Source organism: uncultured Tateyamaria sp. (genome assembly GCF_947494755.1).
GTDB lineage: Bacteria > Pseudomonadota > Alphaproteobacteria > Rhodobacterales > Rhodobacteraceae > Tateyamaria.
Window position 1 is genome coordinate 281,241 of the sequence record NZ_CANLVZ010000002.1, and the last position, 55,215, is coordinate 336,455.

59 protein-coding genes, 1 pseudogene and 1 riboswitch (2 of these 61 running past the window's edge) are annotated in these 55,215 nt (G+C 61.9%); of the genes and pseudogenes, 18 read left to right on the forward strand and 42 right to left on the reverse strand.

The genetic code is table 11. The features are described 5' to 3' along the window. On the forward strand, positions 1 to 633 hold the 3' portion of the coding sequence (locus Q0908_RS04035) for a serine hydrolase (protein ID WP_299281156.1). The gene continues 537 nt to the left of window position 1, outside the view; only the last 633 of its 1,170 coding nucleotides appear in the window; the start codon falls outside the window, past its left edge; it ends in the stop codon at positions 631 to 633. A 5-nt stretch (positions 634 to 638) separates the two neighbouring features. Continuing rightward, positions 639 to 1,007, forward strand: a complete 369-nt coding sequence (locus Q0908_RS04040; RefSeq protein ID WP_299281158.1) for a DUF2237 domain-containing protein — start codon at positions 639 to 641, stop codon at positions 1,005 to 1,007. Positions 1,008 to 1,010: 3 nt separating this feature from the next. On the opposite strand, the gene trpB is transcribed toward Q0908_RS04040, so the two are convergent. The 16 genes from trpB to miaB form a co-directional block, all read right to left on the reverse strand. Then, positions 1,011 to 2,258: a tryptophan synthase subunit beta gene (gene trpB, locus Q0908_RS04045; protein ID WP_299281160.1), complete on the reverse strand. Its 1,248-nt coding sequence runs from the start codon at positions 2,256 to 2,258 to the stop codon at positions 1,011 to 1,013. A 14-nt stretch (positions 2,259 to 2,272) separates the two neighbouring features. Beyond that, on the reverse strand, positions 2,273 to 2,722 hold the full coding sequence (locus tag Q0908_RS04050) for a GNAT family N-acetyltransferase (protein WP_299281162.1): 450 nt from the start codon (positions 2,720 to 2,722) through the stop codon (positions 2,273 to 2,275). Continuing rightward, complete coding sequence (locus Q0908_RS04055) at positions 2,719 to 3,354, reverse strand: phosphoribosylanthranilate isomerase (RefSeq protein WP_299281164.1); 636 nt, start codon at positions 3,352 to 3,354, stop codon at positions 2,719 to 2,721. Before Q0908_RS04055 ends, Q0908_RS04050 begins: the two co-directional genes overlap by 4 nt. A 5-nt stretch (positions 3,355 to 3,359) precedes the next feature. Beyond that, a complete protein-coding gene (locus Q0908_RS04060; RefSeq protein ID WP_299281166.1) occupies positions 3,360 to 3,710 on the reverse strand; it encodes a LapA family protein in 351 nt (116 codons plus the stop codon). After that, positions 3,710 to 3,994 carry an integration host factor subunit beta gene (ihfB, locus tag Q0908_RS04065; protein ID WP_299151020.1) on the reverse strand — a complete coding sequence of 95 codons (285 nt, stop codon included), beginning with the start codon at positions 3,992 to 3,994 and terminating at the stop codon, positions 3,710 to 3,712. The genes Q0908_RS04060 and ihfB overlap by 1 nt, the downstream gene beginning before the upstream one ends. 313 nt (positions 3,995 to 4,307) lie before the next feature. After that, complete coding sequence (rpsA, locus tag Q0908_RS04070; RefSeq protein WP_299281169.1) at positions 4,308 to 5,984, reverse strand: 30S ribosomal protein S1; 1,677 nt, start codon at positions 5,982 to 5,984, stop codon at positions 4,308 to 4,310. Between the two features lie 311 nt (positions 5,985 to 6,295). Beyond that, positions 6,296 to 7,678, reverse strand: a complete 1,383-nt coding sequence (locus Q0908_RS04075; RefSeq protein WP_299281171.1) for a P-loop NTPase fold protein — start codon at positions 7,676 to 7,678, stop codon at positions 6,296 to 6,298. Between the two features lie 56 nt (positions 7,679 to 7,734). Further along, positions 7,735 to 8,310, reverse strand: coding sequence for a hypothetical protein (locus Q0908_RS04080; RefSeq protein WP_299281173.1), 576 nt, complete (start codon positions 8,308 to 8,310; stop codon positions 7,735 to 7,737). A 103-nt stretch (positions 8,311 to 8,413) separates the two neighbouring features. Then, positions 8,414 to 9,595, reverse strand: coding sequence for a methionine adenosyltransferase (gene metK, locus Q0908_RS04085; protein WP_299281174.1), 1,182 nt, complete (start codon positions 9,593 to 9,595; stop codon positions 8,414 to 8,416). Between the two features lie 3 nt (positions 9,596 to 9,598). After that, positions 9,599 to 9,647, reverse strand: a riboswitch (SAM-SAH riboswitch). A 9-nt stretch (positions 9,648 to 9,656) separates the two neighbouring features. Continuing rightward, the gene (lnt, locus tag Q0908_RS04090; protein ID WP_299281176.1) at positions 9,657 to 11,174 is read right to left on the reverse strand and encodes an apolipoprotein N-acyltransferase; all 1,518 of its coding nucleotides are present in this window, start codon (positions 11,172 to 11,174) and stop codon (positions 9,657 to 9,659) included. After that, positions 11,171 to 12,058 (reverse strand): hemolysin family protein, encoded by an 888-nt coding sequence (locus Q0908_RS04095; protein WP_299281301.1) that lies wholly within the window; start codon positions 12,056 to 12,058, stop codon positions 11,171 to 11,173. The genes lnt and Q0908_RS04095 overlap by 4 nt, the downstream gene beginning before the upstream one ends. A 54-nt stretch (positions 12,059 to 12,112) precedes the next feature. Next, positions 12,113 to 12,607: an rRNA maturation RNase YbeY gene (gene ybeY, locus Q0908_RS04100; protein WP_299281179.1), complete on the reverse strand. Its 495-nt coding sequence runs from the start codon at positions 12,605 to 12,607 to the stop codon at positions 12,113 to 12,115. Between the two features lie 63 nt (positions 12,608 to 12,670). Further along, positions 12,671 to 13,663: a PhoH family protein gene (locus tag Q0908_RS04105; RefSeq protein WP_366868685.1), complete on the reverse strand. Its 993-nt coding sequence runs from the start codon at positions 13,661 to 13,663 to the stop codon at positions 12,671 to 12,673. Positions 13,664 to 13,822: 159 nt separating this feature from the next. Then, the gene (locus Q0908_RS04110) at positions 13,823 to 14,125 is read right to left on the reverse strand and encodes a hypothetical protein (RefSeq protein WP_299281181.1); all 303 of its coding nucleotides are present in this window, start codon (positions 14,123 to 14,125) and stop codon (positions 13,823 to 13,825) included. Between the two features lie 12 nt (positions 14,126 to 14,137). Next, a complete protein-coding gene (locus Q0908_RS04115; RefSeq protein WP_299281182.1) occupies positions 14,138 to 14,695 on the reverse strand; it encodes an OmpA family protein in 558 nt (185 codons plus the stop codon). Between the two features lie 241 nt (positions 14,696 to 14,936). Further along, positions 14,937 to 16,259: a tRNA (N6-isopentenyl adenosine(37)-C2)-methylthiotransferase MiaB gene (gene miaB / locus Q0908_RS04120; protein WP_299281185.1), complete on the reverse strand. Its 1,323-nt coding sequence runs from the start codon at positions 16,257 to 16,259 to the stop codon at positions 14,937 to 14,939. Positions 16,260 to 16,378: 119 nt separating this feature from the next. Between miaB and Q0908_RS04125 the strand changes: the two genes are divergently transcribed. Together Q0908_RS04125 and Q0908_RS04130 are read left to right on the forward strand one after the other, a co-directional pair. After that, complete coding sequence (locus Q0908_RS04125; protein WP_299281187.1) at positions 16,379 to 17,245, forward strand: glycosyltransferase family 2 protein; 867 nt, start codon at positions 16,379 to 16,381, stop codon at positions 17,243 to 17,245. A gap of 83 nt (positions 17,246 to 17,328) precedes the next feature. Further along, positions 17,329 to 17,700, forward strand: a complete 372-nt coding sequence (locus Q0908_RS04130; RefSeq protein WP_299281189.1) for a DUF1428 domain-containing protein — start codon at positions 17,329 to 17,331, stop codon at positions 17,698 to 17,700. On the opposite strand, the gene Q0908_RS04135 is transcribed toward Q0908_RS04130, so the two are convergent. The 3 genes from Q0908_RS04135 to Q0908_RS04145 all read right to left on the reverse strand — a co-directional run bounded on the left by Q0908_RS04135 (position 17,697) and on the right by Q0908_RS04145 (position 19,758). Then, positions 17,697 to 18,476 carry a phytanoyl-CoA dioxygenase family protein gene (locus tag Q0908_RS04135; protein WP_299281191.1) on the reverse strand — a complete coding sequence of 260 codons (780 nt, stop codon included), beginning with the start codon at positions 18,474 to 18,476 and terminating at the stop codon, positions 17,697 to 17,699. The two genes, Q0908_RS04130 and Q0908_RS04135, sit on opposite strands and share 4 nt — an antisense overlap. After that, positions 18,477 to 18,896 carry an iron response transcriptional regulator IrrA gene (gene irrA / locus Q0908_RS04140; protein ID WP_299281194.1) on the reverse strand — a complete coding sequence of 140 codons (420 nt, stop codon included), beginning with the start codon at positions 18,894 to 18,896 and terminating at the stop codon, positions 18,477 to 18,479. It lies immediately after the preceding gene. A gap of 76 nt (positions 18,897 to 18,972) precedes the next feature. Beyond that, positions 18,973 to 19,758, reverse strand: a complete 786-nt coding sequence (locus Q0908_RS04145; RefSeq protein WP_299281195.1) for a 2OG-Fe(II) oxygenase — start codon at positions 19,756 to 19,758, stop codon at positions 18,973 to 18,975. Positions 19,759 to 19,894: 136 nt separating this feature from the next. On the opposite strand from Q0908_RS04145, the gene fabA reads away from it, so the two are divergent. The 4 genes from fabA to Q0908_RS04165 are packed head-to-tail and all read left to right on the forward strand — an operon-like array spanning position 19,895 to position 22,909. Then, the gene (fabA, locus tag Q0908_RS04150; RefSeq protein WP_299281197.1) at positions 19,895 to 20,404 is read left to right on the forward strand and encodes a bifunctional 3-hydroxydecanoyl-ACP dehydratase/trans-2-decenoyl-ACP isomerase; all 510 of its coding nucleotides are present in this window, start codon (positions 19,895 to 19,897) and stop codon (positions 20,402 to 20,404) included. Positions 20,405 to 20,444: 40 nt separating this feature from the next. Next, entirely contained in the window at positions 20,445 to 21,674 is a 1,230-nt protein-coding gene (fabB, locus tag Q0908_RS04155) for a beta-ketoacyl-ACP synthase I (protein WP_299281199.1), read from the forward strand. Positions 21,675 to 21,683: 9 nt separating this feature from the next. After that, the gene (locus tag Q0908_RS04160) at positions 21,684 to 22,475 is read left to right on the forward strand and encodes an enoyl-ACP reductase (protein ID WP_299281201.1); all 792 of its coding nucleotides are present in this window, start codon (positions 21,684 to 21,686) and stop codon (positions 22,473 to 22,475) included. A gap of 53 nt (positions 22,476 to 22,528) precedes the next feature. After that, positions 22,529 to 22,909: a hypothetical protein gene (locus tag Q0908_RS04165; RefSeq protein ID WP_299281203.1), complete on the forward strand. Its 381-nt coding sequence runs from the start codon at positions 22,529 to 22,531 to the stop codon at positions 22,907 to 22,909. A gap of 72 nt (positions 22,910 to 22,981) precedes the next feature. Here the strand turns inward: Q0908_RS04165 and Q0908_RS04170 are convergent, their stop codons facing one another. After that, a complete protein-coding gene (locus Q0908_RS04170) occupies positions 22,982 to 23,416 on the reverse strand; it encodes a peptidylprolyl isomerase (protein ID WP_299281205.1) in 435 nt (144 codons plus the stop codon). 138 nt (positions 23,417 to 23,554) lie between these two features. Between Q0908_RS04170 and Q0908_RS04175 the strand changes: the two genes are divergently transcribed. From Q0908_RS04175 to Q0908_RS04215, 9 genes are all read left to right on the forward strand, one after another. Beyond that, positions 23,555 to 24,241: a haloacid dehalogenase type II gene (locus tag Q0908_RS04175; protein WP_299281207.1), complete on the forward strand. Its 687-nt coding sequence runs from the start codon at positions 23,555 to 23,557 to the stop codon at positions 24,239 to 24,241. After that, the gene (locus tag Q0908_RS04180; RefSeq protein WP_299281209.1) at positions 24,241 to 25,059 is read left to right on the forward strand and encodes an alpha/beta hydrolase; all 819 of its coding nucleotides are present in this window, start codon (positions 24,241 to 24,243) and stop codon (positions 25,057 to 25,059) included. Before Q0908_RS04175 ends, Q0908_RS04180 begins: the two co-directional genes overlap by 1 nt. Next, positions 25,056 to 26,027 carry a threonine/serine dehydratase gene (locus tag Q0908_RS04185; protein WP_299281303.1) on the forward strand — a complete coding sequence of 324 codons (972 nt, stop codon included), beginning with the start codon at positions 25,056 to 25,058 and terminating at the stop codon, positions 26,025 to 26,027. Before Q0908_RS04180 ends, Q0908_RS04185 begins: the two co-directional genes overlap by 4 nt. Continuing rightward, positions 26,024 to 27,217 carry an endonuclease/exonuclease/phosphatase family protein gene (locus Q0908_RS04190; RefSeq protein ID WP_299281212.1) on the forward strand — a complete coding sequence of 398 codons (1,194 nt, stop codon included), beginning with the start codon at positions 26,024 to 26,026 and terminating at the stop codon, positions 27,215 to 27,217. Before Q0908_RS04185 ends, Q0908_RS04190 begins: the two co-directional genes overlap by 4 nt. A gap of 6 nt (positions 27,218 to 27,223) precedes the next feature. Next, positions 27,224 to 28,012, forward strand: a complete 789-nt coding sequence (pcaD, locus tag Q0908_RS04195; protein WP_299281214.1) for a 3-oxoadipate enol-lactonase — start codon at positions 27,224 to 27,226, stop codon at positions 28,010 to 28,012. Between the two features lie 3 nt (positions 28,013 to 28,015). After that, positions 28,016 to 29,338, forward strand: a complete 1,323-nt coding sequence (locus Q0908_RS04200) for a lyase family protein (protein ID WP_299281216.1) — start codon at positions 28,016 to 28,018, stop codon at positions 29,336 to 29,338. Then, a complete protein-coding gene (locus tag Q0908_RS04205; RefSeq protein ID WP_299281218.1) occupies positions 29,335 to 30,567 on the forward strand; it encodes a TCR/Tet family MFS transporter in 1,233 nt (410 codons plus the stop codon). Before Q0908_RS04200 ends, Q0908_RS04205 begins: the two co-directional genes overlap by 4 nt. An 83-nt stretch (positions 30,568 to 30,650) precedes the next feature. Next, positions 30,651 to 31,742: a zinc-binding dehydrogenase gene (locus Q0908_RS04210; protein ID WP_299281219.1), complete on the forward strand. Its 1,092-nt coding sequence runs from the start codon at positions 30,651 to 30,653 to the stop codon at positions 31,740 to 31,742. A gap of 50 nt (positions 31,743 to 31,792) precedes the next feature. Then, the gene (locus Q0908_RS04215; protein ID WP_299281221.1) at positions 31,793 to 33,025 is read left to right on the forward strand and encodes a mandelate racemase/muconate lactonizing enzyme family protein; all 1,233 of its coding nucleotides are present in this window, start codon (positions 31,793 to 31,795) and stop codon (positions 33,023 to 33,025) included. On the opposite strand, the gene Q0908_RS04220 is transcribed toward Q0908_RS04215, so the two are convergent. The 20 genes from Q0908_RS04220 to Q0908_RS04315 form a co-directional block, all read right to left on the reverse strand. Continuing rightward, positions 33,022 to 33,912, reverse strand: a complete 891-nt coding sequence (locus Q0908_RS04220; protein WP_299281223.1) for an adenylate/guanylate cyclase domain-containing protein — start codon at positions 33,910 to 33,912, stop codon at positions 33,022 to 33,024. The genes Q0908_RS04215 and Q0908_RS04220 overlap by 4 nt on opposite strands. A 148-nt stretch (positions 33,913 to 34,060) precedes the next feature. Next, complete coding sequence (locus Q0908_RS04225) at positions 34,061 to 34,519, reverse strand: CIA30 family protein (RefSeq protein ID WP_299281225.1); 459 nt, start codon at positions 34,517 to 34,519, stop codon at positions 34,061 to 34,063. A 62-nt stretch (positions 34,520 to 34,581) separates the two neighbouring features. Further along, complete coding sequence (locus Q0908_RS04230) at positions 34,582 to 35,274, reverse strand: RraA family protein (protein WP_299281226.1); 693 nt, start codon at positions 35,272 to 35,274, stop codon at positions 34,582 to 34,584. A gap of 4 nt (positions 35,275 to 35,278) precedes the next feature. Beyond that, positions 35,279 to 36,403 carry a cobalamin-independent methionine synthase II family protein gene (locus tag Q0908_RS04235; protein ID WP_299281228.1) on the reverse strand — a complete coding sequence of 375 codons (1,125 nt, stop codon included), beginning with the start codon at positions 36,401 to 36,403 and terminating at the stop codon, positions 35,279 to 35,281. A gap of 10 nt (positions 36,404 to 36,413) precedes the next feature. Further along, the gene (locus tag Q0908_RS04240) at positions 36,414 to 37,025 is read right to left on the reverse strand and encodes a class I SAM-dependent methyltransferase (protein WP_299281230.1); all 612 of its coding nucleotides are present in this window, start codon (positions 37,023 to 37,025) and stop codon (positions 36,414 to 36,416) included. Then, on the reverse strand, positions 37,013 to 37,978 hold the full coding sequence (locus tag Q0908_RS04245; protein ID WP_299281232.1) for a cupin domain-containing protein: 966 nt from the start codon (positions 37,976 to 37,978) through the stop codon (positions 37,013 to 37,015). Before Q0908_RS04245 ends, Q0908_RS04240 begins: the two co-directional genes overlap by 13 nt. Next, positions 37,975 to 38,511: a DUF6653 family protein gene (locus Q0908_RS04250; protein ID WP_299281234.1), complete on the reverse strand. Its 537-nt coding sequence runs from the start codon at positions 38,509 to 38,511 to the stop codon at positions 37,975 to 37,977. The genes Q0908_RS04245 and Q0908_RS04250 overlap by 4 nt, the downstream gene beginning before the upstream one ends. Beyond that, positions 38,508 to 39,119, reverse strand: coding sequence for a pyridoxamine 5'-phosphate oxidase family protein (locus tag Q0908_RS04255; protein WP_299281236.1), 612 nt, complete (start codon positions 39,117 to 39,119; stop codon positions 38,508 to 38,510). Before Q0908_RS04255 ends, Q0908_RS04250 begins: the two co-directional genes overlap by 4 nt. Before the next feature lie 43 nt (positions 39,120 to 39,162). Continuing rightward, the gene (locus Q0908_RS04260) at positions 39,163 to 40,131 is read right to left on the reverse strand and encodes an ester cyclase (protein ID WP_299281237.1); all 969 of its coding nucleotides are present in this window, start codon (positions 40,129 to 40,131) and stop codon (positions 39,163 to 39,165) included. After that, a complete protein-coding gene (locus Q0908_RS04265; RefSeq protein ID WP_299281239.1) occupies positions 40,128 to 41,147 on the reverse strand; it encodes a LacI family DNA-binding transcriptional regulator in 1,020 nt (339 codons plus the stop codon). The genes Q0908_RS04260 and Q0908_RS04265 overlap by 4 nt, the downstream gene beginning before the upstream one ends. After that, positions 41,147 to 41,908, reverse strand: coding sequence for an SDR family oxidoreductase (locus tag Q0908_RS04270; protein WP_299281241.1), 762 nt, complete (start codon positions 41,906 to 41,908; stop codon positions 41,147 to 41,149). The genes Q0908_RS04265 and Q0908_RS04270 overlap by 1 nt, the downstream gene beginning before the upstream one ends. Continuing rightward, positions 41,905 to 42,954 (reverse strand): ester cyclase, encoded by a 1,050-nt coding sequence (locus Q0908_RS04275; protein WP_299281243.1) that lies wholly within the window; start codon positions 42,952 to 42,954, stop codon positions 41,905 to 41,907. The genes Q0908_RS04270 and Q0908_RS04275 overlap by 4 nt, the downstream gene beginning before the upstream one ends. Continuing rightward, positions 42,951 to 43,961 (reverse strand): nuclear transport factor 2 family protein, encoded by a 1,011-nt coding sequence (locus Q0908_RS04280; protein WP_299281244.1) that lies wholly within the window; start codon positions 43,959 to 43,961, stop codon positions 42,951 to 42,953. Before Q0908_RS04280 ends, Q0908_RS04275 begins: the two co-directional genes overlap by 4 nt. Positions 43,962 to 44,048: 87 nt before the next feature. Continuing rightward, entirely contained in the window at positions 44,049 to 45,377 is a 1,329-nt protein-coding gene (gene hisD / locus Q0908_RS04285) for a histidinol dehydrogenase (RefSeq protein ID WP_299281246.1), read from the reverse strand. Between the two features lie 4 nt (positions 45,378 to 45,381). After that, positions 45,382 to 45,918: an ester cyclase gene (locus tag Q0908_RS04290; protein WP_299281248.1), complete on the reverse strand. Its 537-nt coding sequence runs from the start codon at positions 45,916 to 45,918 to the stop codon at positions 45,382 to 45,384. Between the two features lie 49 nt (positions 45,919 to 45,967). Continuing rightward, on the reverse strand, positions 45,968 to 47,119 hold the full coding sequence (locus tag Q0908_RS04295) for a carbohydrate ABC transporter permease (RefSeq protein WP_299281250.1): 1,152 nt from the start codon (positions 47,117 to 47,119) through the stop codon (positions 45,968 to 45,970). Then, complete coding sequence (locus tag Q0908_RS04300) at positions 47,119 to 48,147, reverse strand: sugar ABC transporter permease (protein WP_299281252.1); 1,029 nt, start codon at positions 48,145 to 48,147, stop codon at positions 47,119 to 47,121. The genes Q0908_RS04295 and Q0908_RS04300 overlap by 1 nt, the downstream gene beginning before the upstream one ends. Then, a complete protein-coding gene (locus Q0908_RS04305; RefSeq protein ID WP_299281254.1) occupies positions 48,144 to 49,658 on the reverse strand; it encodes a GMC family oxidoreductase N-terminal domain-containing protein in 1,515 nt (504 codons plus the stop codon). The genes Q0908_RS04300 and Q0908_RS04305 overlap by 4 nt, the downstream gene beginning before the upstream one ends. A gap of 60 nt (positions 49,659 to 49,718) precedes the next feature. Then, entirely contained in the window at positions 49,719 to 50,939 is a 1,221-nt protein-coding gene (locus tag Q0908_RS04310) for an extracellular solute-binding protein (RefSeq protein WP_299281256.1), read from the reverse strand. Between the two features lie 97 nt (positions 50,940 to 51,036). Next, the gene (locus Q0908_RS04315) at positions 51,037 to 52,083 is read right to left on the reverse strand and encodes an ABC transporter ATP-binding protein (protein WP_299281257.1); all 1,047 of its coding nucleotides are present in this window, start codon (positions 52,081 to 52,083) and stop codon (positions 51,037 to 51,039) included. 99 nt (positions 52,084 to 52,182) lie between these two features. On the opposite strand from Q0908_RS04315, the gene Q0908_RS04320 reads away from it, so the two are divergent. Continuing rightward, complete coding sequence (locus Q0908_RS04320; RefSeq protein ID WP_299281259.1) at positions 52,183 to 53,169, forward strand: ester cyclase; 987 nt, start codon at positions 52,183 to 52,185, stop codon at positions 53,167 to 53,169. A gap of 164 nt (positions 53,170 to 53,333) precedes the next feature. On the opposite strand, the pseudogene Q0908_RS04325 reads toward Q0908_RS04320, so the two are convergent. Continuing rightward, positions 53,334 to 53,986, reverse strand: a pseudogene (locus Q0908_RS04325) (MFS transporter); the annotation flags it as partial. 138 nt (positions 53,987 to 54,124) lie between these two features. After that, positions 54,125 to 55,215 carry the 3' portion of an acyl-CoA dehydrogenase gene (locus tag Q0908_RS04330; RefSeq protein WP_299281261.1) on the reverse strand. It continues 133 nt past the right edge of the window, so the window shows 1,091 of its 1,224 coding nt (coding positions 134-1,224); its start codon lies off the right edge, out of view; its stop codon occupies positions 54,125 to 54,127.

Here is a 55,215-nt window from a genome sequence, read left to right on the forward strand (position 1 = left end):
GATTACCTTGATAAAAACAGCGATATCAACCGGATGGGCCGGGTTCTTGCGCTCGGCGGCAAGATGGACGACTTCGCCGCCGGGCTCACCGAGACGTACATCTCACCCGGTGAGGAATGGAAATACACCTCGATCGACACGCATGTGCTTGGCATGGTGATCCGGGGCGCAACGGGGCGCAGCGTGCCCGATCTGATGGGCGAGAAGTTGATCGAACCGCTCGGGCTCGAACACTCGCCGCTCTACCTGACGGACGGGGTCGGCGTGGCCTTCGTGCTTGGGGGCCTCAACATCACGACGCGCGACTACGCCCGGTTCGGCCAGATGATCCTGCAAGACGGCGCGTGGCAGGGCGAGCGGATCGTGCCCGCAGACTGGATCGCGACCTCGACCCGCCCAAGCGCACCGACGGCCCCGGGCGAGATCGGCTATGGCTATCAGTGGTGGATCCCCCTGGGCTCCGCGCCGGGTCAGTTCATGGGCCGTGGCATCTATGGGCAGTATATCTATATTGATCAGCAGGCGGGCGTTGTCATCGTTACCACCGGCGCGGATCGCAAGTTCCGCGAGCCCGGCGTGAGCGAGGCCAATATCGAGATGTTCCGCGAGATCGTCGCAGCCGCAAAGGGGTAAAGCGCATGGAGCCTGAGGACAGCGTCAACGTGCTTGGCACCGAATTGACCGTCTGCGGCATGGACCCGGTCACGGGCTTCTTTCGCGACGGGCACTGCAACACCTGCGCCGCCGATCAAGGCAGCCACACGGTCTGCGCGATCATGACGGCGGAGTTTCTGGCGTTCTCGAAATATGTGGGCAATGACCTCAGCACACCGCGCCCCGAGTTCCGGTTTCAGGGCCTGAACCCCGGCGATCACTGGTGTCTGTGCGCGGCGCGATTCCTGCAGGCCCATGACGAAGGATGTGCGCCCAAAGTGTCGCTCGAGGCGACGCACAAACGCGCGCTTGATATCGTCAGCCTTGAGGTGTTGCGCCAATACGCTGGCTAGGCGTTACTCGACATTGCGCCCTTCGGGGCCGGACATATCGAACCCAAGCGCGCGTGCGACAGTAAAGATATCCTTGTCACCCCGCCCGCACATGTTCATGCAGATGATGTGATCCGACGGCAGATCAGGCGCGATCTTCATCACGTGGGCCAGCGCGTGGGAGGGTTCGAGCGCGGGAATGATCCCTTCGAGCGTACAGCAGAGCTGAAACGCCTCAAGCGCCTCTTTATCGGTGATCGAGACGTACTCGGCGCGCCCAATATCGTGCAGCCACGCGTGTTCGGGGCCGATGCCGGGATAATCGAGGCCCGCCGAAATCGAGAACCCTTCGAGGATTTGCCCATCCTCGTCCTGCAACAAGTAGGTGCGATTGCCGTGCAGCACACCGGGGCGTCCGCCGGTCAGCGAGGCGCAGTGCTCCATCTTCGCATTCACGCCCTTGCCGCCAGCTTCGACCCCGATGATCCCGACATCCTTGTCGTCTAGGAAAGGAAAAAACAGCCCCATCGCGTTCGACCCACCGCCAATGGCGGCGATCAGCGTGTCGGGCAGCCGCCCTTCGGCCTCTTCCATCTGGCCACGGACTTCCTTGCCGATGATGCTTTGGAAATCGCGCACCATGGCCGGATAGGGGTGCGGCCCTGCGACAGTCCCAATGCAATAGAACGTGTCGCGCACATTTGTGACCCAATCGCGCAGCGCGTCATTCATCGCGTCCTTGAGCGTGCCGCGCCCGGAGGTGACGGGCACAACCTCGGCCCCGAGCAGTTTCATGCGGAACACGTTGGGCGCTTGGCGCTCGACATCATGCGCGCCCATATAGACGACGCATTTCAAACCAAATTTCGCACAAACCGTGGCCGTCGCCACCCCGTGCTGGCCCGCGCCGGTCTCGGCAATGATCCGGGTTTTGCCCATACGTCGCGCAAGGATGATCTGCCCCAGCACGTTGTTGATCTTGTGCGCGCCGGTGTGGTTCAACTCGTCGCGCTTCATGTAGATCTTGGCACCGCCCAGATGTTCGGTCAGCCGTTCGGCGTGATAAAGGGGGCTGGGGCGCCCCACATAGTGCTTCCATAGGAAATCCATCTCGGCCCAGAAGCTGTCATCGGTCTTGGCCTTCTCATACTCTTCCTCAAGCGAAAGGATCAGCGGCATCAGCGTCTCGGACACGAACCGGCCACCAAAATCGCCAAAGCGGCCGTTTTCATCCGGGCCTGTCATGAAAGAGTTGAAAAGGTCGTTTGCCATCTTGGCCTCCGCGGTCAGGTCAGATCGCGTTTATACCCGATGTGAGAGGGGGTAAAGCCGAGCCGCTGATAGAAACGCGCCGTGTCCGTGCGGCTCGCGTTCATGGTCAGTTGCAACAGAGTGCATCCCGCAGCGCGGGCGCGGTCTTCGGCATCTGCGATCATGGCCGCCCCCAGCCCCTGCCCGCGCAAATCCGAGCGCACGCGCACCCCTTCGATCTGGGCCCGCGTGGTGGCCCGCAGCGTCAGGCCGGGAATTAGCGTGAGTTGATAGGTCGCAATCACCGCGCCCTCGCGTTCGCCCACAATCAGCGTGTTGTCGGGGTCGACTTGGATCGCGTCAAAGGCGGCAAGGTAACGCTCCATCTTTGCCCCCTCGCGCGCGGCACCAAGCGTGTCATCCTGATAAAGCGCAAGGATCTTGGGCACGTCGACCCTTGTTGCAACGCGAAAGCGAATGCTCATGTGGCGGCGATAAAGGCGCGGATCAGGTCACTGTCCTTGACGCCGGGCGCGCTTTCAACACCAGAGGAGATGTCGAGTTGGTTGGCACCTGTGAGCCGCACCGCTTCGGCAGCGTTTTCGGCTGTCAGTCCACCGGCCAACATCCATGGCACAGGCCAGCGGCGGCCCGCGATCAGGGTCCAGTCAAAGGCCAACCCGTTCCCGCCGGGCAGGTCAGCGCCTTTTGGCGGTTTGGCATCCACAAGGATCTGATCCGCTACGCGGGCATAGGCGTCGAGCTTGGGCAGGTCAGAGGCGTCCGCCACGCCCACCGCTTTCATCACCGGCAAGCCATAGCGCGCCTTGACATCGGCCACACGCTCGAGCGTTTCGGAGCCGTGAAGCTGCAGCATGTCGAGGGGGACCGTTTCGGTCAGCGCGTCCAGAAACGCATCATCGGCATTGACCACAAGCGCGACCTTGGCCACGCCCACGGGCACGTCAAGCGCAAGAGCCCGGGCATCCTCAAGCGACACATTGCGCGGGGATTTTTCGAAAAAGACAAAGCCGACATATTTCGCACCTGCCTGCGCAGCCGCAGTCACGTGTTCAGGACGGCTGAGGCCGCAAATCTTGACCGATACGGAGGGCACTTGGATCAGCTGGCTTCGTCGAGCAGAGCAAGAACGTCGTCCTGCCCTTCGTGCTTTTCAGCCTTGAGGCGTTTAACCTCACGCTCAAGACGGCGCACTTCGCGGGCATTGCGGGCGTTTTCGGCGCGTAACGTGTATTCGCGCATCCATTCCCAAATGAACCCGACCAGCAGGCCCGTCAGGATACCGCCAAAGATCACCACGAACAGGGGCAGTTCCATGGTGGGTGTAACGGCAAAGAGGCCTGCGATCTCGTTGGGTAGCAGCTTGAGCGTCACCGGGCCGCGATTGGCCAAGGCAACAGCAATAAGGGCCACCGCAAATACAGCGATGCAGACGTAGCGAATGTAGCGCATCAGGCTTTCCCGTTCAGACGATCCCGCAACAGTTTGCCGGTCTTGAAGAATGGCACATGCTTTTCTTCTACGGAAACTGTTTCACCCGTCCTTGGGTTCCGTCCAACCCGCGCATCACGCTTTTTCACCGAGAACGCGCCAAAGCCGCGCAGCTCGACGCGGTCACCGCGTGCCATGGCATCGGTCACTTCGTCAAAGATGGTGTTCACAATCCGCTCCACATCCCGTTGATACAAATGTGGATTTTCGTCAGCGATCTTTTGGATCAGCTCGGAACGGATCATGGCAATACCCCCATAGGACGCCCCGCGTGGGCAGGTCTAAATTCTCGTATCTGTAGAGCGGACTATAGGAAGAATAATGCGCCTCGTGAATAGGAAGCCGTTGGTCTAAGCGGGTTTTTACCCCCTCAATGCCGTGCAGATTGCGATGAAAGCCACCTTTTCAGCGTCAAAGGCCCGTCAGGCGGCAACGGCCAAGACCGCGCCCGGCGCATCACGGTGGCGTGATTCGGGGCGCTGGATGGCCTGCACACAGATGCAAAAAGGGGCCCGCATCGGGGCCCCTTTCCTAAATCAGTTATGTGATGACTGACCCTTAGTCTTCGGTTTTCAGAGCCGCACCAAGGATGTCGCCAAGCGATGCACCGGAGTCCGAGGAGCCATACTGTTCCACGGCTTCTTTTTCTTCGGCGATCTCGCGCGCTTTGATTGACACACCCAGACGACGGGTCTTGCCGTCGATATTGGTGATGCGCACGTCAACCTTGTCACCAACCGAGAAACGCTCGGGGCGCTGTTCGGCGCGGTCACGGCTGAGGTCCGAGCGGCGGATGAAGGATTTCATGCCCTCATATTCCACTTCGATCCCACCATCCTCGATGGCTGTCACTTCGACCGTCACGATCGAGCCGCGCTTCACGCCGCCCACCGCTTCGGCGAACTTGTCACCACCGATGGCTTTGATCGAGAGCGAGATACGCTCTTTCTCGACGTCCACTTCGGACACAACCGCCTGCACCATGTCGCCCTTGCGGTAGTCCTGAATGGCCTCTTCGCCGCGCTGGTCCCAGCTGAGGTCGGAGAGGTGAACCATGCCGTCGATGTCGCCCTCAAGCCCAACAAACAGACCGAATTCGGTGATGTTCTTGACTTCGCCTTCGACTTCGGTGCCCTCGGGGTGCGTTTCTGCAAACACTTCCCATGGGTTGCGCATGGTCTGTTTCAGGCCCAAGGACACGCGGCGCTTGGCACCATCGATTTCCAAAACCATGACTTCGACTTCCTGGCTGGTCGATACGATCTTGCCGGGATGCACGTTCTTCTTGGTCCAAGACATTTCGGAGACGTGGACGAGGCCCTCGACACCGGGCTCAAGCTCAACAAAGGCACCGTAATCGGTGATGTTGGTCACGCGGCCTGTGTGGCTGGATTCCAGCGGGTACTTGGCGGCCACCAGATCCCATGGATCTTCCTGCAGCTGCTTCATGCCCAAGGAGATCCGGTGCGTTTCTTTGTTGATCTTGATGACCTGCACCTTGATCGTCTCGCCAATCGTCAGGATTTCCGACGGGTGGTTCACACGGCGCCATGCCATGTCGGTGACGTGCAGCAGACCGTCCACACCGCCGAGGTCCACAAAGGCCCCGTATTCGGTGATGTTCTTGACCACACCATCGACCGTCTGGCCTTCGGTCAGGTTGCCGATGACTTCGGCGCGCTGTTCGGCGCGGGATTCTTCGAGGATCGCACGACGCGACACCACGATGTTGCCCCGGCGGCGGTCCATCTTGAGGATCTGGAAGGGCTGTTTCAGACCCATCAGCGGGCCTGCGTCACGCACGGGGCGCACATCAACCTGCGAGCCGGGCAGGAACGCCACGGCACCGCCCAGATCGACGGTAAAGCCGCCTTTGACACGGCCAAAGATCGCGCCTTCGACGCGGGCTTCGCCGGCATAGGCGGTTTCGAGACGATCCCAGGCTTCTTCTCGGCGTGCCATCTCGCGCGAGATAACCGCCTCGCCCTTGGCGTTTTCAGCCGAGCGCAGGAAGACTTCCACTTCATCGCCGACGGCGATTTCAGGGGCTTCACCGGGATTTGCGAATTCTTTAAGTTCGACACGGCCTTCCATCTTGTAGCCGACGTCGATGATGGCCTGACCCGCTTCGATCGCGAGCACTTTGCCTTTGACAACAGACCCCTCTTCGGGCGTGTCCATTTCGAAGCTTTCTTGCAGGAGGGCTTCGAATTCCTCCATCATTTTATCAGCCATGTGGCGTCGTTTTCCTAACTATATCTGTTTTTATCGGGCCGTGCGGTTGTCTCCGCCGGTCTTAGTTGATGCCCATTGGGGCGAGGGTGTCGGTCGGGTCCAAACAAAACAAAGAGGGCCGGATGAAGTCCGACCCTGCCTGTATCATTGTCAGTTCTGGTGTTTACACCTTGGCGACGTGCGGGCGTATAGCGGGTTGCGCGTGGCAGGGCAAGGGTTTGGGTGGTTCTATGCGTAAGTCGGCAGATTAAGGGGCTCCGCCCCCGGCCTTGCGGCCTCCCCCGCGGTTTATTTGCCGAAATGAAGAAGGATCAGACGTCTTTTTCGGTTCCCGCTTGCATCTTATAGACAGCGTCGAGTTTGGCTTCGTGGTCGGGGATGTAGTGGGGGGCGAGATATTTAGGGACCCGGTGGGATCTGCTTTCATACCGGTTTTCCTGCGGCGCTATCATACTTGCGTGCAAATGGCACATCTCAGTTAGCTCATTCTGTAAGAGTTGTTGAATTTCATTCATATCAAAGACTTGCTGCCACTCAGATGGTCGGGGAACGGCTCTTTCCAGAAGCTTGCTACATCTGGTTGGCGTCAAAGACACTCGCGGCAATTTGGAAGCGAATGCCTTCAGGGTCACCTTATTTTCGGTTGGCGATGCGCTTACAAATGCCATAGCCACCAGAAGCGGCAGGTCCAACGGCTCATTGCCGTAGCACCGACACGCCAATTCAGCTTTTAGCAGCACCGCCTTTATCTGGCGCATTGAAAGTCCACTTGTCGGAGCGATTTCACCAGCCAGATTTGCCGCTCTCTCGACCGAGAATTCCTGATGATCACCAAACGGAATCGCCAGCGGCAACTCAAGCGCCAACTGCTCAACCGCCGCACTCAACTGCTCATCACTCACCGGCAACCCCAGTCGAATATCCACAAACTTATCGAGGTATTTCTCCCCTTCCCTGAACCCGCCAAATCGGTGTGCGGCGAGGTTTTCCAGATAGTCCGCATTCACAAACAGCACGAAAATGAAGCCGGGATGATCGAACACCAGCTTCATCGCCTCAAGCAGCGCGATGGCGTAGTCAGGATGGCAGCGGTCCAACTCATCGATGAAGATGATCACGCGGTCACTGTCGCACCCGTCGGTCAAAGCCGCGTGCAGCGCATTGAGTTGATCGGGCAATTCCTTTTCACGCACCTGCTCGGCAGCGAGTTGTGTCCCGATCAAAGCCGCCGCCTGTTTGGACATGCCGTCACCCAAATCGTTGACGGCAGACTGGAGCGCGTCAAATCCCTCAATCTGACCATTCAATCCTTCTTCGGCCATCTCGATCAACTCTTCCGCCCCGCTTTTCAGAACGGCGCGCGCGGTTGAACGAAGCGCGGTCGCGCCCACTCGCTTCGCCGCCTTGAAAACTGTCGCGGCCTGCGCTTCTTGCGATTTGGGCAAACCTCCAACCAACGCGCCCAGAAACGTCACCACGGGATCGCCCGAATGATCCGAGCGTTGCGCGTCGATCTCGAACACCAACTCGCCCTGCCCGCGCAGCAAGTCCGCCCATTGCTTGCGAAAATGTGTCCTGCCGCGCCCGAACCCCGCCTCGATCGAAATGGTGCGGCTGTCGTCAAGCGAGGTGATCAGGTTCGTGTAGGTCTGGGCGAGTTCATCAAACCCGAGCAGGTCAGCGCTATCAGTCATGGGCGGCCTTGGTTATTTGGCCGACTTAACCATGGGTTGAGGATGGGTGCGAGGGGTTAAATCTCTTCGCCCAGTTCTTGGAGTTCTTTCAACAACTCCTGATAGATCCCGTTGCTGTCGCCGCCCCCGAACACGGTCGCGCCACCTGAATAGGTTTGCCCGTAGGTGCGTGCCACATTGATCGTCTGGATGAAGGCCGACAGAAGTTGGTCTTTTTCCAGCGATGACAGCGGGTGGATGAACACACCCCACAGCCGCCCTTGCGCCACTGCGTAGCGCGCGTCGAGCGCGCTGTCGAAATTGGCCTGCATGAGCCGCATCAGCTCGTCCGCCGCCAGCCCCTCGGCCGAGCGGATCGGCACCATGGCCCGCATTCGATTGGCGCGCGGGTCAGCGATCACAATGACCGGAATGTCGTCGAGGGTGAACTGGATCGCATTGCCCGCCGCGGATGCCTCGGGATCGATGGCCTGAATGATCTCGGCCATGCGTGCCATGGTCATGGGCGGTTCCAGCACGACCTCGGGCTCGGGGGGCGGTGCCTCGGGCGTTTCGGTTTGGGACAGGCCGTGGCTGCCCGCCCCGATCAGCGCGGCGATCAGCAGGACACGGACAGAAAAGAGGCGGGGCATGGCAGAACCTTTCATCGGGATGATGAAAAGCTATGCCAGCCCCGCCTCAATTTCCAAGCACCGTTTGGTGATCAGTGCGTAAGGCGCAGGTGTCCTGCGCCCGTCAAAGGCCGGATTTGAGCACGTCGCCCAAGTCGGTGCGTTCCCAGCTGAACCCACCATCTGGGTCAGGCGCGCGGCCAAAGTGGCCATAGGCCGCCGTGCGCTCATAGATCGGCTTGTTCATCGACAAATGCTCGCGGATGCCACGTGGCGTAAGGTCCATCGCCTTGGCGACTGCCTTTTCGATCTCTGCATCGGGGGCCTGCCCTGTGCCAAACGTGTCGCAGTAGATTGACAGGGGCTTGGACACCCCAATCGCATAGCTGAGCTGGATCGTGCAGCGTTCCGCCAACCCCGCCGCCACGACGTTCTTGGCCAGATAGCGCGCCGCATATGCGGCTGAGCGGTCGACCTTGGTCGGGTCTTTGCCCGAGAACGCGCCGCCACCATGCGGAGCTGCCCCGCCATAGGTGTCCACGATAATCTTGCGCCCCGTCAGGCCCGCATCGCCATCCGGGCCGCCAATCACGAACTTGCCCGTGGGGTTCACGTGCCACTCGGTGTCGGCGCTCAGCCAGCCATCGGGCAGGACGTCGGTGATATAGGGCTCAACAATGGCGCGAATATCGGCGCTGGTGAGGTCTTCGTCCAAGTGCTGTGTGGACAAGACAAGGGAACTCACACCCACAGGCTTGCCATCCTCATAACGCACCGAAAGCTGGGATTTCGCGTCCGGCCCAAGCACCGGTTCGGTGCCGTCCTTGCGCACTTCGGCCAGTCGGCGCAGCATGGCGTGGGCGTAATGGATCGGGGCGGGCATCAACTCGGGCGTTTCATTGGTGGCATAGCCAAACATGATGCCTTGATCGCCTGCGCCTTCTTCCTTGTCCGCACGCGCATCCACGCCCTGAGCAATATGTGCGGATTGTTCGTGCAGCAGGTTGGTAACTTCGCAGGTGTTCCAGTGGAACTTGTCCTGCTCATAGCCGATATCTTTGATACAGGCGCGCGCGATCTCGTCGATCTTGCCCATATAGGTGTGCAGCTTGTCCTGATCGCTCAGACCCACCTCGCCCCCGATCACCACACGGTTGGTGGTGGCGAAGGTTTCACAGGCGACTCTCGCCTCGGGTTCCAGCGACAGAAATGCGTCGAGAACGGCATCCGAAATTCGGTCACAGACCTTGTCCGGGTGACCTTCGGAAACGGATTCCGAGGTGAAAGTGTAATTTTTGCGGGACATATATGCTCCATTAATGTGACCCCGTCGCGTCAGGAAGCCGTTGCGACGAGCGTGGACCCGGTTACGCGGAAGGTGGGATGCCGTCAATGCGCTGCGTGCGCCGAGTTCGGGCGCGATGCAACACAGCCACGATCAGGCCTGCAAGCACCAGCACGACCCAAGGCAGATCGCCCGTCCGCGCATAAAGCGTCGGCGCGCGCGGGCCGGGCAATGGCGCATCGATAAAGCCCGCCGTGTTCAAGGGCAGTGCCTTGGTGATCCGCCCGCGTGTGTCGATCATTGCAGAGATGCCGGTATTGGCGGCGCGCATCATCGGCAGCCCCTGCTCAATGGCGCGCATCCGGGCTTGCGCCAAATGCTGTTGTGGACCGGATCGCGCCCCAAACCACGCATCATTCGTGAGCTGCATCAAAAACGCAGGCCGACTTGGCGCGCTGCCCACATCATGCGCAAAGACCGCCTCGTAACAGATCAAGGGCAGTCCGGCCCCGAGCGCCCCGAAATCCAGCAACCCTGGTCCCGATCCCGCGATATACCCCGCGTCCGAACGTTCGGCCAACGCACGGATGCCGATATTGCGGAACAGCCACTTGAAGGGCATGTACTCTCCGAACGGCACGAGGTGATGCTTGTCATAGGTCTGGGCGACCTGCCCTACCGCGTCCAGCACCACAAGACTGTTGTAATAGCCCCCATCCTCGTCGCGCCGTTGGATCCCCAGCACCACAGGAGCACCGCGCGCCGCTTGGGCTGCGGCCTCGAGCACAGGGGTGGCGTTTTCCAAAAGGTAAGGCAGCGCGGTTTCGGGCCACACCACAAGATCCGGCACCTCCCCCGCTGCTGTGGCCTCGATCTGTCGGTTTACAAAGACGGGAATGCGCGCCGGGTCCCACTTTTCGGTTTGAGGCGCGTTGGGTTGGACCAGCCGAACGGTGTGGTCGGTGAGGGTATCAGGGGGTTGGATCACCGGAACCAGCACCGCAATCGTGGCCGCAATGGCCCCTGCCGCACTCAAAAACAGGCGTTGTGTCGACATGACAAGCCCCGCGGCCCCCAATAGCGCAGCGGTCATCCCGTGCGGCCCGGCCCATGCCAGGGCTTGCCCGATCTGCACATCAATCAGTGTTTGCGCCAGCATGGCCCAGGGAAAACCCGTGAACAGATAGGCGCGCAACATCTCGGCCCCGGTCCACGCCACCACCAACATCCAAGCGCGCCCGCCCGCCCATTTGGCAAAAGCCAGCGCGAGCGCCCAGAACGCGCCAAGCAAGAGCGCCAGCAACATCAGCGCAAAAGGGGCCATCCAACCGGTTGTGGCCGCATCGACCTGAAAGGGTTCTGTGATCCAGTTGAGCGTCAGCGCAAAATACGCCCAGCCCAAGGCCCACCCGAACATCAGCGCGCGCGGGCTCGACTGAGCCGCGCGCAGCAGTGCAAATCCGGCCAGCATCGGCAACAGGATGAACGGTGTCAGATCATTTGGAGCATGGGCGAGCGCCCCCACTGCCCCGCCGCACAGGGCGAGACAAAGCTGCGCCCACAACGGCCAGACCCCGAGCCGCGCAACGGGGGATGTCACGCAGCGGGCTCCGACCCGTTGAGACGGACGCGCAACCGTTTGATGCGCCGCGGGTCGGCATCGATCACTTCGAATTCCGCGCCGTCAGGGTGCGGCACGACCTCACCGCGTGCGGGCACGCGGCCCGCCAGCATGAAGACCAGACCGCCAAGGGTGTCGATCTCTTCTTCGTCCACATCATCATGGGTGGTCAGGGAGGTGCCCGTTTCGGACTCGAAATCATCCAGCGGCGTTTTGGCCAGCGCCAGATAGCAGCCGGGCTTTTCGCGGCTGAACAACACACCTTCGTTGACGTCATGTTCATCTTCGATCTCGCCGATGACCTGCTCGATCAGGTCTTCGATAGTGACCAGACCATCGACCCCCCCATATTCGTCGATCACGAGAGCCATGTGGCGCCGTTCGGTCTGCATCTTGGTCAGCAAGACCCCGATGGTCATCGATGGCGGTACAAAGAGCAGCGGACGCAATTGGGCGCGTAAATCGAAATCCCGCGCGTCGCCGTTGAACCCGTGATTGAGGGCGATGTCCTTGAGGTGCGCAAACCCAAGGGGGGTGTCCAGCGTGCCTTCAAAAACGGGCAGGCGCGTCATGCCGCTTTCCTTGAAGACCCCGACCAGTTCATCAAGGGTGATCGTGTCAGGCACTGCCGTGATATCGGCAGATGGCACGGCCACATCTTCGACCCGCATGCGGCGCAGGTTGATCATCCCGTGGCTTTGAGGTCGAGGGGGGGCGATTTCGGGCGAGGTTTCCGAGGTATCAGCCGGGCTGAGTGCGCCAATCACGCGTGCCAGAAATCCGCCCGATGCGGCAGTTTTGGTAGTGTCATTGTCTGACTGCGCGCGCTGCGCCGCGTCAGACGATCCGTCATTTTCGCCCATTGGCTCCTGTCCAATTGTGGCAGCCCCGAACATCAGGGAGTGCCTTGATCCATCTCAATATGGGTCAGCTACGCCCAGAATGCCAAGTATTTCGACTTCGAGCGCTTCCATCCGTGACGCGTCCGCATCACGGATGTGGTCATACCCCAATAAGTGCAGCGTGCCATGCACGATCAGATGCGTCACATGGTCCGACAAGCGTTTGCCCTGCGCCTCTGCTTCGCGCGCGCAGGTGTCATAGGCGATTGCGATATCCCCAAGGCTGACCGATCCGCTTGGGTCGGTCTGCGGCGGGTGCGGCGCATCCCCGTCCGCATCCGGGCCAAGCGCTGTCTCCGGCCAGCTGAGCACGTTTGTCGGCGTTGGTTTTTCACGGAATGTGTCATTCAGCGCAGCGATATGTGCATCATCGCAACCCAGCACAGAGAGTTCGGCCCCCGGTATGTCGAGATGATCCAGGGTGGTATTGATGGCACGCGTCGCCGCTGCGGCAAGGTCCGCATCTTGCCAGCGGTCGTCTTCGATCAGGATGTCGATGCCATGTGTCATATGTCGGACCGGGGGTTTCACACCCCCGGAGCCCCCGTGCGGTTTATTTCGCGAAATGAAGGATCAGCTTGCCTCTGTATCGGCCTCATAGGCTTCGATGATCGCGGCCACAAGCGGGTGGCGCACAACGTCCTTTGAGGTGAAGTAATTGAAGCTGATCTTGGGCACGGATTTCAGTAGCCGTTCGGCATCCGACAGGCCCGAGGGCACGCCGCGCGGCAAGTCGATCTGTGTACGATCCCCGGTGATCACCATGCGCGAGCCTTCGCCGAGACGCGTCAGGAACATCTTCATCTGCATGGTGGTCGCGTTCTGCGCTTCGTCCAAGACGACAAAGGCGCGCGACAGCGTGCGCCCGCGCATGAAGGCCAGCGGCGCAATCTCGATCGTTTTTTCTTCCTTCAGCTTGGCCAGTTGCTTGCCCGGCAGAAAGTCGTTCAGCGCATCATAAAGCGGCTGCATGTAAGGATCGACTTTTTCCTCCTGCGTGCCGGGCAGGAAGCCGAGCCGCTCCCCCGCCTCGACGGCCGGGCGGCACAGGATGATCTTGTCCACATGGCCCGAGATGAACATCGACACCCCCACCGCGACGGCGAGATAGGTCTTGCCTGTGCCCGCAGGCCCGATCCCGAAAGCCAGTTCATTGTCGAATAGCGATTGCACGTAGGCTTTTTGCGCATCGGTGCGCGGCTCGACCAGTTTCTTGCGGGTCTTGATCTCGATCCGGTTGCCCACGGGCATTTCAAGCTGATCGCCCTGCCGCGTGCCGGTGTCGACTTCTGAGTTGCCCATGCGCAATTCGCGGTCGACATCCGCCGGTGCCACTTCTTTGCCCGCTTCAAGGCGCAGATAGAGCGCGTTCAGGACCGCCGCCGCACGGTTCTGCGCGCCCTCTTCACCCATGACGCCAATCACATTGCCGCGGCGCACGATCTGCACCTCAAGCGCGGTTTCGATGGCCGTCAGATGACTGTCATAGGGGCCGCACAGATCAATCAGCAGCCGATTGTCGGGAAATTCCAGAACCACTTCTTTGGAGGGTTGATCCAGGGTCAAGGCCTGCTCCTTGTTTGCGAGATTTGCGAGTCTGATTGGGTCAAGCGTGACAAGTTCCCGCCGTGGGTGCAACGCCGTGACCGGTCATTTCATGGATTTGAAACAAAAAAGGCCGGGGCGTCTGCAACGCTCCGGCCTTGATGTGGAATGTGGCGCGGATCAGTTGGGGTCCCGAATGCGCGAGCCACCTTTGAAGTCGCCTGCGGTGCGGGTGGGTTCGGCCACGCCGGAACAGACCGGTTTGCCGTATTTGTCGAGGCGTGCTGACAGATATCCTTCGACACCGTCGTCGATGATCCAGTGATCGCAGCCGTTGGGATCGACCCAGATACCGGCCTGAAGCTGGCTGAGGTCCTTGCGGTCGGTGCCCCGGTCAACCGTCTTGTCCGGTGGCAGGCCATCGCCGCAAGCCGCAAGAGCCAGGGCCGCAATCAGGGCGGGGACGAGTTTATATTTTGTCATTATACGCGTCCCTCACTGAATGCAGATGATTTCGACACGGCGGTTCTTGGCCATGCCTTGTGCGGTGTTGTTGGCCGCTGCGGGCTGCCGTTCGCCGTAGCCGCGCACATCCGCGATCCGTGCGCCCGAGGCTTGCGCCACAGCGGCAACCGCGTTGGCCCGGTTCAGGGACAGCCGCAGATTGTAGGCGTCGCTCGCCCGGCTGTCGGTGTGCCCGGTGATGATGAAGCTGGTGGCGGTCGAGCTTTGGAAGAACTGCGCCAGTCGCTGTTTGCCCGCCGCATGGATACGGAAACTGTCGGTCTTGAAGAACTGGTCGGACTGCATCACACCGCAGACGTTACCACGGCGACAAACCGGGATCCCTTTGCGGTTGGTGTGAGGCGTCATGTAGCCTTCGGCCCCGTCATCCATAACCCAGTGCTCGCACCCGTCCGGGTCCACCCAGATGGTTGGAATGTACTGGCCTTTGTCCCGCCCATTCTGCGAGCGCGTGTCCGTGCTAAAGTTTTGCGCCGATACCGGCACCGCCATTGCCGACGTCAGAACCACAGCGGTGGCAACCGCCATGGTCAAAAGCTTTTTCACTGTTTGGGAATACGAATTCGCCACAGCCCTGTCCCTTTTTTTTGGTCCCCCGCAAAGATCATCAACACGCCTGAACGTCAGACCGACCTCTGCCATACTGCGCAAAACCGTATGCAATTATTAACGTTCTGTGAACCCGGTATTACCAGATATTGTGCCTTAAATTGGCACACTTACCATAAGACCGCGCAATTTCGCGGCCGAATTCATCTCATACGGGCGTTCAAACCAGTACGCCTGCCAGCGAATTGGTCGATGCGCTGGTGATTCTCACCGGCGCGATTTGCCCGATTTCAACGTTGGCATTGTCGACGTGGACAGCGTGCAAATACTCGCTTTTGCCGCCCATCTGTCCGGCAAGCCGCCCGGGTTTTTCGAACAGAACATGGACGGTGCGCCCTACCATATCGTTCTGGATGGCATGCTGTTGCTGTGTGATCAACGCTTGCAACCGCTGCAGCCGGTCGTCGGCTTCGGCCACATCCACTTGCGCCCGCTCAGCCGCAGGAGTGCCGGGCCGGGTCGAGTATTTGAACGAATAGGCGTAGCCGTAGTTCACTTCCTCAACCAGATCGAGGGTGGCCTGAAAGTCCGCCTCCGTTTCTTCGGGAAAGCCGACGATGAAATCGCCCGACATCACGATATCAGGCCGCGCGGCGCGGATCCGTTCGATCAGCCGCAGATAGCTGTCGGCGGTGTGGCTGCGGTTCATCCGTTTGAGGATCCTGTCACTGCCCGACTGCACCGGCAAGTGTAGATAGGGCATCAGCTTGGCGCAGGTGCCATGCGCTTCGATCAGATCGTCGGTCATGTCGTTGGGATGGCTGGTGGTAAAACGGATGCGTTCGAGCCCATCGACGCGGTCCAGATCCCAGATCAGTTTGGCCAGCGTGTAGTCCGACCCGTCCGGCCCCGCCCCGTGATAGGCATTCACATTCTGCCCCAGCAAGGTGATTTCGCGCACGCCGCGTTCGACCAGATCGCGCGCTTCGTCCAAGATGCGCGATACAGGGCGCGACACCTCGGCCCCGCGCGTGTAGGGCACCACGCAAAACGCACAGAACTTGTCGCAACCTTCCTGCACGGTCAGAAATGCGCTTGGCCCACGCTTGGCCTTGGGGCGCGATGCCAGCTTTTCGAACTTGTCTTCCTCGGGGAAATCGGTGTCCAGGGCGGTAGCACCAGTGCGGGTCTTGGCCTCCATCTCGGGCAAGCGGTGATAGCTCTGCGGGCCGACGACCAGATCGACGGCAGGCTGGCGGCGCATGATCTCGGCCCCTTCGGCCTGGGCCACACAGCCAGCGACACCGATCTTGAGGTCCGGTTTGTCCTTTTTAAGCGCCTTCAAGCGCCCCAGCTCGGAATAGGTCTTTTCAGCCGCCTTTTCGCGGATATGGCAGGTGTTGAGCAGGATCATATCCGCCTCATCCGCCGACGTGGTTTCCACGTACCCCTGCCCGCCCAGTGCTTCGGCCATACGCTCGCTGTCATAGACGTTCATCTGACAGCCATAGGTCTTGATAAAGAGCTTTTTGGGCGTCGACATGGGGCGCATCCGGGGTTGAGGCAAATCAGGCTGGCGATGTAACAGTGCCTCGCCCATCTTGCAATGGAGCGCGGTTTAACCGAATGAAAGGGTTGAGCGGTGCATATACCGGAGCACATATGCGTTTTGACAGTCTGAACCAGTTCGTGACAACCCCCGAGGCGGTGCCTGCCAAGGGTCCGATTGCCGTGGTGCTGGTCGAGGACAATATAGAGGTGGCCACCACCCTGCGTCACCATTTGCAGGCCGGTTTTGCCCATGTCATTGCCTGTATGCCACCCCAGTTCGACATGCCTCGCGATCTGATCGAGGATGTAGTCCGCATCGACTACGACATGTCCGCCGAGGGCGCGCTCGAGAACGCGATCAACCCGATCATCGCCGCCGTCCCTGCGGGCACGTGGCTTTATTACTGCTACAACGCCGAGTTCCTGTTTCACCCGTTTTGCGAAACGCGGTCAGTGGGCGAAATGCTCGCCTTCCATACCGAAGAGCGGCGGGACGGGATGTTGACCTATGTGGTGGACCTTTATGCCGACGATCTGTGGGAGCATCCGGACGCAGTATCCCTCGACCGGGCGCATCTGGATCGATCCGGTTACTATGCGTTGGCGCGGCCTGATGCGAAGGGGCATCCCAAGGAACGTCAGTTGGACTTTTTCGGGGGCCTGCGCTGGCGCTATGAGGAACACGTGCCCGAAGCGCGCCGCAAGATCGACCGCATTTCGCTATTCAAGACCAAGCCGGGACTGAAGCTGCGCCCCGACCACACGCTGAATGACGAAGAATACAACACCTATGCCTGCAAATGGCATCACAACCTCACCGCCGCCATCTGTTCATTCCGCACGGCCAAAGCCCTGAAACAGAACCCCGGCAGCACCTACGACATCCACACCTTCAAATGGCACAACTCCGCCCCGTTCGAGTGGCATTCGCGTCAGTTGCTGGACTTGGGGCTGATGGAGCCGGGGCAGTGGTTCTGAGGCACTGAACCCGCCCCATTTGGGGGGGGGCGTGGTTTGAGGTAGGCTTGGCCCCATCACCAATCGCAGATGGGAGTGCTGAGATGAGTTATGTCGATGGTTTTGTGGCCGCCGTGCCCACGGACAAAAAGGCGGCGTTCATCGCCCATGCCAAACAGTCCTGGTCTGTCTTTCAGGACATGGGCGCGCTGGCGCAGTGGGAATGCTGGGGCGATGAGGTGCCAGATGGCGAAACGACCTCGTTCCCCATGGCCGTAATGGCGCAGGAGGGGGAAACTGTCGTCTTTTCATGGGTGATGTGGCCTGATCGCGTCACCCGCAATGCCAGTTGGGAGCGGATGATGAGCGACCCTGAGATGGAAGAGAAAATGGGCGAGATGCCGTTTGACGGCAAGCGCATGATCTATGGCGGGTTCGAATCTGTGTTCATGCAAGGCGACATGCCCGCGTCCTAGCGCAGTATGGGAAACCAGTCCTCGCGCAGGCGTTGTCCTTCGATCATGTCGTGCCCCGGAAATGGGGGCGATGTGGGGCCGGGCCGCGTGACATAGCGCGCATCATCCCCCACCAGCCGCAGCGAGAACGCCCGCCGCCGGGTCCTGGCGGTGTTGCCGCGCGCGCCGTGCAGCGTGCGGTAGTGAAAGGCGACCGCGTCGCCCGGTTCCATCTTGAACTCGACAATCCGCATACCTTCGGCGTCCGGATCCGGCACGGGGATGTAATCGCCCTCAAAGAATGCCGTCTCTGACACCCATCGCGTTGGCACCACGTCCTTGGGCCACAGGTGCGAGCCTGCCACGCAGCGCAGCGTCGCCTTCCGCACGGGATCAAGCGGGGACCAAAAGCTGATCGTCTGCTGGCCTTGTACAAAGTAATAGGGTGCATCCTGATGCCATGGGGTCGCCATGGACGTGCCCGGTTCCTTGACCAGGACGTGATCGTGAAACAGTTGGACAGATTTCGACCCCATCAGCGTAGCTGCCGCATCGATTACCGCAGCGTCCCGCACCACCTCCTGAAATTCAGGAATACGCTGCCAATTGCAGTAGTCATCGAAAAACAGCCCCGTCTCCCCCGCCCGATCATTGGTCGAGGCGTAAGGGCCGGGATCAGCCATGTTGCGCTCAACACCGGCGCGCAGGGTTTCAACGTGAGGGGCGAACAGCCCACGGATCAGGACAACCCCATCCGCACGGTAGGTTTGCGCTTCCTGCGCTGCGACAACCGTCATTCAGGATTTACGGCGCAGCCGGATCACCACATCCACCGATGCAATCTCGGCCCCCGCAGGGGCGTCTGGCAATTGCGCGATCACCAATTGATCAGACGGGGCGTCCGTCAGCTTGGCATCGTCCTCCCAGAAAAAATGGGGGTGGTCGTGGGTGTTGGTGTCGAAATAGCTTTTGGAGCCATCGACCGTGACCTCTTGCATGAGGCCCGCATCACAGAAGGCGCGCAAGGTGTTGTAGACCGTGGCCAGCGATACGGCCTCGCCCTGATCCTTGGCCGCCTCGAACAGGCTTTCGGCCGTCACATGCCGGTGCTGTCCGTCGCCAATCAGCAAAGCCGCCAGCGTCACGCGCTGCCGGGTGGGGCGCAAACCTGCGCCCGCCAACCATGTGGTGCCAACCTGATGCTGATCCTGTGTCATCGCGTCCTCTGATCGCCCTTGCCTACATATAAAGGGTCAAACTTTTGCAAATCAATCGCAATCGCCCCGAAGTGCATTATGCCACACGCCCGAAAAAGCCCATCTGTTCGTCCTTGGTGAAGGCGCGACCGGGTGTGTCGTAATGGGACAGCACCGCAACGATGCGCGATTTCGGCCCCTGCACGGTGCTGACCCGGTGCGCGGTATTCACCCCGAGAAAGACATTCAGCGTGCCCGCAGTCTGCGGCAGTTGGGTCGGTGCGATCTGACCATTCAGCAAGGCGGCAATGCCTGCGTGATTGGGATCATCGGCGCTGCGCAAGTCCTGTGCGTATTCGAATACCCCGCCCGCGTCCGGTTCCTGTAACAACAGCGTCGTGGTAAAGATAGACCGGTCGAAATGCCAGTTCAGCGCCTCACCATCGCGGTATTCCAGCACATTGATCCCCGCGAGCGCATCATCCATCACATAAAGCTGCGGCCGATCCATCACCGCCGCCAGAAAGGTCGCGAATTCGGGCCAGTTGTACAGCCGATCCAGCGGCGTGCCCCGCAACTGGTCGTGGCACAGCGTGTGGTTCGAGGTCTCGACTTTCTTGAGGGCCGGGTCGTCCGGGTCCACCCCGTCGATGGTGTCTTTGAAATAGATGTTGTGCCAACGGCTGTGATGAAAGGACTCGTGCGCCATACGCGGGTGCACGTGGTCCAGCACCTGCGCCAATGCGGCAGGCCGCATGAACCCATCAAAGTTGAACAACCCATCCCGCGCCAGACCGGCCTTGGCGCTGTCGACAAGGGCGTGCCACGCCGGGGTATGGGGGCGATCCAGCGGGAACCGCTCAAGGTCAAGAATATCATCCATGCCCCGACTGTGCCCGAAGCATGTGCGGGATGGCAAGTGGACCGCACGGCCCCCGCTCTTGCGCTTTTTGCGTTCTCAGTGCTAGACGGGCCTGACCCCGCGACGCGGGACATGTGCGCAAATAAACGAGGCCAGAATGGCAGAATATCCAACGAGTTTCGACAAAGACGCCTTGCTCAAGTGCGCCCGTGGCGAGCTGTTTGGCCCCGGCAATGCGCAACTGCCCGAACCGCCCATGCTGATGATGGACCGGATCACGGATGTGTCCGGTGATGGCGGCGAACATGGCAAGGGTCACATCGTGGCCGAGTTCGATATCACGCCTGATCTGTGGTTCTTTGACTGCCATTTTCCGGGCAATCCGATCATGCCGGGCTGTCTGGGTCTGGACGGGCTGTGGCAACTGACAGGCTTCAACCTTGGCTGGCGCGGCTGGCAGGGGCGCGGTTATGCGCTTGGGGTGGGCGAAGTGAAGCTGACAGGCATGGTCCGCCCGGATCGCAAGATGCTTACGTATTACGTCGATTTCACCAAAGCCGTGCAAACCCGCCGCCTGACGATGGGTGTCGCAGACGGGCGGGTGGAAGCGGACGGCGAAGTGATCTATCAGGTCAGGGACATGAAGGTCGCGCTGAGCGAAAGCTGAGTCCGTCCGAGCGCCCGAAAGCAGCAAAAGGACCATAAACATGCGTCGCGTCGTCGTCACCGGATTGGGGATTGTGTCGTCTATCGGCACGAACGTGGACGAGGTTTTGGCCTCACTTAAGGCCGGCACCAGCGGGATTGAAGCCAGCGAAGAGATGGCCGAGCACGGCTTTCGCAGCCAGATCGCAGGCACGCTCAAGCTGGACGTCGCCGATCACGTGGAAAAGCGCGCGTTGCGCTTCATGGGGCCGGGCGCGGCTTATGCGCATATCGCGATGACGCAAGCCATCGCCGATGCGGGCCTTGAGGAAAGCGACATCGTGAACCCGCGCACGGGGTTGGTAGCAGGCTCGGGCGGCCCGTCGACCTCTGCCATGCTTGCAGCCCATCAAACGGTCCTGAACACGGGTGCCACCAAGCGCATCGGCCCTTTCGCGGTGCCCAAATGCATGTCCTCGACCATCAGCGCGAACCTCGCGACAGGCTTCAAGATCAAGGGCATCAACTATTCGATCACGTCGGCCTGCTCGACCTCGCTGCACTGCATCGGCAATGCGGCGGAACAGATCATGCTTGGCAAACAGGACGTGATGTTCGCAGGCGGTGCCGAGGAACTGGACTGGACGCTGTCCTGCCTGTTCGACGCGATGGGTGCGATGTCCTCGAAATACAACGACACCCCCGCCAAGGCGAGCCGCGCCTTTGACGCGGATCGCGACGGGTTCGTGATCTCAGGCGGCGGCGGCATCGTCGTGCTGGAAGATCTGGAACACGCCCGCGCGCGCGGGGCCAAGATTTACGCCGAAGTCACAGGCTATGCTGCCACATCGGACGGGCACGACATGGTGGCCCCGTCCGGTGAAGGCGGCGAGCGGGCGATGCGTGTCGCGCTGTCGACCCTCCCCGAAGACCGCACCGTCAGCTATATAAACGCACACGGCACCTCGACCCCAGTCGGCGATGTGGGTGAGATCGAGGCGGTGCGCCGCGTCTTTGGCCAAGGCACCACTCCGCCTGTCAGTTCGACCAAGTCCATGACCGGCCATGCCCAAGGGGCGGCAGGCGCGCTTGAAGCGATCTTTAGCCTCTTGATGCTGGACAACGACTTTATCACGCCTTCGATCAACGTCGAAACGCTGGACCCCGCCTTGGACCCGGCCGAAATCGCGACCGAGATGAAGGCAGCGGCGGGCCTTGATTCCGTCATGACCAATTCATTCGGGTTTGGCGGCACCAACGGGTCGATGATCCTTTCGAAATTTCACGGGTAAGTATTGAATATGTCGGGAATGCTCTCAGGAAAACGCGGCCTTGTGATGGGCGTCGCCAATGACCGTTCCATCGCGTGGGGTATTGCCAAGGCCATGGCCGAGGCCGGGGCCGAATTGGCGTTCACCTATCAGGGCGAGGCTTTTGGCAAGCGGCTTGAACCCCTCGCGGCGAGCGTCGGGTCGGACTTCATGGTGGACGTGGATGTGACGGATGATGCCTCGCTTGATGCGGCATTTGATGCGCTTGAGGCACGTTGGCCCACGATCGACTTCGTGATCCATGCCATTGCGTTTTCGGACAAATCCGAGCTCACAGGCCGGTTCCTGAACACCAGCCGCGCCAATTTCAAACACTCCATGGACATCTCGGCCTATTCCTTCATCGAAGTGGCCCGGCGCGCCCATCCGCTGATGATCGAAAACGGCGGCACCTTGCTGACACTGACCTATCAGGGGTCCAACCGGGTTGTGCCCAATTACAACGTGATGGGCGTGGCCAAGGCCGCACTTGAATCCGCCACACGCTATCTGGCCAATGACCTTGGCCCTGAAGGGATCCGGGTCAATGCCATCTCGCCGGGACCGATGAAGACACTGGCAGGTGCCGCCATTGGCGGGGCGCGCAAAACCTACAAACATACCGATCTCAACGCGCCCTTGCGCTCAAACGCAACGCTCGAGGCGGTGGGCGGCACAGCCGTTTACCTCTGTTCAGAGGCCGGAGCCTGCACAACCGGAGAGATCATCCGGGTCGATGGTGGCTTTCACGTGCTTGGGATGCCACAGCCCGATCACCTCTAATTTTCCAAGATTAGTTCATAGTTTGGTCACGCCTTGGGGCTAGGCTTGGCCGCATGACAGTGGCAGAGACACATCAATCAGACAAACACGCGCGCGTGCTCAAGCGGCGCGCGCGGCGGACACGCCTCTCCAAGTGGTTGGGACGGTTAATCTTTTCACTGATCGGTGTGGGTCTGATGCTGGGACTGCGTGCGTATCCGAATGTCGTCCAGGATGTGATCGCATGGGCGCATGACACACCTCAGGCTGGGGCGACGAACCGGGCCTTCGCCAAACCCAGTGAGGTTCGGACACGGATCATGCTAACCGACAAAGTGCCGGTGCGACGGGGCAACGCCTTGCCCGGTCATGGTGCAACACCGCCCGCCAATGACACGCAGGCGCAAGCCGATGCCATCGGACACACCCTGCGCACATTTGATCCGGGCGGCTGATTTCAGCAGATTGCCGCAAGGGACGGTGGGCGGGGCGTCTTTGCCCATCGGGCAAACAGCGTCCGCACAGCGTCACTTGGGATCAACAGACACCACTTCAAAGTCAAAGGTCAGGTCCTTGCCTGCCAGCGGGTGGTTGGCGTCCAGCATGACCTCTTCGTCACCGATATCCACAACCGTGACCGGCATGGGCTGACCCTGCGGCGTCTGCATCTGCAATTGCAACCCCAGTTCCAGCGGTATCTCTTCGGGGATCGCATCCCGCGGCACCCCCTGACGCAAGGCGGGGTTCAGCGGACCATAGGCCTGATCGCAAGCGATGTTGACAACCTTCTTCTCGCCCGGCTCCATGCCAATTAGCGCCACATCAAGCCCCGAAATGATCTGACCAGACCCAGCCACAAACTCGAGCGGGTCGCGCCCCTCCGAGCTGTCAAACACAGTGCCGTCCACCAATGTTCCGGTATAGTGAATGCGCACCGTATCGCCGTCTTTGATCTCGGCCATGGCTTTGTCTCCCAACATATTCCGTCCGACCGACAGCGTGACACACCCAAGCCGCGCATGCCAGTCGGGTAAACCCCACCTGCCCCCTTTTCGCGCGCGCCGCCCCGTGTCACTCTGCCCCAAAGAGGAACAGCGCCCATGCCCATCACCACATGCATATTTGACGCCTATGGCACCCTGTTTGATGTGGCTGCTGCCGCCCGGCAGGCCGCCGCCGAACCCGCCTTTGCCTCGATCAGGGACACATGGCCGACCTTGGCCGAACACTGGCGGCTCAAGCAGTTGCAATACACCTGGCTGCGGGCCGTCACCGGTGCGCACACCGATTTCTGGCAAGTCACCCAGGAGGGGCTGGACTGGGCCCTCGAAAAGGCCGGTCATGGCAACGCGCCCGCCCTGCGGGAACGACTGCTGGCGCTTTACTGGGAATTGCAGGCCTATCCCGAAGTGCCCGAGATGTTGAGCGCCCTCAAATCAGCGGGGTTGAACACCGCGATCCTGTCCAACGGGTCCCCCGACATGCTTGACGGTGCCGTCCAATCCGCAGGGATCGCCGACGTGCTGGATGACAGCCTGTCGGTACAATCGGTTGGCATCTTCAAACCGGACGCGCGGGTCTATGATCTCGTCGGAGAGCGTTTTGGATGTGCCAAGGACGAGGTTCTGTTCGTGTCCTCCAACGGGTGGGACGCGGCGGCGGCCACCGGGTACGGGTTTGAAACCGCGTGGGTCAACCGCGCGGGCGAGCCTGTCGACCGCCTGCCATGGAGGCCCAAACATCGCCTCGATGACCTCACTGGCATTCCCGCCTTGGCAGGTGTGTGATGGCGACTTTTACCACCTCGGATGGGGTATCGCTGTATTACACAGATGAGGGCGCAGGCCTGCCACTGCTATGCCTGCCGGGCCTGACGCGCACCACCGAGGACTTCCAATACGTCACCCCGCATCTGCCCCCCTGCCGCCTGATCAAGATGGACTATCGCGGGCGCGGCCAGTCGCAATGGGACGACACATGGGCCAATTACGTGTTGCCCGTGGAAATCCGTGACGTGATGGAGCTGATGGACCATCTGTCGCTGGCCTCCTGTGCGATCCTTGGCACCTCACGCGGCGGGCTGAACGCGATGGGCCTTGCCGCGGCCGCGCCAGACCGGCTGCTCGGTGCCGCGCTCAATGATGTCGGCCCTGAACTCGACCCTGCGGGCCTTGCGGGCATCATGACCTATCTGGGCCGCCGTCCTGCCGCGCGCACCCATGCCGAAGTGGCCGCCGCGTTGCCATATGTCCTCGAAGGGTTCAAAGGGGTCCCCCAAACCCGCTGGATGCAAGAGGCGCACACCCATTTTGTCGAAACCGACCAAGGCCTCGATATCACCTATGACCCGAAACTGCGCGACGCGGTTGAGGCGGCGGGCGATGTGCCGGACCTGTGGCCGTTTTTCGACGCGCTAGAAGGCAAGCCGATCTGCGTTATCCGCGGGGCCGGGTCCGATCTGCTGAGCGCCGAAACTGTCGCCAAGATGCAGGATCGCCGCCCTGACCTGATGACCGCCGAAGTACCCGGGCGCGGCCATGTTCCGTTTCTGGACGAACCCGAAGCCCTCGACGCCCTGCACAGATGGATGATGACGCTCACATGAATATCGAGATGATCCGCGCGTCGGCCACCCGCCTGAACGGGCATGCGCGCCACACGCCCCTGCTAAACTCGCCCTTTATCGACAAGATCGCGGGGCGGCGCGTTTGGGTCAAACCCGAGTGCCTGCAACACACCGGCAGCTTCAAATTTCGCGGCGCATGGTCGGCCCTGTCCGCGCTCGATCCATCCATCCGGGCGGCAGGCGTGATCGCCTTTTCCAGCGGCAACCACGCTCAGGGCGTCGCCTTGGCGGCGAACATGCACGACGTGCCAGCCGTGATCGTGATGCCCCGCGACGCTCCCGCGCTCAAGATCGAGAACACGCAAGCTATGGGCGCGGAGGTGGTGTTGTACGAACGTGGCAGCGAGGATCGCGATGTCATCGGCGCACAACTCGCAGCCGAACGTGGCCTGACGCTGATCAAACCCTTTGACGAACCGCAAGTCATCGCAGGCCAAGGCACGACGGGACTGGAGATCGCAGCACAGGCCGAGGCCCTCGGCATCACAGTGGCGGATGTGCTGGTCTGTTGCGGCGGCGGGGGGCTGACCAGCGGCATCGCGCTTGCGCTCGAGGCCGAAGCCCCTGGCCTGTGCGTGCGCCCGGTCGAGCCTGAAGGGTTTGATGATGTGGCCCGCTCCCTGCGTTCGGGCGGGATCGAACGCAACAATGCCGTGTCGGGCAATATCTGTGACGCGATCATCACTCCGCAACCCGGCGACATCACATTCCCGATCCTGCGGCGTCTGTGTGGCCCCGGTCTGGTGGTAAGCGAAGATGAGGCACTGATCGCCATGGCCCACGCATTCCTGCGCCTCAAGCTGGTGGCCGAACCGGGCGGAGCCGTCGCCCTTGCTGCCGCTTTGTGTCGCGCAGACCAGATAGACGGCGAGGACGTGATCGTCACAATCTCGGGCGGCAATGTCGATCCAGATCTGTTCGCCCGCGCACTTCGGAGCCTTGAATGACCCATTTCACCATCGCCAGTTTCAACGTCAAAAACCTGATTGGAGCGGATCAGGAATATTACAAGTTTCAAAGCTACACGCCCGAAGAATACGCGTGGAAGGCCGACTGGCTCGCCGAACAGCTTCAGACCATGGACGCCGATATTGTCGGCTTTCAGGAAATCTTTGAGGAAAGCGCGCTGCGCGACGTGATCGACATGGCGGATGCCGACGGAATTGCCGGAAACGACGCCCACATCCCCGGCCCCAACAAACGCTATCGGCGCAAGGCCATCTTTCGCAAACTGGCCTATCGCCCCTACACCAACGCCGCTTTGGCCGTTGCCCCCAACGTCAATGATGGCGGCCCCGGCCAGCGCCGCCCCGGCGTTGCGATCCTGTCCCGCTTTGGCTTTGTGGGGGCACCCGAGGTGATCCAGGACCTGCCAGAACCGGTCGACATCGACTTTGGCCCCATGGGTGAGGCGGGCGGCGGCGGACAATTCCGCCTTACACGGCTCAGCCGCCCGATCCTCAAGGTGCGCGTGCCCATCGCGGGCCATGTGATCACGGTGTTCAACTGCCATCTCAAGTCCAAACTCGGCGAATTCATCCGTCCCGAAGGCGCGCCTTTCCCGCCCGAAGTCGACCTGACGCAATATGATCCCGTAGGCCGTACCCTTGGTGGTGCCCGCGCCGCACTGCGCCGTATGGCCGAGGCCTGGGTGCTGCGCCGCGCCATCGTGGCCGAGTTGGATCAGGACCATCCGGTCATGGTCATGGGCGATTTCAACGACGGCGAACATGCGGTCAGCTCCGAGATTATCAGTGGCGAACACCCGTTCAAAAACTATGCCTGGATGCTGCGCCACGATGCCCAAACCCCGCGCGACCGCTATTCCGAGGACGAAAATGCCTATATCCGCGAGGCCATCGAAAAGGTTCGCCTGCATTCGGCCGAAAAGCAATTCGTGCGCAGCTCCGCCCGCGATATGGTCTATACGGCAGCGTTTGGCGGAGTGTATGAGAGCATTGACCAGATCTATATGTCCCGCCACTTTCTCGCCGATAGTCCGGACAGCATCGGGCATATGGAATATTTCAGCGTGCTGAACGATCATCTGACCGATGGCAGCCATGCCGAGGCCCCCTATAACAAACTGGCCTCTGATCATGGTCAGATTATTGCCCACATCAAGCTAAAGGACTGAAATCACATGCATATGGCCGATCTTGGCGACGTTCGCCTGCACTACCGCATTGACGGCCCCGACGATGGCGCGCCGGTGGTTTTCGCCAATTCGCTTGGCACCGATATGCGCCTGTGGGACCCGATCCTGCCGTTGCTGCCGCCCGGTCTGCGCGTCCTGCGCTATGACAAACGCGGGCATGGCCTGTCGACCTGCCCGGACGCGCCTTACGCGATGGGCGGCCTCGTGGGCGATGTGGAGCGGTTGATGGACCACCTCGGCTTTCGTGATGCCCTGTTTGTCGGCCTGTCCATCGGCGGGCTGATTGCGCAAGGGCTCACGGTCAAGCGGCTCGATCTCGTGCGCGCCATGGTCCTGTCCAATACGGGTGCCAAGATCGGCACCAAGGAGATGTGGGGCGACCGGATTGCAGCGGTCGAAGCGGGCGGTATCGAAGCACTTGCGGATGCCACGATGGAGCGGTGGTTTTCCCGCGCTTTCCTCGCCACGCCAGAGTTGGAGCTGTGGCGCAACCTCCTCGTGCGCCAACCAGATGCAGGCTATGCAGGCTGTTCGGCGGCGATTTCCGGCACGGATTTCTATGCCACGACCGCAACGCTGCGCCTGCCCACCCTCGGCATTGCGGGCAGCGAGGATGGCGCGACGCCGCCCGATCTGGTGCGCGAAACTGTCGATCTGGTGCCGGGCAGTCAGTTCCATCTGATCCGCCGCGCGGGCCATTTGCCCTGCGTCGAGCAACCCGAAGAATATGCACAGGTCCTGACCGACTTCATGCGCGCTACGGGTCATATCTGAGCCATGGCGGCGAGCGTGTTTTCCTCCCCGCTCTACAGCGGTCTCTTTCCAACCGGAGAGGTGGGCCGCTTGTGGTCAGACAGCGCCGAAGTGCGCGCGATGCTGGTGGTCGAAGGTGCCTTGGCCAAGGTGCAGGGGGCGCAAGGCATCATCCCGGAAATCAGCGCGGCCTTCGTCCATCGCTCAAGCCTTGAGGTGCAGATTGACCCCGCCGGTTTGGCCGAGGCCACGGGCACGAACGGCGTCAGCGTGCCCGCCCTCGTCGCCGCCTTTCGCACCGCGATGGAGGCCCCGGAACACGCGCAATACGCCCATTGGGGGGCGACAAGTCAGGACATTATCGACACCGCGCTGATGCTGCGCCTGCGTCAAACCCTGGCGGTGATGGAGGATCGGTTGCGCGCGTTGCTGGCCCGCTTGGGGTCCGAGGCGCGCACCCATGCCGACCTGCCCATAGCCGCACGCACCTATGGGCAACATGCAACCGTCACCTCTTGGGGGGCTGTGCTGGCGCAATGGGGCAATCCGCTGCTAGATGCGGTCGAGCGGTTGGAGGCGGTCCGTGCAGGTGCGTTGTGGGTGTCTCTCAGTGGCGCGGCGGGCACTGCATCCGCTCTTGGCCCCGATGCGCCCGCCACCCGCGCAGCCCTTGCCGAAGCGTTGCGCCTGAGCGATCCGGGGCGCAGTTGGCACACGGATCGGGGGCCAATCCTGCGCATCACAGACTGGATGGCGGATGTGGTCGCAACACTTGGCGGCATGGGGCACAGCCTGATCGGGCTGGCCGGATCAGACACCGCCGAGGTAACCCTTGGCGGTGCTGGCGGCTCCTCGACCATGCCGCAGAAACAGAACCCGGTTGGCCCGACGGTACTGGTCGCCTGCCAAAACCAAACCGCTGGCCTGCGCACCAACTTACAGATGGCCGCCGCGCATCACTACCAACGGGACGGGGCCGCTTGGTTCACGGAATGGATGGTGCTGCCCCAGATCGCTTTGACAACGGCATCGGCCATTGAAACCGCCGTGCAGGTCATGGACAGCGCCGCACCTGTACCTGGTCAAATGGCGGCCCATGCCGCCGGTCAAGGGTTTGTGCATGCCGAAGCGCTCAGCTTTGCACTGACGGCGCATATGACCCGCCCCGAGGCCCAAAGCGAGACCAAGCGACTGGTCGCAACCGCCGTCGAAACAGGCGACACGCTCGAAGCGGTGGCGCGCACCGCCTATCCTGATCTGCCCTCTGATGTGTTTGAGCCGAGCGCCCAGATGGGGCATGCCCCCGATGATGCACGCTGTTTCGCGGACCGGGTGGCGCAGCTTTGAAGCCACCGGTCCTCTTTATCCTGTTCACCGTCATGCTGGACGCGATGGGCATTGGGCTGATCGTGCCGGTCATGCCCGACCTCGTCCAGGAAGTGCGCGGTGCGGGCATCGGATCAGCCGCCGTGTGGGGCGGGATCCTGTCGGCCACGTTCGCCGCTATGCAGTTCCTGTTCGGCCCGGTGATCGGGGCCCTGTCGGACCGGTTCGGGCGGCGGCCGATCCTGCTGGTATCGCTGCTGGTCATGGCAGCCGACTATCTGGTCATGGCTGTGGCCGGGTCAATCTGGTTACTGCTGGCAGGCCGGGTCGTGGGCGGGATCACCGCTGCGACACAGTCCACCGCCAACGCCTATATGGCCGACATCTCGAAACCCGGTCAAAAGGCCGCGAATTTCGGGCTGATCGGGGCCGCGTTCGGAATGGGCTTTGTTTTTGGCCCGATGATCGGCGGCGCACTGGCCGAATATGGCACTCGCGCGCCGTTTTATGCCGCCGCCGGACTGGCAGCGGCCAACGCGGTATTTGGGTATTTCGTGCTCAAGGAAACCGTGGATGACCGCATTCGCCGACCCTTTGAGTGGCGGCGCGCGAACCCGTTCGGGCTGTTCAAATATCTCGCCCGACTGCCGGGCCTTGGTCCGCTGCTGATCGTGTTCTTCTTCTATCAGGTGGCGTTCGGCGTCTACCCTGCGATCTGGAGCTACTACACGCTTGAGCGTTTCGACTGGTCGCCCGGCATGCGCGGGCTGTCCTTGGGGCTGTTCGGTGTATCCATGGCCATCGTTCAGGGCGGCTTGATCCGGCCCATCCTGCGCGCCCTTGGCGAGCGGGGCGCGGTGATCTATGGGCACGGCGCGGATGTGATCGTGTTCCTGCTGATCGGGATCGTCAGTTCAGGCACCTGGCTGCTGATCCTCACACCGCTCGCCGCCCTGCCGGCCGTGATCACACCTGCCTTGCAGGGGATCATGTCCAAGGCCGTCGATGACAATCAACAGGGCGAATTGCAGGGTGCGCTGACCTCGGTGTCGGCCTTGGCGATGATCCTCTCGCCGATGGTGATGACATACGTGTTTTTCGCCTTCACCAAACCGGGCGCACCTGTTTACGCGCCGGGATCGTCGTTCTTTTTATCCGGCGTTCTGATCGCCATCGGGCTGTTCATCTTTCTGCGTGCCGGGAAAATCGCGCACAAGGCCCCCATTCCCGAACCGCCTGCGTCACATTAAGTCGCATTCGGTCTTGCGAGGGCGCACAGGCTGCGCCACCGTCCCCTGAAACACCACACTGACAGCGCCAGCAAGGATCGCCCATGCAGACCATCAAAGCCGCCGTATGCCACGCCTTTGGCGACCCCCTCGTGATCGAAGACATTCTGCTGCGCGCGCCCGAAACGGGCGAGGTCGAGGTCAGTCTTGATGCCGTCGCGATCTGCCATTCCGACATTTCCTATGCGGAAGGGATCTGGGGAGGATCACTGCCTGCGGTCTATGGCCACGAGGCGGCAGGTATCGTCAGCGCGGTTGGCCCCGGCGTTATTGATCTTGCGCCGGGCGACAGCGTCGTTGTGACCTTGATCCGGTCCTGCGGCACCTGCCCGTCCTGCGCAGGTGGGAAGCCGACGATTTGCGAAACCCCCTATGACGGGGACAAGGGGCCGATCCGCACCGCTGAGGATGGCAAACTGCATCAGGCGATGGCCTGCGGAGCCTTTGCCGAAAAGGTGGTTGTCGACCAACGCCAACTGGTCAAAATTTCGGGGGAAATCGCCAAGGATGCGGCCAGCCTGATCGCCTGCGGTGTGATCACGGGCGTCGGCGCGGTGGTCAATGCGGCAGGCTTGCGTGCAGGCCAGGACGTGGTCGTGATCGGCGCGGGCGGCGTGGGCCTGAACGCTATTCAGGGCGCGCGTATCGCCGGGGCACGACGCATCGTGGCCGTGGACATGACCGAGGACAAGCTGGAGGACGCCAAGGCGTTCGGCGCAACCCATGGCGTGCTGGCCACACAAAACGCCCCATGGCGCGCCAGCTACAAGGCGCTTGGCGGCAAGGGTGCCGAGGCGGTGATCGTTACCGTTGGCGCGATCCCCGCCTATGAACAGGCCCCCCGTTTCATGGGGCGCGGCGGCAAGGTCGTGATGGTCGGCATGCCCCCATCCGGTGCGGAGGCCTCGTATGAGCCTGCGGTGTTGGCCGCCATCGGGCAGGGCATGGTCGGATCGAAAATGGGCGATGTGGTCATCCAGCGCGATATTCCTTGGATGGTCGACCTGTATCAACAGGGACGCTTGCAACTAGACAGCCTGATCTCGGGCCGCTGGTCGCTGGATCAGATCAATGAGGCGATTGCCGATACCAAAGGCGGCAAGGCCCGCCGGAATGTCATCATGTTTGACCGCTAAAGACGGCCAAAGGCCCGGCTTTTGAACCAGAGAATGAAAGACCTCAGCCCATGAAATTGCGTGATCTCGACATTATCGTCACCGCACCCCCGGCACCGGGATGGGGTGGGCGCTATTGGATTTTGGTCAAGCTGACGACGGACGACGGGATCGTGGGGTGGGGCGAGTGCTATGCCTCCTCCGTCGGGCCGGACGCGATGCGGGCCGTGATCGAGGACGTGTTCGGTCGACATATGGCCGGAGAGAACCCCGAAAACATCGAGCTGATGTTCCGCCGCGCCTATTCCTCGGGCTTCACCCAACGCCCCGACCTGACGGTCATGGGCGCATTTTCGGGCCTTGAGATTGCGTGTTGGGACATCCTTGGCAAAGCGCGCGACCGCCCCGTGCATGCGCTGCTCGGAGGGCGCATGAATGATCGGATCCGCGCCTACACCTACCTTTACCCTCTGCCCCATCACGGGTTGGACGCATTCTGGACCTCGCCCGAGATGGCGGCGGAGTCCGCACTTGATAGCGTCGAACGTGGCTTTACGGCCGTCAAGTTCGACCCAGCAGGCCCCTACACATTGCGCGGCGGGCACATGCCGGGGATGCGCGACATTTCGATGTCTGTCGCGTTTTGCAAGGCCATCCGCGACGCGGTCGGGGATCGTGCGGATCTGCTGTTCGGTACCCACGGGCAGTTCACCACCGCGGGTGCGATCCGTCTGGGTCAGGCGCTTGAGCCCTATTCCCCCCTCTGGTTCGAAGAGCCCATTCCACCGGACGCGGTCGAGGACATGGCCAAGGTGGCCCGCGCCGTGCGCATCCCCGTGGCCACGGGCGAGCGGCTGACGACTAAGGCTGAGTTTGCGCCCATCCTGCGGTCCGGCGCTGCGAGCATCCTGCAACCCGCCCTGGGCCGTGCGGGCGGCATCTGGGAGATGAAAAAGGTCGCCGCCATCGCCGAGGTCTATAACGCGCAGATGGCCCCGCATCTTTATGCAGGCCCCGTTGAGTGGGCGGCCAACATCCACCTCGCCGCGTCCATCCCCAACATCCTGATGTGCGAGACCATTGAAACGCCGTTCCACGATCAGTTGATCAAGGGGACAATCCGGGTCGAGGACGGGTTCATCACACCGCCCACAACCCCCGGCTTGGGGATCGAGGTGGACGAAGACCTCGCCCGCGCGCACCCCTATACCGGCGACGGGTTACACTTGCAGATGCAGGAGGACCCCTGTGACTATGCCAATGGCAATAATTTCGAAGGGGGCGCGCCCGCACCGCGAGACTAGCCGGTCACCTCAAAGTTGATGCGAGGGCGGTTGTCGCCTGCCGCATTGCTTCCCAATTCGATCACACCACTGCCGGTCAGGGCGACTGTCTGGCGGCGGATGAAAAACTCGGGATGGGCTCCGATGGTCAGGGTGCAGCCTGCTGACGAGCTGTCCTTGAACTCCACGATGCCGCCACGCACCGAAATGGCTGCATGGACGCGCGACACCCAGGCATAGGACATCACCAGGTCGCACTGGGTCGAGCGCCCGATTTTCAGTTCACGCCCCTCGGGAATGTCCTGCGCCCAATCTTCGAATGACAGGCGCAGGGTGGTGTTGGCCACGTGTTCGCGCTGGCGGGCCGTAAAGACTGTCGATTGCGACATGAAACTGGTTACGCCGTCCTCGTCATCTTCGATCTCGGCCAGCATTGCAAAGACCTCGGTCGGCGCATCCGTCCCCCGCAAGGTGATTTCGCCCATCGAGCGCAAATCGGACGTTTCACTGGCCGACGCATGTTCGACCAGCTCGCGGCTCATCAGCACTTCGTTCTCTTTGGCCTGTCCGCCGAGGCGCGCCGCGACATTGACGGCGTTTCCAAACAGCTCTTCGCCGCGCCACAATACAGTGCCCCAATGCAGGCCCGCATGCACAGATACTTCGCCCCGCGCGCCCTGTTCAAGGATGCCGCGTGCGGCGGCCATGGCTTGATCGGCGGATTCGAAGAGGCACAGCACATCGTCGCCTTTGGAGCGCACGAATTCGCCCCCCGTTTCAGTGGCGATCCGCTGCATTCCCTCGACGCATTCAAACACCATCCGGCTGGCTTCGGCGTCGCCATAGCGTTGATACAAAGGCGTGCTGCCCGACACATCAGCGAGCAGGATCGCGCGCTCAATACTCATGCCACTGCATCCCCCAGAAATGCGGCCGCGTTCAATATGGCCATCTGTGCTTTCAAATCGTTTGCTTTAACGGCGCTATGATTACACGTCCGTCGCCGCCCCGTCACTATATTTGGTGGCGGGTCCCCAATCTGTGATCCAGGGTCGCTTAGCGATAAAAGCGTATCTGCGCGACGGCAATGTCGGCCTGAAAGACCCGCCCGATTGCAAGCACCCCGATCCGGCGCAGTTGCGTCAGGTCCAATGCGGCCTCGGTTCGGTGTGCAGCGAAACTGTCAAAAGGCAGCCTGATCGTCGTCCATGTAGGCGGCGCCGTGAAGGTGGCGCGATAGGCCTGCCAGGGCCGCGTCAAATCGTTGGTCCTCAGCCGCACTTCGTATGTTTCACCGTTACCCAGCACGTCAATTTCAAGCCCGGTATAGCTCTCTGCCGCCACCGCCTCGGTGTCAAAGGCCATCTGCACAAAGCCGCCATTGTTATCCAGCGAGACGGTTCCGGTCAGCCGCGCCGCGTCGCGCCCCTCAACCGGGCCAACATCAAGCTGCCCGGTCGAAACACCGCCCATGACCGTATCGGCAACGTATTCCCAGTCGGGGTTCAGATCCATTGCGCCCTCCTGCGCCACGGCGGGCGCGCATAGTGTCATCACAATCGCGCAAACCCGCAGGATCACGTGCGCGCCGCCTCGAAGGCGGCCCAAGCGGTTTCGAACTCGGCAAAGGTGATCCGCTTGCCCTTGACCGCCTCGAACACGATCCCTTCGGCGCGCATCAGCGTGGCGATGGCATCCGACAGCCCCGCGACCACATCCGGCGGGATCACGACCGCTCCGTGCCGGTCTGCATGGATCAAGTCGCCGGGCCGGATGTCGAGACCGTGGATGCGCACGGGCTGGTCGTAGTCGACCACATGCACGAACCCATGGCTCGGCCCGATGGACCCGGCCACGACCGGATAGTCAGGGGCCAAATCGCCAAGGTCGCGCATCACCCCGTCCGTCAGCGTGCCCGACAGCCCAAGCGCCTTGTGGATGTTCGTGTTGACCTCGCCCCAATAGGCACCGATGGCGTTGGGCACGTCCAGATCCTGCACGACGCAGACCGACGGGCCGGTCCCTTGGGACATGTATTCGTAATAGGCCATGCGCCGCGCCTTGATCACATCCGCCGCTTCGGTTGGCGGGGCGAGCGCGCGGATGCGGGCGGTGCGCGCATGGCCCACCATCACGCCAGCGGGGTCCGAGGCCAGCATCGTGCCGCGCGTAAACGCGTTGAAGCCGCGCTTGCCCTGCGCCACCTCGATGGCGTTGCAGACCGTTGGGGTGTCGACCGATTTCAGCAGGTCGTGGAGGGCGTCGTCCATGTCCCTACCCCTTCGCCTTGGCGGCACCGGTGCTGAGCGCGTTCAGCTTGGCATAGGCGATCTCGGGATCTACCGAGCCGAAGCCAGCAAAGGTGCCAAAGCCGCAGTCGCTGCCCGCAATTACCCGATCTACGCCCACGATGTCGGTAAAGCGGTCGATGCGTTGGGTCACAAGCTCGGGGTGTTCCACAAAATTGGTGGTGGTGTCCACGACGCCGGGCACCAGCACTTTGTCATCCGGTATCTCGGATTTGCGATCCCGAAACACGGTCCATTCATGGGCGTGGCGCGGGTTCGACGTCTCGAACAACAGATAGCGTGATTTGGTCGACATGAGCGTGGGAAAAACCGTGTCCATGTCGATGTCGCAGGTGTGCGGCCCTTCGTAATTGCCCCAGCAGATATGCACGCGCACCTTGTCGGCGGGCACATCCAAGAGTGCATGGTTCAGCGCCTCGACGTGACTGTCGGCGATCTTGAGAAACTCCTTGTCGCTGAGATCCGAAAACAGCATGTGGCGGCTGAGTGCCAGATCAGGGCAGTCCAGCTGCAAGTCCAGCCCGGCGGCCACGATGGTCTCGTATTCTGCCTTCATCGCATCCGCGAGGGCGGCGAGATAGGCGTCGCGTGTCGGGTAAAAATCGTTCTGCAGAAACAGCGAAATGACCCCCGGCGAGGCGGCGTTCATGAACCCACGCTCCACCCCATGTTTGGCCATGGCCGCCTTGAGGTTGTCGATGTCCTTTTGCAATTCACCCTGCCCGCGGCTCTTGACCTCTCCTGTGCACATGGGGCGCGCGTATTGAGGCGTGCCGCCCCCTTCGGCCAACCGCTTGAGAAAGCTCGGGAATTGCTTGAGGTCAGCAGGCGCATTGCGCGGGCTGTCGCCGGAAAAGCCAGTATAGCGGTCCTTGACGTAGGTGGCGTAGCTGATCTTGGACGTCTCGCCATCGCTCACGATATCGACGCCTGCGGCGGCCTGACGTGCCACCGTGTCATCCACTGCCTTGGTCATCGCAGCATCGAATGCCGCCTGATCGAAAGGTTCGTCGCGTTCGCGCGCAAAGATGAAATCGACCACCTCCTGAGTGCGGGGCAAGCTGCCTGCGTGGGTCGTGAGAATTGCCATCGTCTTATTCCTAGTCCTTGCGCGCCATCAGCACGCTGTGGTTTTGGGTCTCCGGATCTTCGGCCAGAAATCCAGTCATGCGCAGCCCGTTATCCTCGAGGCAGGTGGCATATTCAGCGGGCGAAAGAGAGGCGTGATAGACCGCCTCGCCACCCACCGTCCCGCTGACCTCGCCCGCACGTGGGCCCACGGTTATCAGCAGCGAACCGCCCGGGGCAAGGTGGCGTGCCATGTGCGCGATGCAGCTGCGCTGTGCGTCGGGGCGCAGGTGGAAAAAGCTGTCCCATGCCACGATGCCATCGAAGGTCTCGCCCAGATCGAGGTCGCGCATGTCGGCCTGACGCCAATCGCCATCGGGCCAGCGGGTGCGCGCGATGTCGAGCATGGAGGACGCGAAATCAACGCCCGTAACCGCAAAGCCCTCTGCGATGAACCAGCGCGCAATCGGCTCGCCTGCACCGCAGCCCAGATCGAGCACCCGCGCGCCCGCCGTCAGTCCGTTGGTAAAGCGCGCCAGCCACCGCGCCTCGAACAGGGCGCGCGAGCGTGTCGCGTCATAGGCCGCGGCCTGACGCTCATAGACCTCGCGCGTGTCGTCCGAGGAGGCGTCTATCCCAGCCATGTCGGCCCCGCCGGATCGTCCGTGCCCACGATGTGATACAGCGATGCCTCGCCGGTCATCGAAGGAACCGCAGAGTGGGGCAGGTTTTCAGGCACCGACATCGTGTCGCCCGGGGCCAGCGTGGTCGCACCCTCCTCCCACGTGACACGCCAGTGCCCGCGCATGGGCATCAGGACGGACGGGCGGTCGTGTTGATGCATCGCATCTGTCGCGCTGCCCCGGGTGATGAAATCCACCTCGAAACCGGGCTTGTCGCGGATGATCCCCGTCTCGCCGATCACCTTGCAAGGGTCATGCTGACCAAGCGCCATCATGTCGTGATAGCGGCGCACGCCCATGCCGACGACCTGCATCGGGGTCATCTCGGGGTATCCGTTTAAGTCCTCTTCACTCAGCACCGGCATCGGCTTGACGCCATCCGGCGGGTGCACACCCTTTTTGCTGTCATAAAGTTGGCCGTTCTCGCCCAGAACCAGCCCGTGCGCTTGCGCGTCCTCGATCACTTGCGGAGCCCAGATCACGCCGCCCCCCGCATCATCCCCCCCGAGGATCGCCATGATCATCCCATAGTCGGTGCCGATATTCTCGAACCCCCGAAAGATGCCGGTGGGGATGTTGATGATATCGCCCTCTTCCAGCACGACTTCACCTGCGGTGCCGTAGCGCCCCCAGAAAAAGCGCCAGCGTCCCGACAGAACAAAGAACACCTCGGCAGTGCGGTGACTGTGCAAGCTGTTGCGGCACTTGGGCGGCTGGCCTGCCGCCCCGATGTTGAACCCGTGCGGGATCGCGATGTGCACGTGCTGGTCGGGGGATTCCGACACCCCGCCGCCGATGATGGTAAAGTTCTCTTTCTGATCCGAACCCGGCGTATGGGCGTCGATAAAGGCGGTCTTGCAGGGCATCAGGTCGCCGTAACGCACGATGCGCGGCTCCATCTCGGCGGGGGTCATGGTGTTATCCTTTCGGGTGGCAAAAGCGGGGTGGGCAGCGGGGTGCCCGGTGTGGTGTGGGTGAGGTCGGCGTAAATCCAAACCATGCGGTCGCAGAACCAGACTTTCGGCAGGATGGTGGCGATCAGCCCGAGGATCGTCGCCCACGGGTTCAGCGCGATCAGACCGTAGATCAAGGGCAGCGCGCCAAGGGCGGACAATGCGGTCAGCATATGAGCGGCGCGGATGTGGTGAGCGGGGATGTCATGCCGCTCGCGGGCCAGAAACACCCGTTCGCCCAAGGTGGCCCGCGACGCCCATGACCCGTAGTCGGCAGGCGGCGCAAAGGCGCGCGGGTTGTACCACGTCCACGCCGCAGCGCCTATGAACGCAGGCAGCGCCCACCAGCCAATCCAGACCCGCGCGTAGATCGCCAGAACCAGCAGGGGCAGGCAGGTGAACCGCGTCCAGACGCTCAGCGGGTTGGCATGGCGGTGCCAGTCGGCATCCTCCATCCCCATCAGGTGTTCGGCGGCGCGGTAGATGTCGCTCATCCCTTCCCTTTCTCGGCCAACGCGGCTTCGAGCTCGGCGATGCGGGCGGTCAGCTTATCCATCTCGGGCGCGACAAGCTGCGCGATCTCACCCGCATCAAAGCGCGGCGTAATGAATTGCGGACAGTTCCAGTCGAAGGCAACCAGCTTGATGGTCACGACGCGCTCGACCCGACCCTGCCCCTCGACCGCGACACGCGCGGCAAGGTCAGGGTCGGCATCCACACTTTGAAAGGTGGCGTGGCCCTGCATTTTCAACCGCCCCTTGCGCGGGTAATCCATCAGAAACAGCGACACCCGGTCATCGCCCGCGAGGTTCCCTTGGGATATATGCTGCCTGTTCCCGCGGTAGTCGGCAAAGGCGAGCGTGTGATCGTCGAGCACCTGCAGGAACCCCGCAGGCCCGCCGCGATGCTGGATATAGGGCCAACCGGTTTCCGACACCGTCGCCATATAAAAGGAGGTGCGGCTCGTCACAAAGGCGGCCTCATCCGCGCTCAGCGCATGGGTACGCGCGCCATAGCTGCGCGCGTACATCTCCACCGAGCCTTCAGCCTCTTGCAAGGCTTTGACGGCGGCGGTGAACATCACCTCGTCATATCGCTGCACGCCCCTGCCCCTTCATTGTTCCAAAAATATGCAAAGTCCGACCCTATCCGGTTTGCATCAGGATCTGCTTCCAGATCGCCGTCTCATCAAACAGCGTATATTCGCGGCGCAAGCCCCAGGGGCCGAACTCGGCGTGCGAAATCCCGAGCACATAGACCTCGGCCCCCGTCGGTGCGCCGAAATATCCCCACCCGTCATGTTTGCCATGGAGCGCCCACCGGATCGCGGCGCGCGGCGGCATCAGGTCGTCATCCCGGCCAATCTGGTGGTCGATCGTGAAAGTCGCATCAGGAAAAGAGGCGCGCAACCCCATCCAGAATCGGTCAACGGGACCGTAGCTGTGGCCCGTCACCCCGCCGGGATATTCGGACTGCACCGCCCGGTCATATTCCGCCGGGATCACCGCCATATCGGCCCCCATTATCCTGGTCAAAATGTCGGCGTATTTCGCGCCCCATGCGTTGTCATTGCCGCGCCCCTTGTAGGGGCCGGGTTTGTCCGTGGCGGGGGTCAGCGGCATGCTTGCCTTATCCATCCCGCCTTCACGCTCGATCAGATCAGCGGCAAAGGCCTTCGCCTCCCACCCGATCTGGTTCACGATGGCCGTCTGGTCGCGGATCAGCCATTCATCGTTGATCTGATCATTGATCGCGTGGCAGTCGGCGATGATGCGATAGGTCAGCTTTTTGCCCGACGCCTTGCCGTACATCCCGTCCGCCAAATGGGTCGCGGTCGACAGCAAACGGTGTGACGACAACATCCCCTCTTCCGGCGTGCCGGACCAGATCACATCCTCCCCCAAAAGCGTCCGGTCAGGAAATTCAGCCAGCGTCGCCATCGTCGCCCCGATCACCTTTTCATTGCCGATCACCACCGAGGCGGGCGAGCGCACCACGATGTCGAGGCTGTAATAGTGGTGCAGGGTCGCGATGCCGCGATCCTCCCAGATTTCCTTGGTGATGCCGATGATGTAGTCGGGGAAATCCTTCCACCGGTTCGAAAAGCCCTTCATGGGGTGTATCCTTTGGGTAAGCGGGCCGAGCCGCGCAGGATGAGCGGGCCATCCAGTGCGACACGGCGGGGTTTGGTTTCGGGATCGGCAAGCCGGTCCAGCAGAATATCGACAGTGGCTTCGGCCATTTGACCTGCGGGCTGGCGCACGGTGGTCAGGTCATAGCTCGGCCAGGCGGCCAGCGTCACGTCGTCATAGCCCACAACCGAGACATCATTCGGCACCGACAGGCCGAGGTCAAAGCGCAACACATCCATCACCGCAAAGGCCATATGATCATTGGCGCAAAACACCGCATCCGGGCGGTCGGGCCGGTCGAACATGGTGCGTGCCGCGGCCTTGGCCTTGTCAAAATCAAAGTCGCTGACCCCGCGTGCGAACAGGCTGTGCCCCACCGCCTTCAGCCCCGCGGTGAACCCCGCCTCGCGGTCGCGTTGGGTCGAGGCACCCTCCCATCCGGCGATATGGGCGATGCGTTGATGGCCGCCTGCGATCAGAAATTCCGCCAGCTTGCGTCCGCCATGGTAGTTGTCGGACGTGACAGACGACAGCCGGTCATCATCCTGCGCGCGGTTGAACAGCACGATGGGAATGCCCGCCACCTCGCAGCGCATGGTCAGGTCGTTGGACATGCCGACGGATGCGGCGATGATCCCGTCCACCTGATAATCCAGCAGCTCCTTCATCACCTCGTCAGCCTCTTCGCCCGAGTTCGAGGCCATAAAGACCAGCACGTGATAGCCGCGTTGCTGCAAGCTGCGGCTGAGCCGCTCGATGGCTTCGGGATAGAAATGGTTTTCAAGGTAGGCCACCAACAGACCGATGATGCGGCTGCGCCCGGTGATGAGGCTGCGTGCCAGCACATTGGGGCGATAGCCCAAAGCATCAGCCGCATTGCGCACCTTGTCCGCCGTGCGTTTGGACACGGACGCACCGGGCGTGAACACCCGACTGACGGCCGAGCGGGACACGCCCGCGCGGGCCGCCACATCCAATGCTGTCACCTTGTCGGGCATCAGTCCGCTGTCCACCCCCCGTCGATCAGCATGGATGTGCCCGTGACCATCGCGGATGCGTCCGAGGCCAGAAACAGGACCGCGCCCATGATGTCCTCGACCTCGCCCACGCGGGGCAGCTTGATCTTGTCCATGATCCAGGCGAACCGCTCGGGATCCTCAAACGATTTCTCGGTCAACGCCGTGCGGATGAAGGTTGGGCAGATTGTATTGATGCGAATATTGGCCTTGCCCCATTCGATGGCCATGGCCTTTACCATGCCCTCGACCCCATGCTTGGTCGCGCAATAGACGGCCCGGTCGACGCCGCCCACATGGCCCATCTGGGACGAGATGTGGATGATACTGCCCGGCTTGCCCGCTTGGGTCAGCGCGCGCGCCGCGGCGGTCGACAGGAAATAGGCCCCCCTGAGGTTCAGCGCGACAACCGCATCGAAGTCCTCGGTGCGAGTGTCCAGCGCGGGGCCGTGGCGCGCAAGCCCGGCGGAGTTTACCACGATGTCAAAGGGCGCATCAAAGGCCGCATCGACCGCCGAAATGTCGCTTTGATCCAGCGGCATTGCCTCGGCGCTCCAACCCTGGACTTTCATTGCCTCCACCACATCGGCCAGCACCTCGGCGCGGCGCGCGGCGCAGACCACATGGGCACCCGCCTCGGCCAGCGCCGCAGCGCAGCCAAGCCCGATGCCCGAGGACGCCCCCGTCACCAGCGCGCGCCTGCCGGTCAGATCGAAGGACGGGGTGCGGGGCAGATCACTCATATCGCGCGCCCCGTTTCGGCATCAAACCCCACGCGCGCCTTGTTGAATTCGCGCATGCGGCCCAGCACATCGACCTCGATCTGGTCATACATGTGCAGCAAATCCACCATCACCCAATTCTCCCGTATCAGTCCATTTTCGAGCCGCCAGAAATCGAGGCTGCGCATCGCGATCCTCTTGTTGGTCGGCGGCAATCCCAGCCAGCCGCCATGGGTGATCGTCTGGTACATGTCCGGCCAGCCGGTCACCGCCGCGTAGTTCCGATCGCCAAAGAAGTGATACACGATCTCGTCCACATATTGTCCCCGATCCGGCATTGCGTTCAGAAACGGGATCTGGTGCCAGTTGCGAAAGCCTGCGATGCCACGCCCCGACCCGATGCCCGAAGGGCCATACCACATCATCTTGGGGTGCCAGAGCCGCTCCATCTCCATCAACTCGGGGCCACCCTGGCTCGGGTGCTTCTTGAGATGGGTGAGCATGTCGATGATGTGCTGGCACGTGGCCTGCCCTGCCGCGCTGTCATAAGGGCCCGGCACCAGCCCGTCACAGGTGGCAGGCCCCGGCACATGCCATTCGCGGCCCAAGCTCGGCACCATCGACCAGGCACCTGCCTGCATCATCACCTCGGGAATGTCCCAGAGCCCCTGCGTCTCGACAATCCGGCCCTCACGAATGCGGTAAAATTCGTGAAAGCGCATGTGCACGATGTGGCCCGTGGGCGGAATATCCAGCCAAGGGGCCGTGAAAGTGCCGGCATAGTAACCCCCGCACCCGACCCAGTCATCGCCCTCCGGCGTTGGCCCGGCCATCACAATATGATCGCGTCGCTCAAGGTCGGGAATGGCGTAGATTAGGGGGGCGTAAACGGCATCCATATACGCATCGACGCCTGCAATCGTTTCGAACGGAAAGGCGAGGTTGAACACGACATCGGGCGCGCAAATCTCGCGCAGGACGCCGCGCAGCCCATCGAGGTCGAAGTCATACATCGTCGCACGCAAGGGCGCGATCAGAGCCTTGTTGCGATCATGCGCGCCGCTCATCCCGCCTGCTCCTGCATCCGCGCAAACAGGTCAACACCCATCTGGCCGAAAAGGTGGATCATGTCGACGAACACCCAGTTCTCGGTGAATTGATCCCCCTGCCGTCGCCAGAAATCCAACCCCGAGACTTCAATCGGCGCACCTGTGGCGGCGTGGCCCAGATAGGGGCCGCTATGGGTGCCCACGACCCCCATCGGTCCGGACGCGGCCAGCATTTCGCCTTCGGCAAACAGACCTTCAAGATGCATCACCTTGCGATCGGGAAAGGCGGTCAACCAAGGCTGTTGGTGGAAGACCTCGAACTCGGACAAAGACAGGCACGCCCCAATCCCGCCCGGCCCGTACCACTTGATATTGGGGTGGAAAAACCGGGCCATGCCCATGCTCGACAGATCACTTTCGTCAAAACCGTTGAGGCCGCCGAAGATCAGATCGCGCCCCAGTGCGAGGGTGGCGGCTGTCTCGTCTCCGGGCTGAAGGCCGGTCAAAACACCGTCATAGCCCGTCGGCGCCGGAAAGACATGCGCCGCACCGCGCGGACGCGGGAGAACGGGCAGGTCGATCTGGTCGAACCAGTCCACGAAATCCCAGATCGTCTGGGCATGGGTGATGCGCCCACCTTCGTCGAAGCGCAGGAAGTCAGCCCATCGGATGCGCAGATCGTGGTCGGTTGCCGGAATGCCGAAGATCGGTGCAACCGCCCGACCAGAAAGATAGCCCGTCCCCCCGACCCAGTGAGCCGCGTCGATGCGCCCGTCCTCGTAGGCCTGCGAGGCCCCGGCCATCAGGATGTGCGTCTGCCGCGTCAGACCTGACATGCCAGCATGAAACGGCGCAAATAACGCCTCGATGACCGCGGGACCGCTCGTCTGCGCACCAATGGGGGCCGGCGCGTGCCAGTGCGCCACGTCGCGTAACAGCGGTAGTGCCGCCGTTGGATCACGATCCAGCGCCGCCCAAAGCGAGCGGGCCGTGTTCTTGTTGCGCTGATGTGGATCGACACTCATCGAGGGTCTTCTTCTCTGTTCCAAAAATCCTGAGGGGAGGCGCAGTCGGCGGCAAAGCCCCCCAGTGAAAATCGCGTGGCGCAGCCTCTACTCAGCAGCATCCCGCGCGGGCGCGCCGGTGCCATAGGGTACGTTGATCCCGCCGTAGCGGCGCACCCTTAGATTGCACTGTTCCGCGTGCCCGACAAAACCTTCGAGCATACATAGGCGTGAGCCATAGGCTCCGATTTCCGCCGCCGCCTCGTCCGTGGTGACCTTCTGATAGGAATGCGTCTTGAGGTATTTGCCGACCCACAACCCGCCCGTATACCGCCCCGCTTTCTTCGTCGGCAGAGTGTGGTTGGTGCCGATGACCTTGTCGCCATTGGCCACGTTGGTGCGCGCACCAAGGAACAGCGCGCCGTAGCAGGTCATGTGCTCAAGAAACCAGTCATCGCGGTCGGTCATAACCTGCACATGTTCGGAGGCGATGTCGTCGGCGACCTCGAGCATCTCCTCATAGGTGTCGCACAGGATCACCTCACCGTAATCCTGCCAGCTTGTGCGGGCGGTGTCGGCGGTGGGCAGGATTCTGAGGATCCGCTCGATCTCGTCCATGGTGGCCTCGGCCAGTTTGCGCGAGTTGGTCAGCAGGACGGCGGGCGAATTGTACCCATGTTCGGCCTGCCCGAGCAGATCGGTGGCACACAACTCCGCATCCACGGTCTCATCGGCGATCACCATTGTTTCGGTCGGCCCTGCGAACAGGTCGATACCGACCTTGCCGAACAGTTGCCGTTTCGCCTCGGCCACGAACGCGTTGCCCGGCCCGACCAGCATATGCACCGGGTCAATGGTTTCGGTCCCCAAGGCCATGGCCCCGATGGCCTGAATGCCGCCCATCACGTAGATCTCGTGCGCCCCGCCCATATGCATGGCGGCAATCACCGCCGGGTTGGGCTTGCCCTTGAAGGGGGGCGTGCAGGCGATGATGCGCGGGACGCCCGCCACCGATGCAGTGGCCACCGACATATGCGCCGAAGCGACCATAGGAAACTTGCCGCCGGGCACATAGCAGCCCACGGACTGTACGGGGATGTTCTTGTGGCCGAGGATCACGCCGGGCATCGTTTCGACCTCGATATCCAGCATCGAATCCCGTTGGGCCTGGGCGAAATTGCGCACCTGTTCCTGCGCGAACGCGATATCAGCCATTTCGCGCGGCGTGAGTTGCGCGATAAGATCATCGATCTCGGACTGTGACAGCTTGAAACTCTCTGGCGCGTAATTGTCGAACTTTTCGCTCAGGCGGTGCACCGCAGCATCGCCGTTGGCCGCGATGTCGGCCAGCGTGTCCTCCACGATCTTGCGGGTCTTGGCGTCGTCCTCATCCCGTTCCGTCTCGGGCTTGCCGTGTTTGAGATATTCGATTGTCATATCGTCACCTGTCGTTGTCGGGGCGCGGCGGGGTCTTGTCGCCGCGATCAAAGGCTTCCCAGCCTTCCCCGTTGAAAACATCCACGCCCAGCTGGGCGAGCACGTGCGGAAAATCGACCATCACGTAGTTGTCCGTGATGCGTTGGTCCTCGACTTTCCAGAAATCCATGTAGCGGATCTCGATCCGCTTGCCGGTGGGGGCGACACCCATGAAGGTGCCGGAATGCGTCGCCTCCTGCCGCCCAAAGGCCGCCGCCCACTCGCCCATGTAAAGGCGGGCTTCATCCACACAGACCTTGTCCGAGAACGCAGCCTGAAAGGGGCGCTGCCAGTTGTCCTGAAACTCCTGCAGGCCATTCTTCGTGCCGCAGCCTTGGTTACCTATCCAGCGGAAAGACTGTGCAAAGAACTGCCCGATGTCGTCGATCCGGTGGTCGTTGAGGCCATCGACCATCCCTTCGATCACCGCGCGGGTTTCGTCCGTCTTGGACATGTCTGTGTCGCGGGTCAGGATTGCCTGTTCGGGTCGTGATCCTTTCATGGGGCAGACGCCTCCGGCGGGCATATTTGGGGAACAATGAAACGCCGGGTCATCCTTTGACAGCTCCGGCTGTGAGCCCCGACACGATCTGGCGCTGGAACACCATGACCAGAAGGAACAGGGGCGCTGTGATCGACACCGCCGCCGCCACCGCCTCGACCTGATCGGTGGTCGTGGTTTCGCGGTTGAAATAGCCCGCGATGGCTGGAACCATCGTCTGGTTCTGCGCATCGAGCAGCAGGGCGGTGACGAGGAAGTCGTTGTACCCCAGAAGGAAACTGAACAGTCCTGTCGTGATGACCCCCGGCCACATGACCGGCATGATCACCCGGCGGAAGGCCTGAAAGTGGCTGCATCCATCGACGCGCGCCGCCTCGTCCAGTTCTGCCGGAATGTTCTGGAAGAAAGAGCGTAACATCCAGATGGTGAAGGGCTGGTTGATCGCCACGAGCACGGCGATGATCGCCCAGGGTTGGCCATAAAGCGTCGGGCTGAGATCGCCTAGGATCGGGCGCAGGATCTCTGCCGAGTTGATGAACCACGGCAGGTAGCCCGCTACCAGCACCGAGTGGGGCAGCGCGCGAAACACCAGCGCGATGATCAGCAACCAAAAGGCCAGATCAGAGCCGGACCGCGCCAGCCCGTAGCCTGCCAGCGTCCCAACGGTCAGCGAAACGGTCACGACCCCGGCCGTCACGATCATCGAGTTCATGAAGTTGCGGTAGAACTGGTTTTCCACCCACACGGCCACATAATGCTCGGTCGTGAGCCCGAGGATCGGCGCGCCAAGTGGCCCCGCAATCGCGTTGAGCGCACCAAAGACATATGGCAATACGCCGAAAAAGATCAGCACAAACAGCAGACCATAGGCCGCCGCCCCCACGAGCCATCCCAGCACGATGAAGCCGGGGGGCGAGAACTGTTCCACCAGTCCGGGCAACCGGGTAAAGGCCCACCGGACCGCAAAATACAGGCCAGCCAGCCCGAGGACGATATCGATCAGGCTGAGCCCGTTTCCGGCGGCGCGGGTGGCCGGGCCGGTGATCACATCCCACGCACTTGCCGCAAAGGCGTCGCGCGGGGATTTCACGCTCATCACCGCGATCCACACGATGGGAAAGGCTGCGATCAGGCACCAGAAGGCGAGGAATGCGCCGGAAAAAATCTTGAGCGATAGCGGTTGTGCAGTGGCTTTCGACATCAGTGCGCCCCTCCCTTGTGGTCGCGCCATGTGCGGCGCAGTGGCAGGATCAGCAGGAACACGATGCCGATCATGGTGAGCATCGCACTGGCCGCCGCCCGGCTGATCGCCCGGTTGCCGGCATCGTCCGGCGTCAGGAAATCGAAGGTCAGCCATTGCAGCGAAATGACATGCGCCTGGGAGCGGAAGCCGATGATCTCGTCAAAGACGCGGTAGCAATCCATCAGATGGATCAGCGCGATGAAAATGATCAGAGGCATGAGATGTGGAATGATCACATAACGCAGCCGTTCGAACCGCGACGCGCCGTCGATGATCGCACTTTCGAGCGTGTCCATGTTGACCGTTTGCAGACCTGCGTAAAAGATTACGAAGGCGAAGGGGGCCACGTGCCAGACCCGATAGAAATACATCAGCAACTCGATGGTCCAGGCTTGCGCGAACATCGCGATGTCCTGTCCCGTCCATCGCTCGAGCGTCGCCGTCAGGATGCCGTCGCCCACAAACAGCCAGTAAATCGACAGTGACCCGATCACCGGCGTGATGATGAAGGGCAGCAAGGATATGAAGATCACCGGCCCGCGCAGCGACTTGGCTGCGTTGTTGACCGCCAACGCGATCATCAGCCCAACACCGACCACCAGCGGCAACGTCACCAGCGTGAACATCAGCGTGAACCGCAGCGCCTTCCAGAAGTCGATCTGCAGAATGTCGGAGAAGTTGCCCGACCCGACGGCCGCCCAGACCTTATCCATTTGCAGCACGTTCTTGTAGCTTTGGAAGCCGACCCAGGCCGTCGTGGTCTGGGTCTTGCCCGTCTCTTCATCGATGATGGGCACCGTCTTGACCTCGGTGGTGCAGGTCTGGGTGAGGAAACCGGGGGTGCAGGTTTCGACCTCGATCTGTTGCATGACCGGTTGGGTGATCTGAAACGACTGGATGAACACCGAAATGAGCGGGGCGGCAATAAAAAGCAGCATCATGAACAGCGATGGCCCGACGAACCAGACGAAGGTCTTGAACTTCATGCGATATTCCTTTGGTCGGGTCGGGCGGCGTTGGCGACAAAGCCGCCGATTTGCCAGCCGATCATCATCGAGGGGGCATTGGTGTTGGCCGTGGTGATGCGCGGCATGACGCTGGCATCGGCAACCCAGAGGTTTTGTGCGCCCCTGACCGCGCCGGTTGCGTCGAGCGGGCCGCCAAGCGCCACGGTGCCCACGGGGTGATAGGCCGTGCCGGCACGGGTCCTGATCGTTTCGCGCAGCGCATCTCCGGTCACATCCGCACCGGGAAACGCTTCGGGCGCGCGACGGCCCTTGAAGTCGGTCTTGGCAAGCAGGCCGCGCAGCTTTTCCACGCCGCGCACCATGTCATCGAGATCTTTGGCCTCGCCGAACAGGTTCAGATCGATCAGCGGGGTGTCACGATCCACCCCGATCCGCAAGCGCCCGCGCGAGCGCGGTTGGCACAGGCACACATCCGCGAAATACCCTGATCCCCAGATGATCGCGCGGCCCTGCCAGCCCATCAGGAAGGGCAGGAAATGGGTCTGGACCTGCGGCGCGGCGTTATGATCAAGCGCATAGAACGCGCCCGCCTCAACGGTGTTGGAGGCGAGCCGCCCCGAGCGCATCAGCAGCCATTGGAACGGCGACAAGGCCCATGCCGGCAATTGGGCCAGCGTCAGACCGTAGCCTGACCCCTGCCCCTTGAAATGCAAACCGAAGCCTGGATGATCGTGCAGGTTTGCACCCACGCCGGTGGCGTCGATGCGCACCGCAATCCCGGCAGCGCGCAGATCGTCAGCCGGGCCGATGCCCGAACGCATCAGGATCATCGGGCTTTCGATGCTGCCTGCGGACAGGATCACCCCTGCGCGGGCCATCAGCCTGCGCCCGTCGCGCAACGTGACCCCGGTGGCGCGGGTGCCCTCGAAGGTCACGTGATCCACTTCGGCGTTCGTGATGACGCGCGCACCCGAGGGGCGCAGGAAACCGTCAGCCGCCGACCAGCGCGCGCCGTTGCGCATATTGGTGTGAAAGACGCCCGCGCTTTCGCGTTCGGGCGTGGGCGGGGCATGAGGATCATTAGCCGCGAACATCGCGCCGAAGGCTTCGGAGAGCGGGTGCGGGTGGGGCAAGCGGGCGGGCGTCATGCGCGCCTCCACGTCCTCATAGGCAGCCCAGACCGTATCCGCGTCCCATCCCGGCAGACCCCAGGCATCAAAATCCGCACGGGTGCCGCGAAACCAGACCATCGAATTGATCGACCCCGACCCGCCCAGCATCCGACCGCGCGGCACGGACACTTCCCGACCGCCTGCCGCCGCCATGGGCACGGTCTTGCGTTTCCAGTTCCTCCGGTCGGAGCCAAGCAGGTTGACCAAGCCAAACGGCACCTTGACGCGGATATCACGATCCGACGGCCCCGCCTCGATCACGCATACGCGTGCGCCCGGTTGTTCGGCAAGACGCGCAGCAACCGCGCATCCAGCGGAGCCACCGCCCACAACGATATGATCGAACTCAGTTTGCATTTGTCCCCCGGTGAACGTCGGCTGGCCAGGGACATCCCCGGCCAGCCTCGTGAGTGGTGCTTATTCCAGCACGCCGGCTTCTTTGGCCGAGGTCGTGTAGGCTTCTTCGACCGCGACCAGAGTGGCCGCCGCGTCACGCTCGCCCGTCAGGAAGGCGGGCAGCTCGTTGCCAAGGGCCGTGTGCAGCAGACCCATCTGCGTGGTCGAAGGGTATGCCGGAGGCGCGGGCGATGCGGTGGCGGTATCAATCGCACCTTTGGCCAGCGGGCCAGGCTCGTAGCCGGGGATCAGCCAGATCGCGGCTTCGTTGTTGGCCTTGACCATCTCTTCGTCCAGACCTTCCATCGCTAGACGGAAGGCCGCGTCAGCCTCCTCGTCGGTGATGTTGGCAGCGATCACGATACCGTCCCACCACAGGGTCGTGGCAGGCGCGCCACCGTCCATGGCAATCGGAGCGGCAGCCATCTTGACCTTGCCGACAACCGAGCTTTCGGCTTCGTCATCCATCGCGCCGCCGCGGCTGGCCCACAGGTTCGACATGGCGATCTTGCCCTGCTGGAACTGCTGCTGCACGTAGGTGGAGTCGCTGACCAGCACCTCCGGATCGGTGTAGTCCAGCGTCTTGGCCATCGTCTCGAGCGCCTTAACACCCGCGTCGGAATTCACCGCCGTGGTGTTGTCATCGTTGAAGAACTCACCGCCAAAGCCGGGATACATGTTGACGAATTCCTGAGCCAGGTTCCAGCCGGATTTCATGGTCGCGCCGATGGCGTGATCTACAACACCCGCTTCCTTGATGGTTTCGGCAGCCGCGAACACCTCGTCCCATGTGGTGGGCGTTTCGATGCCCAGATCGTTGAAGATATCCTCGCGGTACATCAGGTGCTGGGTGTTGACCATCATGGCCACAGCCATGATCTTGCCGTCGACCTTGATCAACTGGTTCGGCGCAAGGTTCTGGCCATATTTGGCAACCAGATCATCGAGCGGGCGAATGGTGCCTGCGTTCAGCAGCGGCGTGATCGTGCCGTTGGACACACCACCGATTTGGTAGAGCGACGGGTTCGCCTCGAATGCCGCAGGCTGCTTGGTGCGGAATTCCTGATCCAGCTCTGCCTGGAAGTTGCCGCACTCGGCCATCGCGTCCGTGACGGCTTTCCACGCTTCAAAACCCGCGCTCAGCGATTTCAGTGGCACGTCGTTTTCGTAGGCGCATGCGGCGAAAGCCGATGTCCCCATAAGCGAGACAGCGCCCGCCAGTGCCAGTTTCTTCAAATACATATGCAAACTCCCTGTTGCGTTTAGGTGCCAGTGCATCTTGCAAGCCTGCACTGACTGTTATGACCCGTCCGGGTGCCCCCGGAGCGAGCGGTTGCCCTCAGGCCAGGCGTTCGCCCGACGAGGATGAGAAGGCATGACAAATGCCCGCCGGAACCGAGAACGACACAGTGTCGCCAATCTCGGCCCGAAATTCCTTGTGCGCTTTGACCGACACAAGCTGCCCGCCGGCGCGCACCGTCAGCATGGTCGCGTCCCCAAGCAGCTCAATTGTGTAAAGCGGTGCGGTGATCTGACCGCCCGCATCAGCGACGCTGGCGTCCTCGGCGCGGAAGCCCAAGGTGACGGGGCCATCCGGCGCGCTCAGCCCCGAAATGCTGACCTTGTCGCCGGTAAAGGTGCCGCCCGCCATCGTACCGTCCATGAGGTTCATGGCAGGCGAGCCGATGAAGCTGGCGACGAACGTGTTGGCCGGGTTGTCATAGATTTCGGTGGGCGTGCCGACCTGCTGCACCTTCCCCTGCTTCATCACCACAACGCGGTCGGCCAGCGTCATCGCCTCAATCTGGTCGTGGGTCACGTAGACGGTCGTGACCTTCAACTCGTGGCTCAGGTTCTTGATCTGGGCACGGGTGCTGACGCGCAGCTTGGCATCGAGGTTCGACAGGGGTTCGTCCATGAGGAACACGTTGGGTTCACGCACAATGGCGCGCGCCAAGGCAACGCGCTGACGCTGCCCCCCCGAAAGTTCGGCCGGCTTGCGGTGCAGAAACTCGTCGAGTTCCACCATGGCGCTGGCCCGATGCACCCGCTCGTCATGGGTGGCGGGGTCGGCCTTGCGCACCTTCAGCGGAAAGCGGATATTTTCGTAGACGTTGAGGTGCGGATATAGCCCGTAGGACTGGAACACCATCGCCACATCGCGGTCCTTTGGGTCCAGATCGTTGACCCGGTTGCCGTCAATGATGATGTCGCCTTCGGTTGCGTCCTCAAGCCCGGCAATCATGCGCATCGTCGTGGTCTTGCCACAGCCCGACGGCCCCAAAAGCACCAGAAATTCCTGATCAGCGATGGTCAGATCAAAGTTGTCGACCCCCACAAAGGAGCCCCACCGCTTGTTGATATTGCGCAATTGGATTTCGGCCATCGGAGTCCCCCGTCGCGGCAAGTTGATTGAGGCTAGACAACTGGTTCACACATTGGCAACTGTTTTTTGCACACGTGTGCAAAAGTCGGAGGCAAGGCCATGAGCACCGCAAGAGAACTGGGCATCAAGTCCAAACTGGAGGCGCTGTGGGGCGACGATATTGCTGCGGCGCGGCAGGCCTTCGATGCAGTCTTTGCAGCCGATTGCGCCTTTCATTTCTCGCATCCCGTGAATGATATCGCCGGTTGCGACGCGGCATGGGAGGCCGTCTATCTCCCCCTGCGCGCCGCGCTGCGGCACGCGCGACGCCGGGATGAGGTCTTTATCGCCGGTCAGAACCGGCGCAGCGTCGGTGGCACGTGGATCGCGGCCCTGACACATTATGTCGGCACCCTTGCAGGCCCTCTTTTTGGGATCACCGCATCGAATCGCCTTGCCTTTCTGCGCTCGGGTGAATTCTACCGGATCGAGGGGGATTGCATCATCGAGGCACGGATCATCCTCGACCTGCCCGACCTCATGCGACAGGCCGGGCGCGATCCGTTCGGCGGTCGTCTGGGCACCGAAATGCTGTTTCCGGGCCCCGCGACCCATGACGGCATCCTGCCCGGCGGGGACGGCACCGCCAGCCTCGATCTGATCGAGGCGATGCTGGGCGATCTGCATGTCTATGACCCCAAAACCGGTACCTCCAAAGGGCAGACGGGGGTGGGCGGCTATTGGGCGGATGACATGCTCTGGTATGGCCCCGGCGGTATCGGATCGAACTATCGATGGGACGGGTTTACCCGCGATCACCGCGCCCCGTTTCTGGCGGCCTTTCCCGACCGCAAGGGCGGCAACCACTATGCGCGCATCGGTCAGGGCAACTATGCCGCCATCTCAGGCTGGCCGTCGATGACGATGACGCATACCGGGGATTACCTGGGGGTGCCTGCAACGCGCAAAGCCCTTACTCTGCGCGTGATGGATTTCTACCGCTGCGCGGACGGGCAGATCGCCGAGAACTGGGTGTGTCTCGACTATATGGACCTGATGGCGCAGATGGGCGTCGATCTGATCGCGCGTTCAAACGCCCTAGCGTAGCGCCTGCGCGGCATCTTTGATCCCGTCGGCCGAGGGCAGAGTAGCGGCATAAGCCCGCCAAACCCTTTCTGATAGCCCAGCCCCGCGATGCGCAGCGCCGTGGGGTTCGCACGGTGCCCATCGGAAGAGAACGGCAAGGTGGCCGTCTCGACCTCCGCACGCGGACGATAACCGGCGGCGACATCCGCGCCCGCATCGCCATAAACGCACACCGGGCGCAGATGCAGAACCGCCGGTTTACGATGGGTGCGCACATAGGTTGGCGCGCACCCACCCTTTCAGCGTCTTGGCCGAAATCCCGATCCAGTCGTCCTCACAGATGAAGGACAAAGGCAGCGGCACACCCTGCACAGAGGTTCGACAAGCTGCGTTAATCGCGTTGGGCGGTGGAGTGGTTCAACGAGGCGTCCTCAAAACTGGCCACCGCGCGGCCTGCGCGCGGCAGGGATTCACGCTCAGGGCGCGCGCGCCGCGCCAGCCCAAGCCCGTACGCCGCACCAACCGCCTTGGGCAGATGGCTGGCGATGGTAGACGTCCGGGGCGGCATGAACAGATCGTGGCTGCCCAGCACCTTGTGATGCCCGCCGCTGGTCGGATCATCCGCCGCGCAGGCAAAGGAGAGCAGCATGTCGCGGCAGATATGCTGTCCCGCCTTCTACATCTCGCGGCTGACAATATTGAGGGCGCGGGTCAGGCATTGATGCGCGAAAAAGGCCTTTGAACTGGTCAAATCCAGGCCGTCGGGTACGACATGCGGCAGCCAACCTGCCTTCAACCGCGACAGAAAATTACCATGAACAAGCGAAACGCGGTCCATACAGCATCCGCGCAAAAGGGGATTTCGTGCCTCCGGCGGCGGTATTTCCGGTCAAAAGAAAGAGTGGTTTTGCAGCTTCTTTTGACCCGAAATACCGTCGGGGGGCCCCGGGGGGCAGACAGCCCACCGGTGCGGCCTCTAGAAAAAGGCTTGAAGGCCGGTTTGGGCGCGCCCGAGGATCAGCGCATGCACGTCATGGGTGCCCTCATAGGTGTTGACCGTCTCGAGGTTCATCATGTGGCGCATCACCTGGAACTCGCCCGAGATGCCGTTGCCGCCGTGCATGTCACGGGCGTGGCGTGCGATCTCGAGCGCCTTGCCGCAGTTGTTGCGCTTGACGATCGACACCATTTCGGGTGCAGCCTGGGCCGCATCCATCAGCCGCCCCACTTGCAAAGCGCCCTGCAGGCCCAATGCGATCTCGGTCTGCATATCGGCCAGTTTCTTCTGAAAGAGTTGGGTTTGTGCCAAGGGTTTGCCGAACTGCTTGCGGTCCAGCCCGTATTGCCGCGCCGCATGCCAGCAGAACTCGGCCGCCCCCATCGCCCCCCACGAAATCCCGTAGCGCGCGCGGTTCAGGCACCCGAACGGACCCTTGAGGCCCTGCACATCCGGCAACAACGCGTCCTCGCCGACCTCGACGCCGTCCATCACGATCTCACCCGTGATCGAGGCGCGCAGCGACAGCTTGTTCTGTATCTTGGGGGCAGAAAGCCCCTTGGCCCCTTTTTCCAGCACAAAGCCGCGGATCTTGCCGTCATGGGCATCGGACTTGGCCCAGACCACGAACACATCCGCAATTGGCGCGTTCGAAATCCACATCTTGGCCCCGTTCAGCACATAGCCGCCGTCGACCTTCTTCGCCGTCGTCTTCATCCCCGCCGGATCCGATCCCGCATCCGGTTCAGTAAGACCGAAACAGCCGATATATTCCCCACTTGCCAGTTTTGGCAGGTACTTGCGGCGGTGCTCTTCTGAGCCATAGGCATAGATGGGGTACATCACGAGGCTCGATTGGACCGACATCATCGAGCGATACCCCGAATCGATCCGCTCGACTTCGCGCGCGACCAACCCGTAAGACACGTAGGATCCCCCCAAGCCACCGTACTCTTCGGGCAGCGTCACACCGAGCAACCCCATCTCACCCATTTCGGCAAAAATCTCGGGCGCGGAAGTTTCGTTCTCAAAGGCCTCGACCACGCGCGGGGCCAGTTTTTCCTGAGCAT

Excerpts from the sequence above, each read along its gene's own strand:
- Q0908_RS04265 (WP_299281239.1), bottom strand. The coding sequence starts at position 41,147 with ATGCCCGACAAGGTGACAGCATTGGATGTGGCGGCCCGCGCGGGCGTG.
- Q0908_RS04310 (WP_299281256.1), bottom strand. The coding sequence starts at position 50,939 with ATGTATTTGAAGAAACTGGCACTGGCGGGCGCTGTCTCGCTTATGGGG.
- Q0908_RS04175 (WP_299281207.1), top strand. The coding sequence starts at position 23,555 with ATGCCCATCACCACATGCATATTTGACGCCTATGGCACCCTGTTTGAT.
- Q0908_RS04315 (WP_299281257.1), bottom strand. The coding sequence starts at position 52,083 with ATGGCCGAAATCCAATTGCGCAATATCAACAAGCGGTGGGGCTCCTTT.
- Q0908_RS04280 (WP_299281244.1), bottom strand. The coding sequence starts at position 43,961 with ATGAGTGTCGATCCACATCAGCGCAACAAGAACACGGCCCGCTCGCTT.
- Q0908_RS04225 (WP_299281225.1), bottom strand. The coding sequence starts at position 34,519 with ATGGATCTGAACCCCGACTGGGAATACGTTGCCGATACGGTCATGGGC.
- Q0908_RS04110 (WP_299281181.1), bottom strand. The coding sequence starts at position 14,125 with ATGACAAAATATAAACTCGTCCCCGCCCTGATTGCGGCCCTGGCTCTT.
- Q0908_RS04075 (WP_299281171.1), bottom strand. The coding sequence starts at position 7,678 with ATGACTGATAGCGCTGACCTGCTCGGGTTTGATGAACTCGCCCAGACC.
- irrA (WP_299281194.1), bottom strand. The coding sequence starts at position 18,896 with ATGACACAGGATCAGCATCAGGTTGGCACCACATGGTTGGCGGGCGCA.
- Q0908_RS04135 (WP_299281191.1), bottom strand. The coding sequence starts at position 18,476 with ATGACGGTTGTCGCAGCGCAGGAAGCGCAAACCTACCGTGCGGATGGG.
- fabA (WP_299281197.1), top strand. The coding sequence starts at position 19,895 with ATGGCAGAATATCCAACGAGTTTCGACAAAGACGCCTTGCTCAAGTGC.
- Q0908_RS04050 (WP_299281162.1), bottom strand. The coding sequence starts at position 2,722 with ATGAGCATTCGCTTTCGCGTTGCAACAAGGGTCGACGTGCCCAAGATC.
- Q0908_RS04305 (WP_299281254.1), bottom strand. The coding sequence starts at position 49,658 with ATGCAAACTGAGTTCGATCATATCGTTGTGGGCGGTGGCTCCGCTGGA.
- Q0908_RS04220 (WP_299281223.1), bottom strand. The coding sequence starts at position 33,912 with ATGAGTATTGAGCGCGCGATCCTGCTCGCTGATGTGTCGGGCAGCACG.
- Q0908_RS04060 (WP_299281166.1), bottom strand. The coding sequence starts at position 3,710 with ATGCGCTACATTCGCTACGTCTGCATCGCTGTATTTGCGGTGGCCCTT.
- Q0908_RS04215 (WP_299281221.1), top strand. The coding sequence starts at position 31,793 with ATGAAATTGCGTGATCTCGACATTATCGTCACCGCACCCCCGGCACCG.
- Q0908_RS04125 (WP_299281187.1), top strand. The coding sequence starts at position 16,379 with ATGCGTTTTGACAGTCTGAACCAGTTCGTGACAACCCCCGAGGCGGTG.
- Q0908_RS04290 (WP_299281248.1), bottom strand. The coding sequence starts at position 45,918 with ATGAAAGGATCACGACCCGAACAGGCAATCCTGACCCGCGACACAGAC.
- miaB (WP_299281185.1), bottom strand. The coding sequence starts at position 16,259 with ATGTCGACGCCCAAAAAGCTCTTTATCAAGACCTATGGCTGTCAGATG.
- Q0908_RS04240 (WP_299281230.1), bottom strand. The coding sequence starts at position 37,025 with ATGGCTGGGATAGACGCCTCCTCGGACGACACGCGCGAGGTCTATGAG.
- Q0908_RS04115 (WP_299281182.1), bottom strand. The coding sequence starts at position 14,695 with ATGGCGGTTGCCACCGCTGTGGTTCTGACGTCGGCAATGGCGGTGCCG.
- ybeY (WP_299281179.1), bottom strand. The coding sequence starts at position 12,607 with ATGACACATGGCATCGACATCCTGATCGAAGACGACCGCTGGCAAGAT.
- pcaD (WP_299281214.1), top strand. The coding sequence starts at position 27,224 with ATGCATATGGCCGATCTTGGCGACGTTCGCCTGCACTACCGCATTGAC.
- Q0908_RS04235 (WP_299281228.1), bottom strand. The coding sequence starts at position 36,403 with ATGGCAATTCTCACGACCCACGCAGGCAGCTTGCCCCGCACTCAGGAG.
- Q0908_RS04130 (WP_299281189.1), top strand. The coding sequence starts at position 17,329 with ATGAGTTATGTCGATGGTTTTGTGGCCGCCGTGCCCACGGACAAAAAG.
- Q0908_RS04185 (WP_299281303.1), top strand. The coding sequence starts at position 25,056 with ATGAATATCGAGATGATCCGCGCGTCGGCCACCCGCCTGAACGGGCAT.
- metK (WP_299281174.1), bottom strand. The coding sequence starts at position 9,595 with ATGTCCCGCAAAAATTACACTTTCACCTCGGAATCCGTTTCCGAAGGT.
- Q0908_RS04270 (WP_299281241.1), bottom strand. The coding sequence starts at position 41,908 with ATGAGTGATCTGCCCCGCACCCCGTCCTTCGATCTGACCGGCAGGCGC.
- Q0908_RS04210 (WP_299281219.1), top strand. The coding sequence starts at position 30,651 with ATGCAGACCATCAAAGCCGCCGTATGCCACGCCTTTGGCGACCCCCTC.
- trpB (WP_299281160.1), bottom strand. The coding sequence starts at position 2,258 with ATGGCAAACGACCTTTTCAACTCTTTCATGACAGGCCCGGATGAAAAC.
- Q0908_RS04200 (WP_299281216.1), top strand. The coding sequence starts at position 28,016 with ATGGCGGCGAGCGTGTTTTCCTCCCCGCTCTACAGCGGTCTCTTTCCA.
- Q0908_RS04190 (WP_299281212.1), top strand. The coding sequence starts at position 26,024 with ATGACCCATTTCACCATCGCCAGTTTCAACGTCAAAAACCTGATTGGA.
- Q0908_RS04145 (WP_299281195.1), bottom strand. The coding sequence starts at position 19,758 with ATGGATGATATTCTTGACCTTGAGCGGTTCCCGCTGGATCGCCCCCAT.
- Q0908_RS04040 (WP_299281158.1), top strand. The coding sequence starts at position 639 with ATGGAGCCTGAGGACAGCGTCAACGTGCTTGGCACCGAATTGACCGTC.
- Q0908_RS04250 (WP_299281234.1), bottom strand. The coding sequence starts at position 38,511 with ATGAGCGACATCTACCGCGCCGCCGAACACCTGATGGGGATGGAGGAT.
- Q0908_RS04245 (WP_299281232.1), bottom strand. The coding sequence starts at position 37,978 with ATGACCCCCGCCGAGATGGAGCCGCGCATCGTGCGTTACGGCGACCTG.
- Q0908_RS04230 (WP_299281226.1), bottom strand. The coding sequence starts at position 35,274 with ATGGACGACGCCCTCCACGACCTGCTGAAATCGGTCGACACCCCAACG.
- ihfB (WP_299151020.1), bottom strand. The coding sequence starts at position 3,994 with ATGATCCGTTCCGAGCTGATCCAAAAGATCGCTGACGAAAATCCACAT.
- Q0908_RS04320 (WP_299281259.1), top strand. The coding sequence starts at position 52,183 with ATGAGCACCGCAAGAGAACTGGGCATCAAGTCCAAACTGGAGGCGCTG.
- Q0908_RS04260 (WP_299281237.1), bottom strand. The coding sequence starts at position 40,131 with ATGAAGGGCTTTTCGAACCGGTGGAAGGATTTCCCCGACTACATCATC.
- Q0908_RS04295 (WP_299281250.1), bottom strand. The coding sequence starts at position 47,119 with ATGTCGAAAGCCACTGCACAACCGCTATCGCTCAAGATTTTTTCCGGC.
- Q0908_RS04275 (WP_299281243.1), bottom strand. The coding sequence starts at position 42,954 with ATGAGCGGCGCGCATGATCGCAACAAGGCTCTGATCGCGCCCTTGCGT.
- Q0908_RS04300 (WP_299281252.1), bottom strand. The coding sequence starts at position 48,147 with ATGAAGTTCAAGACCTTCGTCTGGTTCGTCGGGCCATCGCTGTTCATG.
- Q0908_RS04170 (WP_299281205.1), bottom strand. The coding sequence starts at position 23,416 with ATGGCCGAGATCAAAGACGGCGATACGGTGCGCATTCACTATACCGGA.
- hisD (WP_299281246.1), bottom strand. The coding sequence starts at position 45,377 with ATGACAATCGAATATCTCAAACACGGCAAGCCCGAGACGGAACGGGAT.
- Q0908_RS04180 (WP_299281209.1), top strand. The coding sequence starts at position 24,241 with ATGGCGACTTTTACCACCTCGGATGGGGTATCGCTGTATTACACAGAT.
- Q0908_RS04165 (WP_299281203.1), top strand. The coding sequence starts at position 22,529 with ATGACAGTGGCAGAGACACATCAATCAGACAAACACGCGCGCGTGCTC.
- Q0908_RS04080 (WP_299281173.1), bottom strand. The coding sequence starts at position 8,310 with ATGCCCCGCCTCTTTTCTGTCCGTGTCCTGCTGATCGCCGCGCTGATC.
- Q0908_RS04160 (WP_299281201.1), top strand. The coding sequence starts at position 21,684 with ATGTCGGGAATGCTCTCAGGAAAACGCGGCCTTGTGATGGGCGTCGCC.
- fabB (WP_299281199.1), top strand. The coding sequence starts at position 20,445 with ATGCGTCGCGTCGTCGTCACCGGATTGGGGATTGTGTCGTCTATCGGC.
- Q0908_RS04095 (WP_299281301.1), bottom strand. The coding sequence starts at position 12,058 with ATGGGCGAAAATGACGGATCGTCTGACGCGGCGCAGCGCGCGCAGTCA.
- rpsA (WP_299281169.1), bottom strand. The coding sequence starts at position 5,984 with ATGGCTGATAAAATGATGGAGGAATTCGAAGCCCTCCTGCAAGAAAGC.